Annotated in this window: 40 protein-coding genes, 8 pseudogenes and 1 riboswitch (1 of these 49 running past the window's edge); of the genes and pseudogenes, 35 read left to right on the top strand and 13 right to left on the bottom strand. The window is 58.5% G+C overall.

The features are described 5' to 3' along the window. The 21 genes from cobM to hemN form a co-directional block, all read left to right on the top strand. Nucleotides 1-132, top strand: the 3' portion of a protein-coding gene (gene cobM, locus AC0QUY_RS33385) for a precorrin-4 C(11)-methyltransferase (RefSeq protein WP_057856116.1). The gene continues 651 nt to the left of window position 1, outside the view; only the last 132 of its 783 coding nucleotides appear in the window; the start codon falls outside the window, past its left edge; its stop codon occupies nt 130-132. Beyond that, complete coding sequence (locus tag AC0QUY_RS33380; RefSeq protein WP_057856115.1) at nt 132-341, top strand: hypothetical protein; 210 nt, start codon at nt 132-134, stop codon at nt 339-341. Before cobM ends, AC0QUY_RS33380 begins: the two co-directional genes overlap by 1 nt. A 224-nt stretch (nt 342-565) precedes the next feature. Beyond that, nucleotides 566-783, top strand: a riboswitch (cobalamin riboswitch). A 37-nt stretch (nt 784-820) separates the two neighbouring features. After that, on the top strand, nt 821-1,498 hold the full coding sequence (locus AC0QUY_RS33375) for an energy-coupling factor ABC transporter permease (protein WP_161855685.1): 678 nt from the start codon (nt 821-823) through the stop codon (nt 1,496-1,498). Nucleotides 1,499-1,549: 51 nt separating this feature from the next. Then, nucleotides 1,550-2,299, top strand: a complete 750-nt coding sequence (gene cobF / locus AC0QUY_RS33370; RefSeq protein WP_161855684.1) for a precorrin-6A synthase (deacetylating) — start codon at nt 1,550-1,552, stop codon at nt 2,297-2,299. A gap of 1,752 nt (nt 2,300-4,051) precedes the next feature. After that, nucleotides 4,052-5,218 carry a hypothetical protein gene (locus AC0QUY_RS33365; protein WP_246738328.1) on the top strand — a complete coding sequence of 389 codons (1,167 nt, stop codon included), beginning with the start codon at nt 4,052-4,054 and terminating at the stop codon, nt 5,216-5,218. Nucleotides 5,219-5,740: 522 nt separating this feature from the next. Beyond that, a complete protein-coding gene (locus AC0QUY_RS33360) occupies nt 5,741-6,832 on the top strand; it encodes a hydrogenase small subunit (protein WP_161855683.1) in 1,092 nt (363 codons plus the stop codon). 22 nt (nt 6,833-6,854) lie between these two features. After that, nucleotides 6,855-8,645 (top strand): nickel-dependent hydrogenase large subunit, encoded by a 1,791-nt coding sequence (locus tag AC0QUY_RS33355; RefSeq protein ID WP_161855682.1) that lies wholly within the window; start codon nt 6,855-6,857, stop codon nt 8,643-8,645. An 11-nt stretch (nt 8,646-8,656) separates the two neighbouring features. Continuing rightward, entirely contained in the window at nt 8,657-9,385 is a 729-nt protein-coding gene (gene cybH, locus AC0QUY_RS33350) for a Ni/Fe-hydrogenase, b-type cytochrome subunit (protein ID WP_371419334.1), read from the top strand. A gap of 6 nt (nt 9,386-9,391) precedes the next feature. Next, the gene (locus AC0QUY_RS33345) at nt 9,392-9,982 is read left to right on the top strand and encodes a HyaD/HybD family hydrogenase maturation endopeptidase (protein ID WP_161855680.1); all 591 of its coding nucleotides are present in this window, start codon (nt 9,392-9,394) and stop codon (nt 9,980-9,982) included. A 16-nt stretch (nt 9,983-9,998) separates the two neighbouring features. Then, nucleotides 9,999-10,289: a HypC/HybG/HupF family hydrogenase formation chaperone gene (locus AC0QUY_RS33340; RefSeq protein ID WP_161855679.1), complete on the top strand. Its 291-nt coding sequence runs from the start codon at nt 9,999-10,001 to the stop codon at nt 10,287-10,289. Nucleotides 10,290-10,753: 464 nt separating this feature from the next. Next, entirely contained in the window at nt 10,754-11,572 is an 819-nt protein-coding gene (locus AC0QUY_RS33335) for a hydrogenase expression/formation protein (RefSeq protein WP_371419492.1), read from the top strand. Beyond that, the gene (locus AC0QUY_RS33330) at nt 11,569-11,784 is read left to right on the top strand and encodes a rubredoxin (protein WP_161855678.1); all 216 of its coding nucleotides are present in this window, start codon (nt 11,569-11,571) and stop codon (nt 11,782-11,784) included. Before AC0QUY_RS33335 ends, AC0QUY_RS33330 begins: the two co-directional genes overlap by 4 nt. After that, nucleotides 11,774-12,304: a [NiFe]-hydrogenase assembly chaperone HybE gene (gene hybE / locus AC0QUY_RS33325; protein WP_161855677.1), complete on the top strand. Its 531-nt coding sequence runs from the start codon at nt 11,774-11,776 to the stop codon at nt 12,302-12,304. The genes AC0QUY_RS33330 and hybE overlap by 11 nt, the downstream gene beginning before the upstream one ends. Next, a complete protein-coding gene (locus tag AC0QUY_RS33320) occupies nt 12,301-13,395 on the top strand; it encodes a nickel-dependent hydrogenase large subunit (RefSeq protein ID WP_161855676.1) in 1,095 nt (364 codons plus the stop codon). The genes hybE and AC0QUY_RS33320 overlap by 4 nt, the downstream gene beginning before the upstream one ends. Then, nucleotides 13,388-13,729, top strand: coding sequence for a hydrogenase maturation nickel metallochaperone HypA (gene hypA / locus AC0QUY_RS33315; RefSeq protein ID WP_161855675.1), 342 nt, complete (start codon nt 13,388-13,390; stop codon nt 13,727-13,729). The genes AC0QUY_RS33320 and hypA overlap by 8 nt, the downstream gene beginning before the upstream one ends. Beyond that, the gene (gene hypB, locus AC0QUY_RS33310; RefSeq protein WP_161856813.1) at nt 13,729-14,688 is read left to right on the top strand and encodes a hydrogenase nickel incorporation protein HypB; all 960 of its coding nucleotides are present in this window, start codon (nt 13,729-13,731) and stop codon (nt 14,686-14,688) included. Before hypA ends, hypB begins: the two co-directional genes overlap by 1 nt. Next, nucleotides 14,685-16,952: a carbamoyltransferase HypF gene (hypF, locus tag AC0QUY_RS33305; RefSeq protein WP_161855674.1), complete on the top strand. Its 2,268-nt coding sequence runs from the start codon at nt 14,685-14,687 to the stop codon at nt 16,950-16,952. The genes hypB and hypF overlap by 4 nt, the downstream gene beginning before the upstream one ends. Nucleotide 16,953: 1 nt before the next feature. Then, entirely contained in the window at nt 16,954-17,190 is a 237-nt protein-coding gene (locus AC0QUY_RS33300) for a HypC/HybG/HupF family hydrogenase formation chaperone (protein ID WP_161855673.1), read from the top strand. Continuing rightward, a complete protein-coding gene (gene hypD, locus AC0QUY_RS33295) occupies nt 17,187-18,326 on the top strand; it encodes a hydrogenase formation protein HypD (protein WP_161855672.1) in 1,140 nt (379 codons plus the stop codon). Before AC0QUY_RS33300 ends, hypD begins: the two co-directional genes overlap by 4 nt. Further along, entirely contained in the window at nt 18,326-19,372 is a 1,047-nt protein-coding gene (gene hypE / locus AC0QUY_RS33290; protein WP_057856099.1) for a hydrogenase expression/formation protein HypE, read from the top strand. The genes hypD and hypE overlap by 1 nt, the downstream gene beginning before the upstream one ends. Nucleotides 19,373-19,757: 385 nt before the next feature. Continuing rightward, nucleotides 19,758-21,092: an oxygen-independent coproporphyrinogen III oxidase gene (hemN, locus tag AC0QUY_RS33285; RefSeq protein WP_161855671.1), complete on the top strand. Its 1,335-nt coding sequence runs from the start codon at nt 19,758-19,760 to the stop codon at nt 21,090-21,092. Nucleotides 21,093-21,358: 266 nt separating this feature from the next. Here hemN and AC0QUY_RS33280 read toward each other — a convergent pair whose 3' ends face one another. Then, complete coding sequence (locus AC0QUY_RS33280) at nt 21,359-21,874, bottom strand: hypothetical protein (protein ID WP_161855670.1); 516 nt, start codon at nt 21,872-21,874, stop codon at nt 21,359-21,361. Nucleotides 21,875-23,571: 1,697 nt separating this feature from the next. On the opposite strand from AC0QUY_RS33280, the gene AC0QUY_RS33275 reads away from it, so the two are divergent. Further along, nucleotides 23,572-25,164, top strand: a complete 1,593-nt coding sequence (locus tag AC0QUY_RS33275) for a carbohydrate porin (RefSeq protein WP_161855669.1) — start codon at nt 23,572-23,574, stop codon at nt 25,162-25,164. A gap of 523 nt (nt 25,165-25,687) precedes the next feature. Here the strand turns inward: AC0QUY_RS33275 and AC0QUY_RS33270 are convergent. Then, nucleotides 25,688-26,119, bottom strand: a complete 432-nt coding sequence (locus AC0QUY_RS33270) for a hypothetical protein (RefSeq protein ID WP_161856812.1) — start codon at nt 26,117-26,119, stop codon at nt 25,688-25,690. A gap of 469 nt (nt 26,120-26,588) precedes the next feature. Continuing rightward, nucleotides 26,589-27,494, bottom strand: a pseudogene (locus tag AC0QUY_RS33265) (TauD/TfdA dioxygenase family protein); the annotation flags it as partial. Nucleotides 27,495-28,602: 1,108 nt separating this feature from the next. On the opposite strand from AC0QUY_RS33265, the gene AC0QUY_RS33260 reads away from it, so the two are divergent. Together AC0QUY_RS33260 and AC0QUY_RS33255 are read left to right on the top strand one after the other, a co-directional pair. Further along, nucleotides 28,603-29,121: a hypothetical protein gene (locus AC0QUY_RS33260; protein ID WP_161855667.1), complete on the top strand. Its 519-nt coding sequence runs from the start codon at nt 28,603-28,605 to the stop codon at nt 29,119-29,121. After that, entirely contained in the window at nt 29,114-29,305 is a 192-nt protein-coding gene (locus AC0QUY_RS33255) for a hypothetical protein (RefSeq protein ID WP_161855666.1), read from the top strand. Before AC0QUY_RS33260 ends, AC0QUY_RS33255 begins: the two co-directional genes overlap by 8 nt. A 749-nt stretch (nt 29,306-30,054) precedes the next feature. On the opposite strand, the gene AC0QUY_RS33250 is transcribed toward AC0QUY_RS33255, so the two are convergent. The 4 genes from AC0QUY_RS33250 to AC0QUY_RS33235 form a co-directional block, all read right to left on the bottom strand. Next, nucleotides 30,055-30,444: a response regulator transcription factor gene (locus tag AC0QUY_RS33250; RefSeq protein WP_161855665.1), complete on the bottom strand. Its 390-nt coding sequence runs from the start codon at nt 30,442-30,444 to the stop codon at nt 30,055-30,057. Nucleotides 30,445-30,541: 97 nt separating this feature from the next. Next, nucleotides 30,542-31,216: a response regulator transcription factor gene (locus tag AC0QUY_RS33245; protein WP_161855664.1), complete on the bottom strand. Its 675-nt coding sequence runs from the start codon at nt 31,214-31,216 to the stop codon at nt 30,542-30,544. After that, a complete protein-coding gene (locus AC0QUY_RS33240) occupies nt 31,213-33,729 on the bottom strand; it encodes a PAS domain S-box protein (protein ID WP_475390282.1) in 2,517 nt (838 codons plus the stop codon). Before AC0QUY_RS33240 ends, AC0QUY_RS33245 begins: the two co-directional genes overlap by 4 nt. 958 nt (nt 33,730-34,687) lie before the next feature. Beyond that, entirely contained in the window at nt 34,688-35,089 is a 402-nt protein-coding gene (locus AC0QUY_RS33235; protein ID WP_246738326.1) for a transposase, read from the bottom strand. 856 nt (nt 35,090-35,945) lie between these two features. Between AC0QUY_RS33235 and AC0QUY_RS33230 the strand changes: the two genes are divergently transcribed. The 3 genes and pseudogenes from AC0QUY_RS33230 to AC0QUY_RS33220 all read left to right on the top strand — a co-directional run. Next, nucleotides 35,946-40,463, top strand: coding sequence for a Ulp1 family isopeptidase (locus AC0QUY_RS33230; RefSeq protein ID WP_246738325.1), 4,518 nt, complete (start codon nt 35,946-35,948; stop codon nt 40,461-40,463). A 65-nt stretch (nt 40,464-40,528) separates the two neighbouring features. Continuing rightward, nucleotides 40,529-40,888, top strand: coding sequence for an IS66 family transposase (locus AC0QUY_RS33225; RefSeq protein WP_161855662.1), 360 nt, complete (start codon nt 40,529-40,531; stop codon nt 40,886-40,888). Between the two features lie 65 nt (nt 40,889-40,953). Then, nucleotides 40,954-41,222, top strand: a pseudogene (locus AC0QUY_RS33220) (IS5/IS1182 family transposase); the annotation flags it as partial. A gap of 2 nt (nt 41,223-41,224) precedes the next feature. Here AC0QUY_RS33220 and AC0QUY_RS33215 read toward each other — a convergent pair. Beyond that, nucleotides 41,225-41,411 (bottom strand): annotated as a pseudogene (locus AC0QUY_RS33215) (IS5/IS1182 family transposase); the annotation flags it as partial. 489 nt (nt 41,412-41,900) lie between these two features. On the opposite strand from AC0QUY_RS33215, the gene AC0QUY_RS33210 reads away from it, so the two are divergent. Both AC0QUY_RS33210 and AC0QUY_RS33205 read left to right on the top strand, forming a co-directional pair. Next, nucleotides 41,901-42,359 (top strand): group II intron maturase-specific domain-containing protein, encoded by a 459-nt coding sequence (locus tag AC0QUY_RS33210; RefSeq protein WP_202639135.1) that lies wholly within the window; start codon nt 41,901-41,903, stop codon nt 42,357-42,359. A 575-nt stretch (nt 42,360-42,934) separates the two neighbouring features. Further along, nucleotides 42,935-43,963: pseudogene (locus AC0QUY_RS33205) on the top strand (group II intron reverse transcriptase/maturase). Between the two features lie 211 nt (nt 43,964-44,174). Here the strand turns inward: AC0QUY_RS33205 and AC0QUY_RS33200 are convergent. The 3 genes and pseudogenes from AC0QUY_RS33200 to cysD all read right to left on the bottom strand — a co-directional run. Next, nucleotides 44,175-44,381, bottom strand: a pseudogene (locus tag AC0QUY_RS33200) (transposase); the annotation flags it as partial. 64 nt (nt 44,382-44,445) lie between these two features. Next, nucleotides 44,446-46,331 (bottom strand): annotated as a pseudogene (gene cysN, locus AC0QUY_RS33195) (sulfate adenylyltransferase subunit CysN). After that, nucleotides 46,331-47,326 carry a sulfate adenylyltransferase subunit CysD gene (gene cysD / locus AC0QUY_RS33190; RefSeq protein WP_474416970.1) on the bottom strand — a complete coding sequence of 332 codons (996 nt, stop codon included), beginning with the start codon at nt 47,324-47,326 and terminating at the stop codon, nt 46,331-46,333. Before cysD ends, cysN begins: the two are co-directional and overlap by 1 nt. A 1,275-nt stretch (nt 47,327-48,601) precedes the next feature. Here cysD and AC0QUY_RS33185 point away from each other — a divergent pair. The 6 genes and pseudogenes from AC0QUY_RS33185 to AC0QUY_RS33160 all read left to right on the top strand — a co-directional run bounded on the left by AC0QUY_RS33185 (nt 48,602) and on the right by AC0QUY_RS33160 (nt 55,296). After that, on the top strand, nt 48,602-49,843 hold the full coding sequence (locus tag AC0QUY_RS33185) for a cytochrome P450 (protein ID WP_161855660.1): 1,242 nt from the start codon (nt 48,602-48,604) through the stop codon (nt 49,841-49,843). 1,218 nt (nt 49,844-51,061) lie between these two features. Then, nucleotides 51,062-53,158 carry a prolyl oligopeptidase family serine peptidase gene (locus AC0QUY_RS33180; protein WP_161855659.1) on the top strand — a complete coding sequence of 699 codons (2,097 nt, stop codon included), beginning with the start codon at nt 51,062-51,064 and terminating at the stop codon, nt 53,156-53,158. Between the two features lie 324 nt (nt 53,159-53,482). Next, nucleotides 53,483-53,650, top strand: a complete 168-nt coding sequence (locus AC0QUY_RS33175) for a hypothetical protein (RefSeq protein WP_202639134.1) — start codon at nt 53,483-53,485, stop codon at nt 53,648-53,650. A 243-nt stretch (nt 53,651-53,893) separates the two neighbouring features. Further along, nucleotides 53,894-54,073: pseudogene (locus AC0QUY_RS33170) on the top strand (beta-L-arabinofuranosidase domain-containing protein); the annotation flags it as partial. A 198-nt stretch (nt 54,074-54,271) separates the two neighbouring features. Beyond that, complete coding sequence (locus tag AC0QUY_RS33165) at nt 54,272-54,562, top strand: beta-L-arabinofuranosidase domain-containing protein (RefSeq protein ID WP_474416967.1); 291 nt, start codon at nt 54,272-54,274, stop codon at nt 54,560-54,562. A 103-nt stretch (nt 54,563-54,665) separates the two neighbouring features. Beyond that, nucleotides 54,666-55,296: pseudogene (locus AC0QUY_RS33160) on the top strand (hypothetical protein). Between the two features lie 32 nt (nt 55,297-55,328). Here AC0QUY_RS33160 and AC0QUY_RS33155 read toward each other — a convergent pair. After that, entirely contained in the window at nt 55,329-56,402 is a 1,074-nt protein-coding gene (locus AC0QUY_RS33155) for a hypothetical protein (RefSeq protein ID WP_202639131.1), read from the bottom strand. Between the two features lie 638 nt (nt 56,403-57,040). Continuing rightward, nucleotides 57,041-57,235 (bottom strand): hypothetical protein, encoded by a 195-nt coding sequence (locus AC0QUY_RS33150; protein WP_475390281.1) that lies wholly within the window; start codon nt 57,233-57,235, stop codon nt 57,041-57,043. Between the last annotated feature and the right edge of the window lie 436 nt (nt 57,236-57,671).

Genomic DNA, 57,671 nt, shown 5'->3' with positions numbered 1-57,671 from the left:
CGCACAGCCGTTATTCTGGTTGGCCGCACACTGGGTTCGGAAGATTTCGGAGAGAGCCGCCTGTATGCCGTCGACTATGACCGCCGCTATCGGCCGCTCGGGCCGACGCCTCGCTTTCCGGAAGGCTCGTGATGACGGCGAGCCTCGTCATCTCCGCGCCTGCATCCGGGGTCGGCAAGACGACGCTGACGCTGGCGCGCGCCTATCGCGATCGCGGGCTGAAGGTCCAGTGCTTCAAGAGCGAGCCCGATTATATCGATGCGCGGCAATTGCCGATCCGGAATCAACGACCCTATTTATATGGGGAAGCGACACATTCCCGGCGCTCGCGGCAAAACTGATCGAGCACGGTGGCTGCCGACACGCCGGCGCTATTTGCGAGTCTCTTGGCCACGCCGAGGAGCGGATTGTCCGCACCACGATTGCGAAGCTCGCAGAGCAGCTAGCGCAAACCGGCGCCGCAACGACGGCGCCGATCATTCTTTTCGGCACGCTGGCGGGAGAGACCCGATGATGACGCTGTCGCCCGATCTCGCGAGCCCCTTGACGTCTCCTCGTCGGAAGGAGCACACAGAGCAGGCATGGTGCTCGAAGCGGCGCAAAGCGCCAGAGCATAATTGGGAACGGGGAAGGGCGGACCTGAATGCGGCGCCCAAAGCCCGGCCGCCCCCGCGACTGTAAGCGGTGAGGGGCTCCGATCCGCCACTGGCCGTCAGGCCTGGGAAGGCCGGGGACCGGTTTCGAACCGCGAGCCAGGAGACCGGCCCTGCAGTTTTTAACGCTAACGCCGTCGGGTGTGACGGCAGAAGGGACTTAAGTCATGCATATCGAACCAGGTATCGTTACGGGCGCCAAGCTCGTGCTGAGTTGCGCAACCGGTGCCGTTGCCGCCGGCTGCGCCTTCAAGCCCGTGGTCGAAACCGTGCGCGCGCAGGGAATTGTTTCGCTGGCGGTGCGCACCGTCGCAACAACGGTCCTGGTCTTCTCGTTCTTCGAACTCCTGCCGCATTTCAGGGTCGGGGTCTCGGAGGTGCATTTCATTCTCGGCTCGACGCTGTTTCTCCTGTTCGGCGCAGCGCCAGCCGCGTTCGGGTTGGCGCTTGGTCTTCTGCTGCAGGGGCTGTTCTTCGTGCCGACCGACCTGCCGCAATATGGTATGAACGTGACGACGCTGCTGGTGCCCTTATTTGCGATCCAGGCGCTGGCCGGGCGGATCATTCCTCGCAACACCGCCTATGTTGACCTGCAATATCGGCAGGCACTTGCGCTTTCAACCGCCTATCAATCCGGCATCGTAGGGTGGGTCGCCTTCTGGGCGCTGTATGGTGCGGGCTTTGCGGCCGAGAACCTCGCCTCCATCGCGTCTTTCGCCGCTTCTTACGCGCTCGTCGTGGTCATTGAACCGCTGGCCGATCTGACCGTGTTGGCACTGGCGAAATCGCTGCGAGGTGTGACTGCCGATGGTCTTGTTACCTATCGGCTTCACAACGGCGCCTGAAGATGACGTGCGGGCGGTCGCAAGCCGCGGCCGCCCCCGTTTCATAACGTAATGCTGACACTCTCCCTGATAGGCATTGGCTGCGGCGATCCCGAGCAGCTCACGCTTGGGGCGATCCGCGCGATCAATGCAGCTGACTTGGTGCTGATTCCGCGCAAGGGCCCGGTGAAGTCCGATCTCGCCGACCTGCGCCGGCTGATTTGCGCGCAAGCCCTGACGAACAGCCGCACGCGCGTTGCTGAGTTCGACGTGCCCGTTCGCGATACTGCGCAGGAGAGCTACCGCAAGGGAGTGGAGGAATGGCACGACGCCGTCGCCGTGACCTGGTCCCGGGCAATTGCGGCGCATCTCGGTGATGACGGGCGCGTTGCCCTGCTGATCTGGGGCGATCCTTCGCTATACGACTCGAGCCTGCGGATCGCACAAAGGCTTGATCCGTTGCCGATAATCGAGGTCGTCCCGGGCATCACGTCGATCCAGGCGCTTTGCGCCGCACATTCACTGCCGCTGAACGACATTGGGGAGCCTTTTCTCGTCACCACCGGACGGCGGCTGCGCGAATGCGGTTGGCCATCCGGCGCCGACACGGTGGTCGTCATGCTCGATGGCGGCGCCGCGTTCCAGTGGCTCGATCCGAACGGACTACATATCTGGTGGGGCGCCTATCTCGGGATGCCCCCGCAAATCACCATGTCAGGTGCGCTCGCAGAAGTGGGGCCAATCATCGTCGCCGCCCGACAGGAAGCACGCGCCAAGCATGGCTGGATCATGGATAGCTACATCATCAAGCGCGTGTCGTAGCACTCGTGCGAAGGCTGCTGGCATTGCGGCGTCCCGCGGCAAGCGCCTTCGCACGGCTTCCAAATGCGCCCGATCGCTGAGATCGGCCGGAGCGCCCGAAGGGGAGATCGTTCCTTCGATAGTATTGACGACTACCGCATGCCGGACCAACCAAAGAAAGGCTTCCCATTTCCATCCCTATATCTCCGACGCTTATCAATGCGAGAAACATCTTTAACATTCGCCCGCGGAGGCTTTACCGCGAAGACTGATATCACGGCCGGAGAAGAATGCGTACTCAACACCTCACGGGCCGCCGACCTGCAACGAAGGCGCGTTGCCTCGCGTAAGGCGAGTTTCTCATGACCGTGCTCGTCCCTTCTCGTTAAAGCGACGGGGATGGCGCTTGCGCCGAAGGTAGCAACTCGTTGCGAGCGTGGCGGTCGTCTAACCAACCTGCGCAAGCCAATTTCCGAAAGAATTGCCGGGGCGTCGCCATAGCGGCGACCGAGAAAAAGAGGCCGCTTGTAATGAACAAGCGGCCCAAGTCTAGGGAGGAAACGCCCAAGGAGGGCTGCGATAGCGCATCGCGCTACCGTGGTGCGTATATGCGTTGGCGGAGCACAAAACGCAAGAGTTGACTTCCGGATCGGCATCAAAGCGCACCGCTCACGCCTCGGGGTGAAGCCGTTTGCAGTCACCTGCTATTAACTCAAAGCATCCGGCACTCGCGGAACAGCTCCGAAGCCTGCGTTATGGCGCGTGGCGAAACTGAGTCGCGCCGGCGGCTCAGAGTTCAACTACCAAAGGAGACGACAATTCCTGGACAAAAAGCGAGCGAAGAGCAGATCGTAAGCCGAAGGTTCGTACAAATTCGTGCGAGGCCCCTCAGGTGAGACTTGAATCGCACGTAGCGTCAGGTTGTACGCTTTCGAAGCAGTGTTTCCGACTCAGCGAATGCGGCCGCCGAGAGGGATCGGGCTTCTTTACTGTGGCGAGCGCGCGCTTAGAGATCTTACACTTGATCTCGGACCCCTGAAGTCAGAGGGTGATGCTATTCCCAAGACCATTCGCCAACTGCCACGGAGCTCCGGAAAGCTGGAAAATACCGCCAGAGCCCGGCAACGCCCATAACCCTGGCACCGCCGTACTGCGGGGCTTCTTTATCGCTGTTATGCGCACTTCAAGCAGTTCTGGCCCTAACTGGTTCAGGGCGAGTTCGACGTGCGCATCGAAACGGTTGCGAGATCGAGGGATGTTACGACCGTGGTGTCGTATTCGGCGTGTCCGGTTGCAGACGCGTATGCTCGAAAAGCGACGCGGAGGTGCAAATATTCGCTCGCCGCGAAGCGAAGCACATAGTTTTCACTCTTCAAGCAAGGCCCGCACGACGTGCTTGGTGGCATGTGCATTGCTGGGAAGGACCCACACGATCATGCCACTCTCCCAGTCGTAGGCGCAGGAGTTATATGAAACCTACTCAATTGATCCAAATCAGCACCGGAGACGCCGTACTGAGCCGTCGGGCTTCGCAACGCACGAAGGCGCATTGGCCGCGATATCCGCCTGTCCTCGACAAACTGTACTCATCCCGCGCGCCTCGCCGGCGCATCGCTAGGTGCGATCTGACCTGCGTCGAGTGACGGAGACGAATGCAGTTCGCTGATCGAAATGCGCTTCTCAGCAAGGAGCCAAAGAAGAAATTGATGTGACGACGGCCGCAGATGTCATCGCGGCTTCTCTACACACGAAAATTAGTGGGAGTCCGCAAGCATGAACGCGCCGAGCTATCGGACGCAGATATTTTCTCATCTGACCGATAGTATTGATCGCGGGCAGAGAACGCGCCCGCTTGGGCTTCTCAGCAATTTGGTCACCGATCAGCTCCCGCACTGCATTGCCGAGATCAAACGCAGTAAACGGCCAGATGAAGGGGTCAGGGATCTTGGACGCAGCATTAACGGGATGATTGCATCGGCCGACTATGAGGTGCAGCTGCTGAATCTGCCGCAGCCCGAGCTCGCGATCGCCAAGACAGACATCCACTATCTCGTCAACTGTGCTTATCAGATGTCAGCGTTTGCTGGTCTTCATCCCGTAGAAGCGGAGTTGACCATAGGAGAGGAGTTGAGCCGTCTTGCCCGATTAAGTTGTGATCGGAAGCCTAGCATTGAGGTCCTCTCGTATGAAGATATGATCCTTGCAAACCCGGTGCAGAGCGATCCACGCGTATATTGCCTCGGCGCGGCCGGGGTCGAAGAGCGAGATTTTTGCTTGGGTCACCAACTCATCGAGAGCGATCTACAGCTAGCAATCGATGCTCTACTTGAATTACGTGACACGGCTGACGCTGACGCTCGCCAATGTCTTGCGGTATGCTTAGAGCGTCTTGAGTCGGCAAATTATGTTCTGACGCGCTTTTTGGAGCACATGTCACCCGACCTATTTGGCCAGTTTCGTGTGTTTTATGGAAAAAACCCTTACAAGAATAGGCTTGGCCCGAGCGGCCGGTTCTCTGCGCGGATAGTGGCGGTCTCGGTGCTACTGTTCGGTGAAGATCTCTTCCAACAGAAGCCGCAATTCTATAGGGACGTATATCGGCTGTCCGAATACTATCCGCAGGGATGCATTAGCGAGGTATTCCGCTGGTTGTCACCGGGCAATGCAAGCGCGGAACCCACGCCAACTTGGCTAGAAGGGGAAGCGGACTTTCCCCGGTCTGCGACCATTTCGCCCGTCATCGAACGCCTTGGTGATGAAATCGCAAAGCTACGCGCGTCTTGTGTTTATGCGCTGGATCAGTTTACCCGGATGCACCGTATTACTGCCTTAAAACATACGGTCGTACCGGGGCGTCCAATTGTCGGAGTTGAAGGGTCCGAAAGTGTTGAGGCTGTTCTTTCACAGCGGCTGTTAACCCGCGGTGCGTCCCTAATCTGACGGTATGTGTCAGACGTGTGGTGTCCGACACTGGTCGAAGGATTCTTAATGAATTGGAATTGCGAGCCGGTGCTCTAGCATTCACTTGGACAATTCTTGATACGACAAAGATCCAAGTAGGGGCTCAAAGACGTCACGACACGGCTGGCTACGCTCGCCGCAACTAAGGGATGTTGCACGGATATGCTGATCTTCTAGGATAAGCGGCTGACTGGCCGCGATAAGCCACCTGACGAGATTGCGAACCTTAAAAATCCAATCTAGTCCTGAGAGGCCAGCTTCGTGAAAACCTGAACAAGGTGGAGCCGCTGGATTGCGGCATGCGACGACTTGGTTATGTAGACGCTGCGAACGCACATCGTGCGTTCGTTTCCGCTTCCTCAGCTCTCATGGCCCCACGTGACTAATTTGAGCGCTTTTTCTGGAAGCCGGTTGGCATCTCTCAAGTGTTTCAGGTGGTGTTGGCCTGCTTCTTGCTATCAGAGCGTCAGTAAGCCGTCGATAACAGCTTGGAAGGGGTTTATGGGTGAGGCAACGGAAACGTTTTACGGCGTCATCAGACGTCAGGGTATCACGCGTCGCAGTTTCCACAAATTCTGCAGTTTGACGGCAACGAGCCTCGGGCTCGGTCCGCTCGCGGCAAGCCAGATTGCCAACGCGCTGGAGACAAAGCCGCGTGTGCCCGTGATCTGGATGCACGGGCTCGAATGCACCTGCTGTTCGGAAAGCTTTATCCGCTCGGCCCATCCGCTGTTCAAAGACGTGGTGCTGTCGATGATCTCGCTGGATTATGACGCCCCAATCATGGCGGCGGCAGGACATCAGGCCGAAGCTATCCTCGAGGAGACCCGCGCCAAGTACAAGGGCCAGTATGTGCTTGCCGTTGAAGGCAATCCGCCGCTGAACGAAGGCGGCATGTTTTGCATTGATGGCGGCAAGCCGTTCGTCGAAAAGCTCAGGGCGATGGCGGAAGATTCCATCGCGATCATTGCTTGGGGTACTTGTGCGTCTTGGGGGTGCGTGCAGGCAGCCAAGCCCAACCCGACTCAGGCGACGCCGATCGATAAAGTGATCACGAACAAACCGATCATCAAGGTGCCTGGCTGCCCGCCCATCGCAGAGGTCATGACCGCCTTGGTGACCTTCATCACCACGTTCGGAAAGCTTCCCGAGCTCGACCGCCAAGGGCGTCCAAAGATGTTCTATTCCCAGCGGATCCACGACAAGTGCTATCGGCGTCCCCATTTCGACGCCGGCCAGTTTGTCGAGGAGTGGGACGACGAGTCCGCGCGCCAGGGTTATTGCCTCTACAAGATGGGCTGCAAGGGGCCGACCACCTATAACGCCTGCTCGGCCGTTCGGTGGAACGACGGCGTTTCCTTCCCGATCCAATCCGGCCACGGCTGCTTAGGCTGCTCCGAAGATGGCTTTTGGGACAAGGGCTCATTTTACGATCGGCTGACGACCATCAAGCAATTCGGCATCGAGGCCAACGCCGACCAAATTGGCATGGCCGCTGCTGGCGCGGTCGGCCTAGCCGTTGCCGCGCACGCGGCGATCACAGCCGCGAAGCGGCTGACCCGTAAACGGGGCCGCGTAGCTCAGGAAAAATAATCGGATTCAGGGAAGGACAACGATGGGCGCCCAGACACCGAATGGGTTCAAGCTCGACAATTCGAGCAAACGCATTGTCGTCGATCCGCTGACCCGGGTCGAAGGCCACCTCCGCGTCGAGGTCAATCTCGATTCCGACAATGTGATCTGCAACGCGGTCTCATCCGGAACTATGTGGCGCGGCATCGAGACGATCTTGCGTGGACGCGATCCTCGCGACGCCTGGGCGTTCACCGAGCGGATTTGCGGCGTCTGCACCGGCACGCATGCGCTCACCTCGGTGCGCGCGGTGGAGAACGCGCTGGGTATCATCATTCCCGAGAATGCTAACTCGATCCGCAATATCATGCAGCTCTGCTTGCAGGTGCACGATCATCTTGTGCACTTCTATCACCTGCACTCGCTGGATTGGGTCGATGTGATTTCCGCCCTCAAGGCCGATCCCAAGGCGACCTCTGCGTTGGCGCAGTCGGTCTCCCCCTGGCCGCTATCATCGCCAGGCTATTTCAAGCATCTGCAGATCAGGCTGACCAAGTTCGTTGAATCAGGGCAGCTCGGCCCGTTTAAGAACGCCTATTGGGGGCATCCGGCCTACAAGCTTCCGCCGGAAGCGAACCTGATGGCCTTGGCGCATTATCTGGAAGCGCTCGACTTCCAGAAGGACGTCGTCAAGATCCACGCCATCTATGGCGGCAAGAACCCGCATCCGAATTGGCTGGTCGGTGGCGTGGCCTGCGCCATCAATGTCGATGGTACCGGTGCAGTGGGTGCCATAAATATGGAGCGGCTAAACCTGGTATCCTCGATCATTGGCCGTTCGATCGAATTCGTCGAGCAGGTTTATCTGCCCGACATTGCCGTGATTGGCTCCTTCTACAAGGACTGGCTGTATGGCCGCGGTCTCTCGGGTAAGAGCCTAATGTCCTATGGCGACATTCCCGAGAACGCGAATGATTATTCCGCGAAAAACCTCAAGCAGCCGCGCGGCGTGATCCTCAATGGCAATTTCAGCGAAGTTCTGCCGATCGATCACGGCGATCCCGAGCAGATCCAGGAGTTCGTCGCTCATTCCTGGTACAAGTACCCCGATGAAACCAGGGGGCTGCATCCCTGGGATGGTATAACCGAGCCGAATTTCCGGCTCGGGCCCAACGTTAAGGGCACCAGGACCGACATCAAGGAGCTCGACGAGGGCGGCAAATATTCCTGGATCAAGGCGCCTCGCTGGCGCGGCAACGCCGTCGAGGTGGGACCGCTGGCGCGATACCTCATAGGTCACGCACAAGGCAAAGAGGAGTTCAAGGAGCCAACCGAGAAGCTGCTGAAGACACTCGATCTTCCCTTCGCTGCACTCTTCTCGACGCTCGGCCGCACTGCGGCACGTGCGCTCGAATGCCAATGGGCCGCGCACCAGATGCACTATTTCCAGGATAAGCTTATGGCGAATATCAAAGCTGGTGACACCGCTACCGCCAACATCGATAAATGGAAGCCGGAGAGCTGGCCGAAGGAAGCCAAGGGCTACGGTTTCACCGAGGCGCCACGTGGTGCGCTCGGGCACTGGATCAAGATCAAGGAGAGCAAGATCGACAACTACCAATGCGTCGTGCCGACGACATGGAACGGCTCGCCGCGTGATCCAGATGGCAATATCGGTGCATTTGAGGCCTCGCTGATGGATACGCCGATCGCTGATCCGGAGAAGCCGCTGGAAATCCTGCGCACGATCCATTCGTTTGATCCATGCCTGGCCTGCTCGACACATGTGATGGGGCCGGATGGCCAGGAAATGGCAACTGTCAAGGTCCGCTAGGGGAGGCGGCATTGTTGGACAAATCTCCGCAAGCGCTAACTGCCACTGTCGCGGTTGACCCGGTACGCTCCGGCCGCAGCGAGCGTGGAGTCGTCTACGTCTACGAGGCGCCGGTGCGGCTGTGGCATTGGATCAACGCCGCGGCAATTCTGGTGTTGGGCCTCAGCGGTTATTTCATCGGCAATGGGATACCGACCATTCCCGGAGAGACAGGCGACAATTTTCTGTTCGGCTATATCCGTTTTGTGCATTTCATCGCAGGCTATGTGCTCACGCTCGGCTTCCTCTTGCGCATTTACTGGGCGTTCGTGGGCAACCCCCATGCTAAGCAGATTTTCTACGTGCCGCTTTGGCGCAAGAGCTATTGGCGCGAGGTGTGGCACGAGATTCGCTGGTACGCTTTCGTTGCGGCCGAGCCAAAGAAATACGTCGCGCACAATCCGCTGGCCCAGCTTGCGATGTTCTTCATGTTTACGCTGGCGACCGCGTTCATGATCGTCACCGGCTTTGCACTGTACGCGCAGGGCACCGGCAACGACAGCTGGCAGTACAGGCTGTTCGGCTGGGTGTTTTCGATTAGGCCGAACAGCCAGGACGTCCACACCTGGCATCATCTCGGCCTGTGGATGATCGTGACGTTTGCGCTCATTCACATCTATACCGCGGTTCGCGAAGATATCGTGTCGCGCCAGAGCATCGTCTCGTCGATCATTTTCGGCGAGCGCAAATTCCGCGATTGATTGACGATGCAGCTGCCAACTCCGGAGAACACGAAACAGATCCTGGTGCTCGGCATCGGCAATATCCTGTGGGCCGATGATGGGTTCGGCGTGCGCGTGGTGGAGCAGTTCCACCGCCGCTACGCCGTCCCTAGCAATGTCACCATGCTCGATGGCGGCACGCAGGGGCTCTACCTCGTCAACTTTCTCGAAAAGGCCGATTGCCTGATCGCGTTCGATGCCATCGACTATGGACTCGCGCCCGGGCACTTGAAGCTCGTGCGAGACGAGGAGGTGCCGAAATTCACCGGCGCCAAGAAGGTGAGCCTGCATCAGACCGGCTTCCAGGAGGTCTTAAGTGCGGCCGACCTGCTTGGCCACTGCCCGCGACAGCTCGCTCTAATCGGCTGTCAGCCACTTGATCTGGACGATTGGGGCGGGCCGCTGACGGCTCCGGTGCGCACTCAGATTGCGCCTGCGATCGAACTGGCTTGCGAACTGCTGGCGCAGTGGGGTTCTCCGGCAAAACTGCGGACGGCGCCGCTACCGCACTCGGAGCATCTGCTCGCGAACGATATCGACCATACAAATTATGAGAGGAGGGCGCGGCCGATCTAGCGGCTCGCGGATTACCATGTGCCTTGGCTTGCCAATGACGATTATTGAGACCGACGGCATGTCGGCGCTCTGCGAATATGGCGATGAACAGCGGCGCGTCTCAGTCATGCTGCTCTCCGAGCCACCTCTCGGTGCCAAGGTGCTTGTCCATATCGATACCGCGGTGCGGCTCTTGGATGACGACGAAGCGCGGCTGATCGCGGACGCTCTTGAGGGCCGTGATGCGGCCCTCAATGGCCACGATTGTGATCGTTTCTTTGCGGACTTGATCGGTCAAGAGCCGCAATTGCCCGAGTACCTGCGCTAGCCCGGCGCCGCCTGCCGGTCACTGCCTGCCAATCTTTGCCCATATCAGCGGAAACCAAATTTGAAGCCGAAACAAGCTTCACGAGGAATATCTCGACGGGTGCTGATACGAGCGGGAATGCAATCGCGAAAGAGCAACGATTGGCACGTCCCTTGCTACACCTGACCCAGCAAAACCATGAACTATCAAAGAGGCGGCTAATGGACTTTCAATCCGGGAAACATGATCTGACGCGGCTCCGTCTGTTCGAGGTGGGGACCGCAAGCGTCCCACAAGCGCGAGACACTCGGCATGATCGCCAAGATCCGGGAGATCTCTATCGACCGCATTTCGAAGCTCATTGATCGCCCGCGCCAATGACGCATCGTGAACATAAGCACCAGCCCCGCACACAAACGGGACCTCGTATCATGAAACAGGTTTCCGGATCGCGTCCGATAGCGCCGAGAAAATGCGAGCAGCCGATGAGCGTGTTTCCCATCGCCGCGGAAAGTCTCGACGCAGCCCATAGCGGGCTAGGGGGTGCGAGGGCGCTCGCGAACCCCGCTGCGCTCAATGGCATCGAGCTGGCAAGGAACTGTCCGAATGCCATCGCGCTGTTGTATTCGGTCGCGGCCGCCGTTGCTGGCCAGAAGAGCGATGTGCCGACGCAGCTGTTCAGGATCGGAAATCTCAACGATCTGGAGCGCAGGCTGATTGCCGAAGTGCTCGGGGAGGGCGAGCTCTCCGGCGTTGTTGCTTTGCCGAGTGGCCGCGTGGCGCAAATCCAGGAATCGGTACTTGCGGGAATCTGGCGCGTGCGCATCGAGACCGACGCGGCACACGAATATGTCGAGGTCGGTGCGATCCCGGAAATCGTGCGGCGCGCCGCAACCGACCTGACGTCGAGCGATCTTCTGATCGGCGCGGCACCGGACGGCGCGATGAACGTGCTGCCGGTACTCGCAGAAATCCGTGAGCGGGCAATGGCCTGGCAGCCGGGCATGCGCTCGCAGATCATCAACTTCACCCTGCTGCCGATGAACCCGGTCGACCTGGCGTTTTTGCAGCAAAGCGTCGGCAACGGTCCGATCCAGCTCATCTCGCGCGGCTATGGGACTTGCCGAGTGCTTGCGACGGGCATCCGGAACGTCTGGTCGGTGCAGTTCTTCAATGCCATGGACAGCATCATTCTGGATACGCTGGAAGTCGGCGGCGTGCCAATGGCTGCGTTGGCCGCCGAGGAAGATTTCTGGGTTTCCGCCGAACGCCTGCAAGAAATCATCAAAGCTTACTTCGAATGACGAGCTTCGAGAATTTTGGCGTCCGGAAGGATATCGCAAACGGCGCGCGCATGGAGTGCGGCATCTGTTGGATCGTCTACGACCCGGCTGAGGGGGATGAGGCGACGCAAATTGCAGCGGGAACGCCTTTCGCCGGGTTGCCCAAAAATCGGCGTTGTCCAAACTGCGATGCGCCCAAAACGAAGTTCATGGTGATTGAAGATGACGCCTGACTGCGAACAGCGTTCCTGCAGGAGCTTGCACGCTGATGCGTCGGCGTGGGGCGAGAGGCTCGCGGCAGCCTATCGGGATATCGCCGATCGTACCATGCGCCACCTGCCGATCTTCAACGAGGTCTTGAGCATCGAAGCGATCGGCTTTCGCGCGCGCGAGGGCAGGGTCGTCGGCATGATGGTCACGCCCTGGTTCATGAACGTGGTCACACCCATTCGCGACGGCGCTTCCCAATCCTCTCCGAGCCCGGGATCGAACCTGCGCTTGCGATTTCCGGCCGGCCAGATCGAATTCACCGTCGGTGAGCTGGCGCCCGTGGGCTTGATCGCGAGCTACTCACTGTTCTCGCCGATGCTTGAGTTCGAGCACATGACGTCCGCGCGCGCCACCGCCGAAGCAGCACTCGCGGCGCTGATGTCGCCGGCCAACCGCGCGGCGTTACATGGTCCCGATGCGCGACCTGGTTCGATCGACCGCCGGCATTTCTTACGCAGTGTACTGACGGAGCGGCGCGCATGAGCCTCGCCGTCCGCAACCAGATCGATGTTACCGTATCGCTTGCTGGCGACGCAATTGCCGCGGTCGAGATTCTGCCGCGCGTCCGGCCGCCACTGGGGCGGCTGTTCGCCGGCAAGCCGGCCACTTTGATGCTCAAGGTGCTGCCGCGAATCTTCTCGTTGTGTGCCGCCGGGCACCAGGTGGCATTCCTGTCCGCGATCGAGGCGGCGCGCGGCGAAACCATCAGGCTTGCGACGCACCAGCATCGTATCGCCATGGTCGTTGCCGAGCGGCTGGCGGAATTGCTGCGGGGCCTGTTTGTCGGGCATTGCGCGCTGGATACCACGAGCGCCGCAGCGATCCGGGCCCTGATGGAGGAGGTGTCGGCACTTCTCAGCAGCGCAGAGCCCAGCCGCGGCCAGGTTCGACGCGAAACAATGGCGCGGGTTGCGATTGCGCTGGCAGCGCTTGGCATAACGAACGAAGACGGAGCGCCGAGGCTCGGTACCCCACTAGCGCTTCGCGTTGCGGCTCTCGAGGAAGACGCGTTGAACGCAACGCCGATGCAGCACTCGTTTTTGTCGGTTGCCGACGACCGCGACGTCATTGAACGGCTCGTGGATGATGCAGGATTTTGCCGTTGTCCCGACCTTGAGGGCCGCATTCCCGAAACAGGTGCGTGGGCACGCCAAATGATGCGTGATCAGCTCACGCTAGGCCGGTCGGGGCCGGCCGATCGGCTGAAGGCGAGGATTGCGGAAATCTTGCGGCTGCTCGCTTGGCTCCGCTTGGGTGCTCATGTTGAAACAGCGGAGGATGGGATCATCGAAAGCTACAGGCTGGGGCAGGGCCGTGGTGCGGCCGCGGTCGAATGCGCCAGGGGACGTCTCTATCACGCGGTTGAGCTTGATCGTCAGGGGCAGCTGTCGAGCTTCGAATTTCTTGCCCCGACCGAGTGGAATTTCCACGCGCGCGGACCGCTGGTCCGCAGCCTGCTAGGCGCGGTGCTGGCCGCGAAACCACAGGCACAGGGTGCCGTTCGCGCGATGGTCGGATCCTTTGACCCTTGCGTTGGGTTCACTCTGAATTTTCGCGATATTGGCGATGCATGAAATGGCGCTTTGTGAGGGTATCGTCGAGATCGTCGAGGAGGAGGCGCGCCGACGATCGTTTTCCAGCGTGAAGACCGTGTGTCTGGAGATCGGGGCGCTGAGCCATGTCGCTCCCGAAGCGATGAAGTTCTGCTTTGCGGCCGTTGCCGCGCGGACCATCGCCAATGGCGCGGTTATTGAGGTCGTCGAATTGCCTGGTGTCGCCTGGTGCATGGCCTGTTCGAGGAGCGTTGAAATTGCGCAACGCTATGAGCCGTGTCCCTGCTGCGGCAGCTATCAGCTGCAGGTGACCGCGGGCGAAGAGATGCGGGTCAAAGAGCTGGAGGTCGACTAATGTGTACTGTATGTGGCTGTAGCGAAGGAACGCCCTCCATCGAACGCGCCAACGCCCAAAGTGCGCAAACCCAGGGCGATCACCATGATCATACGCATGATCACTACGGTCACCACCATGATCATATGCATTGCGGTCAAAAGGTGCATGATTCTCACAACCATTACCACGGCCATGGTCCCCATCATGATCATAGCGGTCAGCATGCTCAGCGCGGAGGGGCGCTTGTGGATTGCGGCGCCGACCCGGCCGGCTTGAAGATCGCGGGTATGAGCAGCAAGCGAGCCATTCAGATCGAGCGCGATATCCTCGGCAAGAACAACAGGATCGCCGCCGACAACCGCGCGCGCTTTTTGGCCGATGACCTGCTCGTGTTCAACCTTGTTTCCAGTCCGGGCGCGGGCAAAACCTCGCTGCTCGTCCGCGCCGTCTCCGAGCTCAAGGGTAGCCGCCCGGTTGGTGTCATCGAGGGCGACCAGCAGACCTCGAACGATGCCGATCGCATTCGCGCAACCGGCGTGCCCGCAATCCAGATCAATACCGGCAAGGGCTGCCATCTCGATGCTGCGATGGTCGGCGAGGGTTATCGCCGCTTGCCGCCGCTCAAGGGCGGTATTCTCTTCATCGAGAATGTCGGGAATCTAGTGTGTCCCGCGGCGTTCGATCTCGGCGAGGCCTGTAAGATCGTGGTGTTCTCGACCGCCGATGGTGAAGACAAGCCGCTCAAATATCCGGATATGTTCGCCGCATCGTCGCTGATGCTGATCAACAAGATTGATCTGGCGCCGGTGATCGACTTCGATTTAGCCCAAACCATCGAATATGCGAGACGCGTCAATCCGAACATTGAGGTGCTGACGGTTTCGGCGCGTACGGGCGAGGGCTTTGTCGGGCTCTACGCTTGGATCCGGAAACAGGCTGCGCATCAGAGGAGTCCCGTCGAGGACGCATCGCGATGAGCGCGAGCAGCGACGCCATCATCCGCGGCGGAACGCGGCTGCGGGTGCGCATCAGTGGCGCCGTGCAGGGTGTCGGCTTTCGTCCTTATGTATATGGTCTCGCTACCCGCTATGGGTTGACCGGGTTCGTCGCCAACGATCCCGATGGCGTGATCATCGAGGTTGAGGGCGACCGTACGTGCGAGTTTGTCGCCGCTTTGCCACGCGAAAGGCCTCCATTGGCGCGGATCAACCACATCTCCGTTCAGGAGATTGGCGCGCTTGCGGCGAAAGACTTTTCGATCCGCGCCAGCGAACACGGGAGGGTGTCGACCCGAATCCTCGCCGATACCGCGACATGCCAGCAATGTCTTGATGAGTTGTTCGACCCGAACAGCCGATATTACCTCTATCCCTTCATCAACTGCTCTCATTGCGGCCCTCGCTATACCATCGCCAAACGGCTTCCCTACGATCGCCGGAACACTGCGATGAGGGAGTTTGCGATGTGTGCCGCCTGCGCGGGCGAATATGCCGATCCGGCGAGCCGCAGGTTTCATGCGGAAGCGATTGCCTGTCCGACATGCGGTCCTCGGCTCAGTCATGGGATCAACGATATTGCCGCGGCGATCGACTGCGGCCAAATCGTCGCGATAAAGGGAGTGGGCGGGTACCAGTTGCTTTGCGACGCTCGCAACCATGACGCCGTGCAGCGTTTGCGCAAGAAGAAGCAGCGCGACCAGAAGCCGTTCGCGGTCATGGTTGGTTCCGTAGAGCAGGTCAGCGAGATTGCGGAGGCGAATGCCGCCGAGCTCCCACTGCTCGAATCCATCGCCCGCCCGATCGTTCTCCTGCCGTCGCGCAACAATCTGGCGCCGGCGATAGCCCCCGGCCTGTCGCGCGTAGGCATCATGCTGCCGGTGGCCCCGTTGCATCACCTCATCTTCCATGCGCTTCGTTCGACAGGTGCATGGGATGGGGTTGAAGGTCCGGTCATTGTCAGCACCAGTGCTAATCCCGGCGGCGAACCGCTCCCGATCGACAACGCGGAGGCGCTGCGGCGGCTCGCGGGCATCGCCGATCTTATTGTGACCCATGATCGCGATATTCTGACGCGCGCCGATGATTCCGTGGTGGCGGTGGTGGCGGGGCGGCGTCAATTCATTCGTCGCGCCCGCGGCTATGTTCCCGAACCGATCCGGCTTGCGAGGTCTGTGCTGCCCGTGCTCGCCGTAGGCGGCGCGTTGAAATCGACCATCACGGTTACACGGGGCAGTGAGGCCTTCGTCTCCCAGCACATCGGCGATCTCGATACGGCTGAAGGCATCCGATTCTTTGAGGAGACGATCCGGCACCTCACATCGACCCTCGACATCGATCCTGTCGTCATTGCCCATGATCTGCATCCCAACATGGCGACCACCCGATTTGCGGAAGCAAGCGGCCGCGCACTGGTCGCTGTCCAGCATCACCACGCGCACGCTGCCGCCGTCATCGCGGAGCATGGCCTTGGGCGGCCTACGCTCGCCCTTCTCCTCGACGGCTATGGTTATGGCTCCGACGGCGGCAACTGGGGTGGCGAGCTATTGTTGTGCGAAGGTGCCGGGTTTCGAAGGATCGGGCATCTCGCGCCCTTGCAAATGCCTGGCGGAGATCGCGCAGCCCGCGAGCCTTGGCGCATGGCGAGCGCAATATTTCACTTGCTGGGGCGGAAAAACGAAATCGGGCTGCGCTTTGCAGCACAGCCGCAGGCCGAACGTCTGCCGTCATTGCTCGATCAACCCAGCGTGACGACTACGACCAGCGCGGGCCGGCTGTTCGACGCAGCAGCGGCGCTGCTGGGGATCGCGACTTTGCAGAGCTATGAGGGCGAAGCCGCGATGAAGCTAGAGGCGCGTGTGCGGCGGACTGCGGTGCTTGAAGCGGGCTGGATGATCGATGGCCACGTGCTGTCCTTTCGCCCGCTGTTTGCGCGCTTGATTGCAGACAACGTCGGCGCCACGGAGGGAGCCGGGCTGTTTCATGGCACGTTTGCCGCGGCCTGCGTTGACTGGGTCGCGCGCGCGGCCCGGACAACTGGCGTTGCCACCGTCGTTCTGAGCGGCGGCTGCTTCCTGAACGCGGTACTAGTGGAAGAAATCCAGCGGGGTTGCATTGCGGCCGGCCTCACTCCGCTGCTCCCACAGCAGGTTCCGCCCAATGACGGTGGCTTGAGCCTCGGACAAGCCTGGATCGCCGCTCTGCAGATTGCAGAACGACCGTCAGTCCTGGAAGGAATAGCCTGATATGTGTCTCTCGGTACCAGCTGAGGTCACGAAGATTCTCCCCGACGACCTTGCCATCGTATCCATCGACGGCATCAGGAAGGAGATATCGATTGCGCTCATCGACGATCTCGCGGTCGGGGACTACGTCCTTGTCCATGTCGGCTACGCCCTGGCTAGAATCGACCCGGCGGAGGCCGAGCACACGCTGCAGCTCCTACAGGAGCTAGGCAGCGTGGGGCGGGAGCTCCAGTCATGAAGTATGTCGACGAATTTCGCGACAAGACCATCGCGCAGGGGCTCGCGCGTGCGATTGCCGCCGAAGCCGAGTCGCAAAGGGAATATCGGTTCATGGAGTTCTGCGGCGGACACACGCATGCGATTTCCCGCTATGGTCTGGAGGATATACTGCCTGCGAATGTTCGCATGATCCATGGGCCCGGTTGTCCCGTCTGTGTTCTCCCCGCCAGCCGGATCGACATGGCGATCAGGCTCACCGAGCTGCCGCAGGTCACTCTCTGTATTTATGGCGACTTGATGCGCGTGCCCGGCTCGCAGGGAAAATCCCTGCTGAGCGCCAAGGCGTACGGCGCCGACATACGGATGGTCTACTCGACGCTCGATGCGATACGGATCGCCGAACATGCGCCGAGCCGGGAGGTGGTCTTTTTCGCTATTGGATTTGAGACCACGACACCGGCGACAGCGGCGATGATCCGGCTTGCCGAGAAGAAATGGCTGAAGAATGTTAGTGTGTTCTGCAATCACGTGCTAACTCCCGCCGCGATGCATAGCATTCTCGAGGGTCAGGATATCCATAATGGCGGGCGGATTGAAATTGATGGCTTCCTTGGACCTGCGCATGTTAGCACCATCATCGGCACGAAGCCTTACGAGGTCCTCGCAGAAAAATTCGGCAAGCCGATCGTGATCGGGGGATTCGAACCGCTCGATATGATGCAGGCGATTCTGATGCTGGTGCGGCAGGTGAACGAAAGCCGATATGAGGTGGAGAACCAATACAGCCGTGGGGTGACGCGCGAAGGCAATCGGCGCGCCCAGGAAGAGGTGTCGGATATCTTCGAACTGCGTGACCAGTTCGAATGGCGCGGGCTCGGGCTCGTCCCCCATAGCGGACTGAAGCTAAAGCAGGCTTACGCTCAATTCGATGCAGAGATGCGTTTCGCGATGCACGAAGTGCGTGTCGCCGACAATCCGGCGTGCGAGTGCGGGGCCATCCTGCGCGGCGTGAAGAGGCCGATCGACTGCAAGCTGTTCGGAACCGTCTGCACGCCGGAAATCCCGATAGGATCCTGCATGGTCTCATCGGAAGGCGCCTGTGCCGCGCATTGGACGTATGGACGGTTTCGCGATGATCAGTTGAGGCGGGCGTGATGAGGGCAACGGCCTACCAACGCAAGATCGATATCAAGAACGGGCGGGTCGACCTGTCCCACGGCGCGGGGGGGCGCGCGATGGCTCAGCTGATCTCCGGCCTGTTTCACGAAGCCTTCGGCAATGAATGGCTCGCCCGCGTCAACGATCAGGCGGCCTTCCATGTTGGCGCTGGCAGAATGGTGATGACGACCGATGGCTATGTCGTTTCGCCGCTGTTCTTTCCCGGCGGCAATATCGGATCGCTCGCGGTCCACGGCACGATCAATGATGTCGCGATGGGCGGCGCGCGTCCGCTCTATCTTTCGGCAACTTTCATCATCGAGGAGGGCTTCCGCTTCTCGGATCTGAAGACGATTGCGGATTCGATGGGCGAGGCCGCGCGTACCGCCGGCGTTTATATCATCACGGGTGACACCAAGGTCGTCGAGCGCGGGAAGGCGGACGGCCTGTTCATCTCGATGACGGGGGTCGGGGTTTTGGCCGATGGGCTCGATCTCTCCGCGGAGAAGGCAAGGGTCGGCGACCGCGTGCTGGTCTCCGGCAGTCTAGGCGACCATGGTGCAGCGATCATGTCGAGGCGCCAGAATCTCGCTTACGAGACCGAGATCGTCTCGGATTCCGCAGCGCTGCATGATCTCGTAGCTCTAATGGTTGCGGTCGGCGGCAGCAGCATCCGGGTGATGCGTGACCCCACGCGCGGCGGTCTTGCGGCGATGCTCAACGAGATTGCGCATCAGTCGGGCCTCGGGTTCCGTCTGCAGGAAGAGGCCATTCCGGTGAAGCCGGCGGTTGCCGCCGCTTGCGAACTCTTTGGGCTTGATCCGCTACACGTCGCCAACGAGGGCAAGCTCGTTGCCATCGTGGCGCCTGACATGGCCAATGCCGTGCTTGCAGCTATGAGAGCGCATCCGCTGGGGCGCGATGCGGCTGATATCGGCGAGGCCGTTACCGACAATCATCAGTTTGTGCAGCTGTCAACCAGCTTTGGTGGCGTGCGAATTGTCGATTGGCTATGGGGAGAACAATTGCCGCGGATCTGTTGAGCACAATTGAAACTTCTACCATTTCGTTGTTGCCTTGACGAGATCGCCCGGGCAATTCCCCGTAAAGCACTCGTTCCGCCTCGAGCGCATCTATCAAACCGAAGATGCGGGATGGGCCTCGAAAGCCAAATGGTCGTCGCACGTCAATTCTTCACATCAAGCACTGCTTCAACATCAGTCGTGCAATAAAGTCCTTCTCTTCACAAACATCAAACGAGTGTCAGCGAGTGGCTACGCTCCTGCTGTCATCCTAACCGATTTACCTTAGCATGGACTTTGGCGGAATGCAGATTTCTGGACTAACGCCGATCGTTTGATATGGCGCAAAGACGCAGGGGAGCGCTGCGGTTAGGATGATTCTATATACCACCTGGGAAAGTAACCTTTGCAGGCCTCAATCCAGAAAAAGTATTGCGATGCCCGCCTGCCTTGGTACACCATCTATCCAACCGTGCCAGAGTTCTCCAAGGAGGTCGGTGCACAGGACTGTGAGAAATGGCTGAGGCGGCTGCCGCCTGACGAGCCCGTGTCGCTCTATCTCCACATTCCGTTCTGCCGATCGATCTGCTGGTATTGCGGCTTTCCTACGGCCAGCACTCGCCGGGATGCGCCGGTCCTCAATTATTTGTCGGTGCTGCGTGAGGAGATCCGTTTGGTCGCGGAGCAAGCGCCGCAAGCGCTGCCAGTGAGCGACGTGCACTTCGGCGGCGGAACGCCGACCCTCGTCGCGCCAGCGGATTTCCTGGCTCTGATGGAGCTCCTGCGCCGCCGTTTCGCTTTCAGGAAAACGGCTACGATCGCCGTCGAGATCGACCCGCGCACGTTCACGGTCCAGATGGCCGAAGCCTTAGGAGCAGCCGGCGTGAACCGCGCGAGCCTCGGCGTGCAGAGCTTCGATCCCATCGTTCAAAAAGCGATCAACCGGGTCCAGAGTAAGGCGCAGACCGCCGCTGCCGTCGAAATTCTTCGCCAGCACGGAATAAGCCGCATCAACTTGGACCTTATTTTCGGTCTCCCACATCAGACGGTGCAGTCCTGCGTCGAGAGCGCGACGATGGCGGTCGCCATGCGCCCGAACCGGGTTGCGGTTTTCGGCTACGCGCACGTTCCTTCGTATATGAAACGTCAGCGCCTGATCGATGAGGCGGCGCTGCCGGACAGTGCTGCCCGCGCCGACCAGGCTGCGGCCGTGGCCGATACGCTGGTCGCTGCCGGCTACCTCCAAATCGGGCTTGACCATTTTGCCTTGCCGGACGATGAGCTCGCTCTGGCGCAGAAGGCCAGTCGGCTGCGGCGTAATTCCTTGGGTTACTCGGCCGACACCTGCAAAACCCTGATCGGCTTCGGCACGTCGGCCATCGGCCGTCTCGGCGACGGTTACGTCCAGAACGATGTTGCAACAGGCTCGTACAGCGGGCACATCAGAGCAGGCCGTCTGGCGACGTCAAAAGGCTACCGGCTCACCGATGAAGACCGCGTCCGAGCCGCGATCATCGAGCGGCTAATGTGCGATCTGGAGGCCGATGTGCCGGCAATCTGTACCAACCACGGATTTCATGCGGTCCCTTTTCTGGATTCAGCTGAACGCTTGGCGATGCTTGCCGAGGACGGGATAATCGACATCGAAAAGGGTTTCATCCGCGTGAGGCAGGAGCACCGCTTTGTGATTCGTGCTGTTGCTGCCGCATTCGACGCTTATCTCAACCGTTCACCTTATTAACAAGCAGCATAAACGGATCCAAAAGCATCACCGTTTCTCGCTAACAGGACGGCGCCTCGACCATATAGAAAATGTTTCTATGCAATCTGAGCCAGACTGCCGTCGTTGCGGCAACGATCTCGACGGCCTCGGCGAGCCTCACGTTAGAGGTCCTGGCACTGCCGTAAGCTTTGGCGCCGCCGTAATCGCCCGGCAGGCCGCTTGGCGAGAAACGATCAACCGCGTCGAGCGGGGGTTGGCAAGCTGGAGGTCTGTGGCACCTGTCGTCAAGGCTCGTCCGCCTTCGGTCCTGAGATCAGTGGCGCGCCCCCGACGGAAACCGGCCCTTGTGGTTTAGTCGATCGCACGGGTTTCTTGGCCGACTCCGAAACGGCATGGCCAGGACGAGGAACATGAGGAGAAGAAGCCGTGGGTGTCGGGTTCTGCAACGAGTCGAGTCGCGAAGTGAGAGCTGCGATTTGATCCGACATTCGTGTTAAATCGGCCAGCTGGGCATTGATGCTGCGGTTGAGTTCCGCGAGCTCATCGCTAGTCTTCTGTTGTCCCGATTGAATCTCCGACAGGGTCGCTCTGTCCTCAGGTGACAAGCCTGGCATTGGGCCCACGTCACGGGCCGCCGACGTCTCGACAAAGTGTCCGACATTAGTCCAGAAATAGGCTCCTGCAGCGCAGAGGCCAACGAGGACAATTACGAGCAGTAAAACCCACGGAACGCGTTTCGACGAGGTGTGCAATGACGACGGCAAGTCCGAACCGGTCGCTTCTTCCATCATCTCCATCATCCCTCGCTCGATATCAGTATTGGCTTTGCTCGCTGATGCGCTATCACACGATGGTCAAGAGCTGCAACGAGCCGCAACCATCGACAAACCTTTCTCCGCAAGTTGCCCTCTTCGTTTTGCATCCCCGCCTAATGATCGGCGCGATCTGATACTCGTGGCGCATGGTCGGCTCCTACATCATAGCGCCACTGCAAAGCAATAGTTCTCGTCTTCGTCCGTCATCGCGCAGCATTTCCTCGCCATTCAGAAAAAGCCTGCAAACAATCTTCCATTTGCCGGCGCGCGTATGCGAACCAATCGTTGTTTCCTGAATTATCATTCCGACTCGTATCGAGCCAGGCATCCCCACTGGCCCTGGCCCGCAAGTCCATCCCTTGGCGAGACGCGCCACTTAGAGTTCTACGAGCTGGCAGCCGAGTCCAATCTTCATGCGCCGGAATAGTCGGCTCGTGCCCAAATACTCTTGAAGCTATCTGGCCGGGCGCAGTCGAATACGGAGCACAACGCCGTAGCTCAATTCCACAGCAAAAAATTGGAAACAAACCCGCTCGGCGGGTCCGGTGGTCGGCGTAAATCTGCAGGATCAATGACGTCGGTCCTCTCGCCTACGCGACCGGCTTCCTGTGGACGATCGTCAATCGTCACCCCAACGACGAACTCGGCCAAGTTCTTGCCTGGGCCTATCCGGGCAACCCTGAAAGCCATCGGCTGAGCACGACGTTAATGATGCAGATCAAAAAGTCGCGGTTCAGCTGCGTTTCCGCCGAGAGATGCGCGCGCAAAGAGCTGAACGGCTGCGGCGCTCGCGAGTGACCGACGCCCGATTTCCGGAATGATAGCAGCATCGGCAGAGTTCTTCTAGATGCCGAGGAGGCCTCATCCGAGCAGGCCACGATCCTGCATCGATAAGCAACGCCTTGCGACCTGGTCAACTACTAACGTTAGCAGTTGGTGGAGATGACGGACACATGGCAATCGGCGGTTAATGAAGGTCCGCGGCGGGGCACACTTTAAGGACTGAGATGCAACATAGAACTGGCCGCTCCAACGGCCCTGATGGATGTGCCAGCGCGTTTGTAGTCGTCAAATCGGCTCCAGTCGCGATCGCTCCCTTTTTGTGGAAGCCCATGATGCACTTTCTGGCGCGATCGCCGAGCGCACAGGTTGCAAAGGGGCTTTCGGCCTGTCAGTTGCCTCGTCTCTCGGTTAACGCGATGCCAGCGAAGTATCATGGAGCGAACGCGTGGTCGCTGGCGCGCGAGCCCTGTCTTCTGATTACTGCCATCTCTCGAAGGAGACGTCCTCTTCGCCGTCGAATGCCGAAATCCTCATGCTTGTAGTGGAAGAGGTGGGTCGCTCGCAGCGTATTGGTGGCGAGGACAGCAAGGCGCCGCCACCCGTCCTCACTATCTCGCGGAGCAAAGAGGCCGAATAATCCCGGCCGCTTTCGACACGGCGGCAGCGCAGCAGAACTGCCTTGGACCAGTCGACTAGCTCGGCCGCGTTATGGCGCACTCGACACGTGCGTCGCCGATCAGGCCAATAGCTCGCCGGCAGGTGAGGCTCGGGAGGCTCAGCGGGTAGACGGGCCGATTGCTGCCAAGCATCAGCCCCGCCTCCAGACACTAGAAGGTTAGGGGGCGCTCCGGGCAAGTTACGCCGGAGCGCAATCTAGCAATTCGGATGTGGAGTTCACTATGCATGGTTACTTTGTCGTGGCGACCGCTGTGACAGACGTTTTCAGCTTTCGATCAACTACGAAGCAAAGAGGGCTTGCTCTCGCACTCTCCCTAGCTGCGAGCCTCGTCGGCAGTCCGGCGCCGGCACAGAAGGCCAATGGGCTTAAGCCAGAACGCAACATTCCAGATGAGGTTGCTAAAAGAGGAATTGAGAGGGACTCTGATTCCGCCACAGAATTCCAAACCCGCCAGCTCAAACGAGCAACGCGTCTCGTCTCTAGCTCAGCGCTAGCACAAAATTCCAGTGTGCCTGCCGCAAAGCGCGGCAGTGCGGATGAAATTGCTAAGAACAGAACTCAAAAGGAGATCGACCCATTCGCAAAGTTCGAGAACCTCCGCGAAAAAGGTATGTGGCTCAATATCCCTGGTCCTGCCGATACGATAGATCAGGATAAAGCTGGCGTTAGATCCGCGCTGGCAGACGTCGGGATCGGCTACGTTGGGGGGACAGTAGTCAGCGTCATAGACAATCAACTGCCAAATGCAGCCAGAGCCACCACCGCCAATCAGCTATATATGGGCCAGAATCCGACATTTAGTACCGTAAGTTTCATGATAGTGACCTACGATCTCAGCCGCTTTGGAATTCCCGATGGTCAGATCATCGTGGGAGCCGAGCAGCAATACTGGACATGGAAACCCGGCGGGCCAGATAGAGCAGGTCTCAATACGTTGGCCTACTACCAGACGTTCTTCGACAGAAAACTCGAACTCAAAATCGGCTATCTCAGAAATGTAAATGAGTTCGCAGGCACATTGGTTGGAGGGAATGCAGGAGCAAGCGTTTTGGCGCCCTCGTCGAATATCCTGTATCAAGCTGGCATGAGCAACAATGCCGCGCCTACGCCAGCTCTCAACGTGAAGTACAATTTTAATGATCACCTATATGACAAGGTCTCAATCCAGCGTTCAATCAGTCCAGACGGTCAGTATGCGCAGATCATCGAAAATCCCACCGGCTTAAGCTGGAGCACCGCCAACACGGGCATTCTTTTGCTTGATGAAGTTGGCTACAAGAACAAGGCTGCTCCGGGCGTACCTGAGACCTGGTTGCGGGCGGGCGCCGGTTTCAATAACAGCAGCTACAAGAACTTGCAGTATCCGCAGCAATCGAGAGCCGAGGCGAACAGCGTCTACTACGTCGCAGCGGACAGGCAGCTCTGGCAGGCTGATGTACAGGGCTCGGCATCTCGTGGTATCTATGGTGGGTTCTCGGTAATGTGCGCTCCACCTGACTTAAACAAAGTCAGTCAATATTACGAGCTTCGTCTCTATGCGAAGGGACTGTTTGACAGCCGGCCCAGTGATCAGATTGCTATTGTTGCCACTAACACCGTCTGGAGCAACTTTGCAGTGGACGCTGCCTTGGCTAAAGGGAATCTCGTGCATCGCGACAGCACAGCGATCTTGGGTACCTATACCGCGCATCTGACACCCGGGATATATGCAAGTGTAGGACTGGCATACATCAACAACCCGACGAGCATTACACACACACGCCAAACGGGACATGCTCTGAATTTGTTGGTGTCTACCTCGATATTCTTCTAAGTCCTCAAGGCTAGTCGCGTGACCCAAAACCGAACTGTTCATGAAAGGCGACGATTATTGGTTCCGGCGCGATCTCGAATCTCATTCGGGAAGCGTTCTATGCGGCTGCTTGAGGTTCGACACCCAGCGCTCTTCTGATCACAATCGTCGGATCCGCCCCGCGAGGCCGACACGTTCGAGTAAGGCCCATGAGCATCGGTCAAAGGCCAGCGCCAACACTGTCCGATTCACCCCAGAGAGTGTTGCAAAAGTCGAAAGTCGCAGGGTTCAGAAATTGTCGCGAAAAGCACTAAGCAGCGAGCGATCGCTGATCGTATGATCTCAACCGCATTATTGAAGTCGCCTGTGAAATCTTGCGTGATGCAGTGAGGTCCCTCACATTTGTATACGGAAGTCGCGCCCACGGCCTGCAGAATTGCGGTCATCTGCGAAGATCGACCTTTGCTACACAATCCCCCGCAGCGGACGCGCGTCCTTAGTGATGGTCTTCGGCTTGGGGCCAATAGCCGGCGTTCAGTTCACCCTAATCACGGGGGCCCTGCCGCGGCTGAGGATTGTTGGCGGGGTTGGTATCGTACTTCGATATTCGCGTGACGAGCCCGCTAGTGGTGAGCGGTTGCAAGTCCGCCTCCAGCGCGTCGGCAATCTCCTTGGCATAGATCTCCCGATCGTCTACGTAGAGTGCAAAGGATTTCAAATACTTTTCTTTATTCGCTGGATTCTTGATCGTCGCCTTTGTCCACTGGTAGAGCGGATAGTTTTCGACGCCGTGCTCTTCTGCCGCGGCGACATACTCCACAAAGGCATCGAACTGGCATTTGGGCGCGGCGCGATGCTTGGCAAGGATATTGAACAGCGGTGCCAGTGCCGGAGCAGGGAGCTTTCGGCCTAGCGATTCCGCGGTGGCGGAATCATTCACATCGAACCTGACCTGATACTGCCAGTGAGAAGCCAGGCTATGCTCGCCTTCTGGTCGCACCCGATTTTCTCCTTTTGCCATCGCAAGGCGCTACCGCCTCCTCGCGAGCAGGTCCGGCGGCATGCATTGTGTCACAAGCTGCCGCAACGTCAGGCCAACCGTTGCGTTTGGAGCTCCTCATATTCACGGCTCTCGTTGGATGAACGAAAGTCAACCTCCTCCGGTTGATACGTGCCGCTGCCGATCTCCTCTGCCATCACTTGCCGGCACCTTGAGGCAACTCGCTTTCCCTCGAGTTGATTACCTCGGCCGTCGCGCATACGCGGTGGCCTAGCGCTGTACGTCCATTGCAGCGCCGACCGCGCTCTCGATGAGGCTCGCGAAACCAGATCTTCATCAGACCCGCACAGGCCGTTTGACCTCAACTAGTACAAGTAGAGAGCGCGGGAGCATAGTCTATAACGGCCGGATCTCCGTGAATGTGTGAACGCCTTATGGGCGGCTGCTTGGTGACCTTTACGCGCGTTACACTGCACCGGCCATCAATGCTGACGGGCACGTCACCCTCGATGGTGGCGCGACGAACGATGCGATGCTGGTCGCCGTAATCATTGACTGCATAATGGTGCGTGGCGCGGTTATCCCAGATCGCAACATCGCCCTCCCTCCAGTTCCAGCGCACGGTGTTTTCGGGCGCGGTGATATGAGACTGAAGTATATCAAACAGCTTTTGACCGTCATATTTGGGGATGCCAAGAAAACGCTGTACCAACGCGCCGAGCACTAGCGTCCGCTCTCCGGTCTCGGGGTGGACACGCACGACGGGATGCTCGGTCTCGAAGATGGTTCTGGTGAAGACCTCGTCAAAATGCTTCTTATCGACCTCGCGGACTCGAGCCATTCCGGCATAATCGAAGACGTTGCTGTGAACGGCCCAGAGCTCGTCCGCAAGCCGTTGCAGCGGTGGCGGCAGATCGAGATAAGCGGCGGCGGTGTTCGACCACACCGTATCACCGCCGAATAGTGGGATCACAACGGCCCGCAGAACCAAAATCTTGGGATAGGCATCGGCGAAGGTCCCGTCGGCGTGCCACACATCGGCCCGGCCACCACCGCGAGCGGAGTCAAGCTCGAGGAGCGATGCCGTTCCCTTGGCAACGCCGAGCATCGGATGCGGCACCAGCTTCCCTAAACGCGCGGCAAATCGCTCCTGCTCGGCGTCATCGAGATGACCTTGGTGGCGGAAGAAGATCACCTTGTGGTCGAGCAGCAAGCTGTTGATTGCAGCGATCGTCTGATCCGGCAAATCGCTCGAGAGCTTGATGTTTCTGATTTCCGCGCCAATGCGCGCTGCGCGTTTGACGACATCGGTCCGCGGAATGACATTCTCGATTGAGATCGTTTCGTTCATGGATGTTCCAGCCTTTGCGGTTTCTTCACCAAAGGAACTATTCAGCTGCGGGCCCGAATGGGGAAGGGCTATATTGCTTAATCATCAGAACCCGCGGCAATCGGCCGCTTGGTGCGCTGTTCGTGCGACGCAAAATCGGCCGCGCACCTATCGTCCGTACCGTTGTCGATGGGATGCGCCCGAAACTCGCCGGTCCCCCTTGCTTCGGTGCAGAACTAGCTTGATTGAGGATCGACGTGCCGGCAGGTTCAAATTCGAAAGTTTCATCGAGACTGCCTTCGATCATTGGTTTGGTGAAACTTCTCTAGGATCGCGATAAGATCTCGTCCTTCCAAAAAGATACGAATCGCCTGGTGGCGGTGCGGACCGCTGGTGACGTCACCGCAGATCTCGCATTTAGCGAGTGATCTCCAGCAAGCACCGTGCCAGCCGCCAAAACGGGCCGCGAACGAGGCAAGAGCGCCAAAGAATCGGGAAAAACCCGGCGCGACGATCACCGGATTAGGCGATAATTCGACCAGATAGCCTGCTAGTCTCGATGGCAGCGCGCGCGAAGAAGCAGAGCCTAACGATACGTGAGGTCGAGCGCCTAGGTGGGCGCCAACGGCACAGCGGCGTACGATCGTCAGCAATCCGTTCGGGCCAGCACGAGAGGCGATCGTCATCAGACGACCTTCCATCTTTCAACATCAGGCACGTCGGGTTCAAGACGGAGATGTCGGAGATCTGACAACCTGCAGCGTTGATCCAAAGGGATCTGGCGGCTGCGCGTGTTTTCTCTCGTGAAGCAAGGCGCACACCAAATTCCGGCACCATCGCGGCACCCTTGACCTCGATGTGGTGGCACCTGTCATTCTTGAGCTGCTCCGGCGATAGCCGACCGCCCGATGTGCGTAGACCATCGAGTTACGGGGTGCTGGTCGACAGTGCCGCCGGCACATCGTTTGCCCTCTCCGCGAGTGATCGAATATCCGGTCACGAGAACATCGCGATTCACGTTTGCCCAGGTTATTCTCGGGTGACCCCGCCTCGTTGCTAGTGTTCTGTCCCGCAACTTCGTAGCATGACTATTGCATGAATTCCGGGTATCCCGATGAAGGAGGTACCGATGCGCACCGAACGGGCGGAAGGCGATGCTGACTATTTCCAGCGACGAAGACACGCAGCTCACGGCCATAACACGGTCGCGCTCGCTGTCTCGGCGCTGACGCAGCGAACAGGGATCGTGCTGGCCTGCCAACGTGAGCTGAGCAACATCGTCTTGGCGACCCGGCTTGGTGGTCGGCCCCATAGGATCGGCAACTGGCCCAATGGCTTCATCGGAAATCACATCGCGATCATCTACGATGAGACGCCTACCAGTGGACCCCGCACGGTTGAGGATGAGGCTGTGGCCGAGCTGATCAGCAAGACACTTGCGCGCAGGCCTAAAGCAGCAATCCGTCGGAGCGTGCGCCCATCCAAAGGGACGGAAATTGCCAAAAGTACCGTTCATTGCCTGTTCCAACTCTTCGGTCTGCGGCCTCGCTGTAGCCGCAGCTTTAAACCCTTGACGGATGCGTTTTTGTCGAGAAGTCACGCTTCCGGAAGATTGGAAGGCGATGGAGGAGATTGCTCGCATGAGTGACGGGCTTCAAAAGGGCAGTGATGCGGCCGCGATCGAGGAGCTGCTCCAACTGCTGATCGGCATCTTATCGTCAGCAACGCGACTTCCGCGCGGCCCAGAAAGCGATGCAGCATTACTGCAGATAGGGGAACTTCAAAGAAGTGTAGGCGTGCTCCTGCTTAAGCGGTTTTACGATGAAGCATAGCGAGATCTCATTGGTGTGGGGCAGGGGCTCCCTGCGGACAATCTGCTTCAACTTACGACGGAGCCGCCTAAGGCCCGCAACGAGATGTCGGATCTCGCTGGTCGCTGATGGCTCCAGGCGAATCTACACCCAATCCATCGGCCGCCCAGAGGGGTGATAACCGAAAGATGGCGGGCTGTCCTATTCCAAAGAACACTTCGATTTCTTGCATCATATGTCACGCACCGGGTGCCAAAATCCGAACAGTGCGCACTGTCGTGCTCCACGGGTCCTAGCATGACATGGAGTCGGCCCTTGAAGGAGCTCTTGCAGAAGCCCGAACAGCACTCTCGCAGCGGCAGTCTCCGGTAGCCCTGACCAAGAGAGTGGAGGAGGCGGGCGGGCGGCTTAATCGAGCCGGCTGTGGTTCTCGGCAAGCCAAATATCAATTTCTTCTTCAATGTGCTGCTTTTCAGATTCATAAAGCCGAAGCGAGGCGTGCAACTTCGGTTAGCCCGTGCAACCGAGGACTGGCCGGATGGCTTCATTGGAGACCTCAACAACAGTAGCTGATGCAGGCCGGCCGCAAGCAATGTGACGAATAGTGAACGAAGAAATGTCAGCAAAAAAGCCCGATCGCCAAGGATTGCTGGCGAGTTGCGCGTGAGGCCGAGGTCCTCATCGACTTTGTGGTACGGCGAAGCGCGCGGTTCCGCGGCCCGCGCTCACAAATCAGACCCGAACTTTGAGCAGACTGCGTGCTCATCGTCTCATGCGCTGGCTCCGCCGCGATGCTTATCCAGTGCAGTATCGAGGCACCTGATCAAGTGCTGTCCGGCGAAGGGCTTGGCCAGGAAGCAAATCGCTCCGGCGCTCAGCGCACGCGCGCGAACGCGATCATCGGGAAAGGCAGTGATGAAAATGAAGGGTGCACCGTAGCCATGGTCCCGCATATGTGCCAGCAGGTCCAAGCCGCTCATAATCGACATCTGCACATCCGCAATCACACACGATGTTCCGTTCAGGTGGGGCGAGCGCAAGAACTCCTCGGCCGACACAAATGTATGAACGATATAGCCGTGGGACTTCAAAAGGTTATTTATCGCAGCACGAACTGAACCGTCGTCGTCGACGATGGCAATGAGCGGAGGCGTGGACAAGACGATCCCCTCTATCGCGGGAAAGGCGCTTGCCGAAGCACAGCCGCCTGGACAAAGGGTGAGCTTGCGGGATGAGATTGTAAACTCATACTTAGGCTTATTCGGGGTGGTTGGAACAAATTCCGAGGGCCTCAGCCATTCTGATTAAATCGGCCAGCGTCCGCGCGCCCATTTTCTTCATCACCCGCCCGCGATAGATCTTGACGGTGATTTCGGCGAGCTCGAGCTCTGCGGCTACTTGTTTGTTCATAAGCCCGGCGGCGACCAGTTTCATAACTGCCTGTTCGCGTGAGCTTAAGGTGTCGTACAAGGACTGCAGGTTCGCAACTGTCTTCTCAACCTCCCGCCTCTTGCGATCCCGTTCGGTCGCGGCGACGACGGCATCAAGCAGCTCCTGATCGCGAAACGGCTTGGTAAGGAAGTCGACCGCTCCGCCCTTCATCGCCTTGACGCTCATTGGAATGTCGCCATGGCCAGTGATGAAAATAATCGGAATGTGAAGGTTCAACTTGGCTAGCTCGGTCTGCAGCTCGAGGCCACTCAATCCTGGCAGTCTGACGTCAAGGACGAGGCAGCTGGCGACCTCCGGAAGCTTTCCCTGCAACATTTCCTGAGCCGATCCGAACGCAGCAACGTCCAAGTTCACCGATTGAAAAAGATTCGAGAGCGAACGACGCATTGAGACGTCGTCATCGATCACGAACACGATCGCCCTTCCGCTGGGCTCCTCGACCTTTACGGTTTGGTGCGGCAAGTCGGAGCGCCCGGTCACGACACGACCTCCTTATGGAACGGTAGGACGAATTGAAACGTCGCGCCCGGCTCTTGCTTGCGAGCGATCGATAGGCTCCCTCCGTGAGCCTCCACAATCGAACGGCAGATCGAAAGCCCCATTCCAAGGCCGCTTGATTTAGTGGTAAAAAAGGGATTGAACACGCGATCCGCGTCGTCCTCGGTGATCCCTATACCGCAGTCAGTCACGGCGAGGTGCACGTGTCCTATATCGTCTCGAGATGACTGAATCATCAGTTCGCGCGGCCGGTCCCTGACCATTTGCATGGCCTCAATCCCGTTCATCACTAGATTTGTGATCACCTGTTGCAGTTGAACCCGGTCACCCAGGATCAGGGGGAGGGCCGGCGCCAACTCGGTTCGCAACGTCACCTGATGGCCGACAAGCTCCCGTGTCACCAGCGCGATTACCTCCTGGACGATGTCGTTGATATCGAGCGGCACCATCTCGATCTCGCCTTTCTTCGCAAGCGCGCGGATGCGGCGGATCACCTCGCTCGCCCGGATCCCGTCCTCGATGATCCACTCCACTGAGCGGCGTGCCGCGGAAAGATCAGGAGTTTCGCGACCAAGCCAACCCAGACAAGCCTCGCCATTGGTGACAATGGCGGCAAGCGGCTGATTTATTTCATGGGCGATGGAGGTTGTCAGCTCGCCGAGCATCGTCACCCGCGTCACGTGCGCGAGCTCTGCCTGTGCCTTCCGCAGTTCTCGTTCGGCCTGATCTGCGCGGATGGTTGCGGTGATGTCGGTGCTGACGCCGCGATAGCCGAGGAAATTGCTGTCAGCATCAAAGAATGGCCTGCCGCTGGTTCGGACGTAAATTGGAGATCCCATCTGAGTGAGGGTGCGATAGATGAAATCGCGAAACGGAAGACGTGCATCGAGTGTCGCCCGATGCTGGCGCCACTTCTCGGGTTCTGCTTCGAAATCGCGCGCTATTTCCCAGCGAAGCAGTCCGACGACCTCTGAAGCCGGAAGGCCTGCTGCGCTGGTGTGCTCCGATAAAAGCGTGACCCGGTGGTCCGGCCCGGTCTCCCAGAGCCAGTCGGAGGCCGTTTCGGCGTAGTCGCGAAACCGCTGCTCGCTTTCGCGCAACGCAGCAAGAGCCCTTTCCAATCGTTCCCTGGCCGCATGTTGCTCGGTAACATCCATATGCGTTCCGATGAGCTCGCTGACGTTGCCGTCGCTGCCGACCACGGCGTGCGCAACGGAATGTATGCGCCTCATCGCGCCATCTGGAAGAAGGATTCGGAAATCATATTCGAAGTGTCCTCCATTGCCTATGATAGCCTGGCGCGGCACGTCCTGAAGTCGCGGCAAGTCGTCTGGATGGATACGCGACCGGATGGTCTCGATCGATACAGCCTGTCCCGGGTCGAAGCCAAACAGACGATCGATTTCGGCGGAGCGATACACAAATTCGAGACGGTGGACGTCCCAGGACCAACTGCCCGTGTGGCTAAGATGCTGGGCTTCGGCCAGATAGGCCTCGCTACGACGCAACTGCTGTTCCGCCTGCTTTGCAGCCGTAATATCCGTCACTGCGCCGATAAACTCGATATCACCAAAGGCGGTTCTAGTGGCTCGTACCACCGCGCGGAGGTGCTTCACCGAGCTGTCCGGCATCAGCAGTCGGTATTCGTGCTCGAAATCCTCTTCGTTTTGGACCGCTCGTTCGATGGTCTCTCGCACGTCAGCCCGATCTTCTGGATGGGTTCGATCAACGACGAGTTGCGGCGTCGGTTTGGTCGACGGATCGTATTGGAAGATACGAAAGGTCTCCTTTGACCAGTGGACCTCGCCGGTGGCGACGTTCCAGCCGAAGCTGCCGGTGCGGCTCAATTCCTGCGCCTGGGCGAGATGGGCTTCGCTCCGCCGCAGGGCAGTTTCCGTCCGCTTTCGCTCGGTAATATCTTCGCAGGCAATGAGGACGACGAGCTTGTCGTCTGCCCCCTGCATGGCTTTGGCGCTCTCGCGCACCCACAGCACCGAGCCATCCTTCCTGATCTTCTGGATCTCCCAAGTGTGCGATTGGCCAACTGTTTCAATGCACAGACTGACGCGTTCGCGAACAAACGGACGATCGTCTTCCAGAAATACGTTCAACACGGAATGCCCGACAAGCTCCGAGGGCGCGTAACCGAGCTGTGTGGCGCCGAACGTGTTCACGTTCAGGACCATTCCGGTGGTATTGACGATGAAGTGCATGACGGGGCTATGCCCGAAGATTTCGCGCCACTGTTTCTCCCGGTCGCGCAACCCAGCCTCGCCGCGCCGGAGCCTCGCTGCGGCCTCAAGCGCAACGTTCCTTTCTCGGCGGACCTTTTCGATTAGGTGCGTTCCGACAATTGAGACAACAACAAAGGCCACAATCACAGGAAGAGTCTGCGGATCGTCCAACCGTAGATTGAAAGGAGGCGGCGCAAAGAAGTAGGCTAAAACAGCGAAGGGGAAGACGAAAAGCATGGCAGATGCGATGAGGCTGCCCATCAGTGGAAACACCAATATCATTTCCAAATAGCCGAACGCCGTCGCGGCGAAAGTGAAGGTATGACGAAGTTAGCGTCATCAACGCCCGCGCAAAAAAAACTGCGTGAGCTTGCGAACTTGATCTAGTAAGCTGATCACCCATCAACCTAAACTATCGAAAGCAGCTGGAGAACTATACGAATGTTTTAGGCTCTCTTGTGCTCGCACTGATTCAGCAGCTAGCGCCAGCATTATCAGGTTGCCGCGGTACAATTAATCCATTGATATCAATGGCTTGAGTGGAAGAGCGATGTCGGGCTTTGATGACGCCGAAAGAAAACTTTCGTTTAAAGAATTGGCTGATTGAGGCGGCCATGAGGGCCCTTAGAACCCACACGGCAGTGCGCTTAGAACCAGTGGAGCGCAGCAGCCGGGCCGGCACTTCCACCGAAAATAAACCGAGTAACAATCAGGGAAAGCCTTTGGGGGAGATGTCTATCGTTGGCCCGTCTCCTTAGTTAGGATTTGAAAAGGTGTGTGGATGGCTTTCGGGGGCCATGACACGATCGTCTCGTTTGGCGGCGGCCTTCGCCAAATGCATATGGTGGACAAGACCATAAGAGAGCTGCTTCAAAACAACAAATTGAAGACCGCTTCATCAGAAGACCCTCTGCTTTCATGCTCGGTTACGTAAGCCTCTTGTTGTTGATCGGCCTGGCCGGGGCTAGACGGGAGCAGAGAGACCCGCACGAGGGCTTGCCCGAGAAACGGTGGTTGAGCATAGTCGCCGGTTTGGTTACGCGCTTCTGCGAAATGAAAGGAGATCGACGCGCGTGACGGCCGAGGGAAGGCGTATCGCGCACGCGAACAATGGAGCCTCCGGGGTCGCTGTGCACGAGGCTAGCCTTGTGCGGATGCTGACGCTGAAGCCCTCAGTGCTTTTGCGATCTCGGTCGCTTGCACGTGCGGACAACCGAGTTTAGCGCTGCAACACAAACCGATTTATATCCTCCTTAGCCCTGATCGAGCTGGGTCGCTCGGCTTCTACGATATGCCGTGTCGTGGCCAAAAACCTTTGTGAGTTCGCCATCAACTCGGGCGAGGGTTGCTGAGAGGCCCGAGTCTTGATCGAGACCGTTTCGGTTTTCGGAGCTCGGCGGTGACAAACTGATGCACCCACCGCGGCTTCGCGACTCGAAAACCGCGACGAGGCCCGAGCATCGCGACGCCAGGTGAAGAGCTGCGACGGGTGAATGCTCCCCGATACACTTCCGCCGGGCTCCAGCGCCTCTGCCACGACTTGTGCCTTGAACTCATCCGACCAGCGTCGGCCAAGTTGTCGCGGGGCTCCCTCAAGACGCTCTGCGACCGCTTCGATCATATGGAAGGTCTAGTTTCAGAACTAGGCGCAGACATAGAAGCTCACATCGGCTCACACACTCCGCAGCCGATAGCCGATCGCTCATCCACTCCGCCAGATGGGGTCTCTTTGCCACTTACCGTTGTCATAGGACTACTCCTAGTGCTTGCAATAGGAGTTGCAGCCTGCAGACCCTCTGAGCAAGGCGGCCCTCGCCGGACCTCGCCGGATGATTACAGCGCAAGTAGCTAGATCTCGTCGGGTGGAGAGTTCCGGCAAAGGCATAAAATTTGGCAGTACTATAGCTAGATCGCAAGAGGGCCATTTCGATATCCCCGAAGGATGTTTGGTGACCGCTGACCTGCCACTAAACTCTTTCATCCAGCGGCAGTTAGAGTCTCGGTAGTTCTGCAGCGAGACCGAACTTTGGACCACTCGAAACTAGAGTTTTACGACTCTAAACACGTTGGCGGGCTGGTGGCGCCATCGCGGTTTTGCAGCAAAATCGGGTCGATTGCCGATCGCCCCATGGGGCCGTTCTTCATTATACAACAAGGCTCAGGAAAGCCCACAGAACCGTTCTTCGCGAGGTTCTTTATCGATTTCCGGCCATGGGGGCAGCCTGCGTGTCCGCTGCAGCAAGTCGGCGGCTCCGCGTCAGGTTCTCGACAGCTATCGCACATAGAAGAGTAGGGTCTCCAGAGGCGATCATAGCTGGCGATCGCTGCAAGAATACTGGAGCGCGCGGTCGGGGGTGCTTGGACGGGGCATTTTGGGGCGTTCACGGTAGTTTTCTGCTGGGTTCGATGCTGCCGAGTCGAGTCCGTGGCAAATCACTCAGGCTTCAAATTGGCCTATATTCCGAAAGTGAGAACGAATGAAGTTCCAATCCACCAACTGGGTGCGTCAACAATCGGGCACCGCGGGCCCGCAAGAGAGCTCACCAGCTCCGTCCACAGATGCGGCGGCCTTTGAGCAGCAGCTGAGCGAGATCGCTGTCCCGTCTGCTCCCGTGCTCATGCAGGTCCGCGCCCATCAAGCGGAGGCATCGCGATCTGAGGCGCATGCCGGAAACGATGAGGCGGTGCTGGGCGCCGCAGCGCTGCAGACCGCTCAGTCAAATTGGGTCTTGGTCGGTCGCAGCAAGGAGCCGCTCTATGCTAAGGATGCGCGCCTTATTTCCGGCCTTAAGCAGGCGCTCCTCAGGGGTGGAGCCGCCGAGAGCACCGCCACGAGCAACGTCGGTTATCTGCTCAGCTTGAGCCGCTGGCTCTTTGCAAACGACAAGCCGTGCATTGCTGATCGGCTTCATGACGAGTCGATGGACAAGGATGTCGAGGAGTTCATAACCAAAGGTGGGATGGCGAACGTCCCTTGGGCACTAGCTCATCTGCGGACCTCTCAATTGACGGGAGGAGTCGTACCGATCGCAGGCCGCCCTGACCTGACTCCTTATCCCAAGGACGGAACTCTCATCAAAGAATACAGAAAGCAAGCAGTGGCGGCCGGAACTTCAAGTACCGCCAAAACCTATGCATCTATTCTCACGGATTTCAGCCACTACCTTCGGGCAAACAACAAGCCTGGCATTGCTGTTCGGCTTCAGGACGAGACATGGAACGAGGACGAACCGCTCAATGAAGAGATCCAGCGCTACAAGGACGCCGGGGGTAACAAAAGTATCGGCGCGGCACTTGATCATCTCCGTAATGGAGCGAGAAAACTCAACGGTCCGCCTTTTCATCCCGAAGACGCGCCCTTGATTTCCGGACTTCAAGAAGCACTCGTTAAGGCTGGGTACGAGGAGATCACCGCTAAGACGAATTATGTTGGTCCTCTTCGCAGATTCAGCCGGTGGCTCTTTGCAAAAAACAAGCCGGGAGTGGCTGCTCGGCTTAACGACGAATCGCTCAGCAGCGACGCTGCGATCTTCGATCAAAGTCGCAGGCACCTCGTTCTTACCGCACTAGATCGTCTCCGCGCCTCTCAGTCGCCGGGCGGAGTCGCGTCAATCACTGCCCGGGCAGGGGGCATTGAGGCCGCGGCTAAGCAGGGCGGCTCGCAGCCCGCCTTCAGTTGGCCAGCGGCACTCGCTGAGGGGGATGATCAAGATTTATTCTTTGGGACGGTCGACGAAGCCGGTGCATCGTCGTGTCTTCAGCCACCGCGGCATGGCCTGGCATTGAATCCTACAGAGTCTCCTAATCCCGTGAACTGGCGCCACCAGGACGACGAGCTGACGGATGAACGTTACCGCAACATCCTCGTGCCAGGCGAGCAGATTCCCATCATGCGGGCGAGCGGACACCCATCTACGCCGCCTCCGCACGGTCAAGGCGGTGGAACGATGCTGAATGCCTCGGCGCTACCGCCCGGCCATGCAAAATTGGTTTTCGCAGGTAGCAGCCTGGATCCTGTTTATTGCGAAGATGCCTCTCTTATTGAGGGGCTGAGGCCGGCACTCATCAAGGCTGGGGCCTCCGAGAGCACGGTCGGCCGCAATCTACGTGGTCTTCTCAGCTTGGGGCATTGGCTCGTGAAGAACGACAAGCCGGGCATTGCTTCCCGGCTTTACGACAAGTCGCTGGACAAGGATGCCCAGGAGTTCGCCGAGAAGGAGGAGCAGGCCATCGCTACCCCACTGGATCATCTTCGAGCCTCCCAATCGCCGGGCGGCATCACGCCGTTTGCAAGCCGGGTTGAGCGGAATCCCTATCCGCAGGATGCGGATCTCATCAAAAGGTACAAGGAAGAAGCAGCCCCAAGCACTGCCAACACCGCCAGGAGCTATGCAACTCTTCTTATCGATTTCAGTGATTACCTCCGTGAAAACGATAAGCCCGGCATTGCTGCTCGGCTTGGCCACGACTCGCTGGATGAAGATGTCAGTCGGTATAAGGAGGCGGACCCCCATGGCCGCAGAAAAGCCGGAGCCGCACTGGCTCATCTCCTGAGGTCGCCGGCGGGGGCTAGAGCGATCGAACTCCTGCGTCATATTCGCCCCCTTCCTGATCTCGAAGACGCGGTTCGCGCCGAGACGAAGCCGACCCTCACCGCGACTGCGCAGCACAGCGGGTCGAACGGAGCTGTCAGCTGGCCGGAGACTCTGCCTGCGAACCAGCAGGATCTGCTTTTGGAGACGATGGACGGACCCAGCTCCTCGCCGCCTCCGCAGGGCGACGCGGTTGAGCGGCAGCTGATGCAGACCCCATCCCATCAACTGGCGGCGTCACCATCGCAGAGGCAAGCTCCGGTGTCGTCGCCGGACGAGCTGATCGGCGAGCAGCTTCCGGCCGAAGACGCGGAGCTCTTGGCGATGTTTCGTGTAGACGCCGAGCGGCGCAAGCTCACCCCAGGGGCCATCAACAACAGTGTTTCCGGGCTTAGGACTTTTGTCCGCTGGGTCAACGCAAGTCATAGGGGCCCTGTAGCTTCTCGGCTGCGAGACGGTTCATCGCTCGATGAGGAAATGGCGAAGTACAGGAGCTTGGGCCGTGACACTCAGAACCGCATTAGATCGGCTGTGGACGTTCTCAGGCGGCTGCTACGTGGGGGGGAAGAAGTCGAAGCACCCGAACCCCGCGTTCTCGGTGCCCCCCGTCACCACGTTCCTCATCCAGAAGATGCGCCCCTCATCGAGGGCGCGCTGAGCCAAGCCCTGAAAGATCTTAAAACCCCGACTGCGAAGCTGAGGCAGTCTGCGCAACAGCGGGCGACACGTCTTCGCGCGCTGAGTGCGTGGCTTAGAGGGAATGGCAAAGGGAGCATTATTGGGCGACTAAACGGCTCCAGCAGGCAGCAGTTATCCCTCGACGATGACGTGGTAGCATTCCAACGGACTGGAGGCAGAGTACACGGTCCCGATTTGTCGCATCTTCGCAGCTACTTGAAACTCATCGAGGCGAACCGAGAGCTGGGGCTGCGAGGCCCTGAGCAGCCGAGCTCGCCGGACGCGCAGGGCGATCGGTTTTCCGGCTCTTCGCAGGATCTTCCCTCAACGCCGGCCAGCCGAAGCGCTGGAGCTTGGGTTTGGTTGAGTGAACAGCGGCAAGAACCAGGATCACCATCCAGGCCCGCGTCAAATGCTAAGGGCAGGCGTGAGCCATTTGTTGATCTGAATGCGCCACCGCCGTCCGAGTTGCGCGACGATGCTCACTTTGCGTCAGCCGCTCGTGCCAGGGTTCGCTCAGACACCTACGATGGTCTTGAGCCATTTGTTGATCTGAATGCGCCACCGCCGTCCGAGTTGCGCGACGATGCTCACTTTGCGCCAGCCGCTCGTGCCAGGGTTCGCTCAGACACCTACGCTGGTCTTGAGCCATTTGTTGATCTGAATGCGCCACCGCCGTCCGAGTTGCGCGACGATGCTCACTTTGCGTCAGCCGCTCGTGCCAGGGTTCGCTCAGACACCTACGCTGGTCTTGAGCCATTTGTTGATCTGAATGCGCCAACGCCGTCCGAGTTGCGCGACGATGCTCACTTTGCGCCAGCCGCTCCTGCCAGGGTTCGCTCAGACACCTACGCTGGTCTTGAGCCATTCGTTGATCTGAATGCGCCAACGCCGTCCGAGTTGCGCGACGATGCTCACTTTGCGCCAGCCCATCCTGCCAGGGGTCGCTCGGACACCTACGCTGGTCCTGTATCATTTGTTGGTCGGGATGCGCCCAGACCGCAGGTGATTGATCTAGATCCGCCCACGCTGCAGGAGCTGCGTGATGATGCTCGTTATGCGCCTTTCCCGCGCACATCCGCCGATGCTCAGATCGGGGCTTTGGATCCGACCGCCTCCTCCCACGGCCGCAGTGGACTAGAGCTCGGCGCCAAGGAATGGCTGGGCGACAAGCATATCCACAGGGATTACGAGCTCCTGGCGGAGGAGTTGCGGCGGGGCCGTCCGGAACTCGCCGCCCTGACGCAGTTCGTGGACCCCCTGATAGCTCACTATCAACTGCGCTTCGGCGCCGAACCCGACATGCTCCGCGCGTTCCAGCGCATCGTCTACGATCCAAATGGTAATGATACGGCCGACTTCCTGTTCCTGCCAGTGAACGACGCTATGGATCCTAATCGCCTCGGCACGCATTGGTCGCTGCTGCTCCTTGATCGCCACACGCGAGGAGAGTCGGTTGCCTATCACTACGACTCTGTCCGGGGACACAACCACGAGGCGGCAGCGCAGCTCGCACGACGGCTGCGCGCCCGCCTGGAGTCACCCAGCATGGCCCAGCAACGGAACAGCTATGATTGCGGCGTCTTTGTGGTGGACGGCACGCGGGCGCTGGTTCGACGATTGGCCCAAGGAGAGCGGCCAGCGCACGAGCCGCTGCACCTTGACAACCTCGTCGCCAATCGGCGGTCCCTCCAGAGTCGACTGGCTCATCCCGGCTTGGGCTAATGGAGCTGGCTGGAGCGGCTCTCCCGGACACTACACCGGGGGGCTCGCCCGAGCGAGCGGCCTGTTTGGCCGCGGAAGCCGAAGCCCAGGGGGCCTTGCTGATCGAGAAGCTCAAACTCACGATCAAAAAGCTCCGGCACGAGCAGTTCGGACAGTCCTCCGAGCAAGGCGCATTGCTGGAGCAGCTCGAGCTAAAGCTCGCCAACGTGGAGGAGACCGCGGCGCAAGCTAAGACCGCAGCGCAGATGGCAGCCGAGAAGATTGCAGCGCCATCGTCGAGCGCCGCAGCAGTGATTGAAACGATTGTAAACCGTCGTGTAAGGGCACAGTCGGGCGGGTCGCGCCAGCGCGCGCCGCATTATTATATGAATGAGTCTTCGTTCTTTAATCGCGGGCACGGTGTCAACCCCGATAGACAAACCTGATCCACTGCCGGGTTCATGGTTCTTTCCGCGGTCGTCTCTACAAGAGCCGCCGCATGATGGCGTTCAAAGGCGGTCAATTCGTGACCCACGTGAAGGCGCTGCCCGGCACCCCCTATGACGGGCATACGCTCGCAACCGTCATTCCGGATATGGAGGCCCTCATCGGCATCACCCTCGAGCGCCTCCTCGCCGACACTATCGCGGCCACAATGCCCCACCCGATTACAAGTTCAGGGTGTTCACCTCAGGGCAGAAGGGGCGGGTGACGCCACAGATCAAGCGCGAGCTGCGAAGGCGTTCCGCCGTCGAGCCGGTCATCGGCCATCTCAAGTCCGCTTGTCCCGGAACGAGGTGAAATGCGCAAGGCCTGCAATCAGGATCGCTCAGCGCGTGGATTTTCGTGGTCCGTCCGCCACGCGAGCGGCCGACCGCCTGTTTGTGCTCCCCCCTTTTCGTCGCTCGCCGAGCGATGCCCTTTGATCGAGGTGGAGTCGCCATCGCGGGCAAGCGCTTCGAAGATGCCTGCCAATGTCCGCGCTTGGCGTGCGCCGTGATAAGGCGGCGCTTTCCAGTGGGTGCAAGTCCCACCCGGCAAACGCTCCAGCCGGAAGCAACCGGAGCAGCTATGGAGGTGACGAAGTGGCTGAAGCCTTCGGATAGCGTGTCACGATATACGGTGACCGCGCGAGTGTGCAGGCCGTAACGCAAGTGAACGCCGAGCAAGCCTCGAAAAGGACGATGCACAGGCCGACCCGACGGCCATATATGAGGAAGGCTGACACGACTGGGACGGCGTGAGCGAAGCAATACCTCCAGTCGCTGTGCCGGGGTAGTGGCGACGGCATGTACACAAGGAAAGCGTACGCAACACGGGAGGCCCCACGACGTGGTCAGGGATGATTAACCGGACGCCCGCGAGGGACAGGCCGGGACCTACGCCGACGATCTCGTAATCTTGTGCAGGCGGGGCAAAGCTGAAGAGGCCTTGCGACAACTGCGCAGGATCATGGGAATGCTGAAGCTGATGGTCAACGAGGAGAAGACACGAATCTGCAAGGTACCGGAAGGAGAGTTCGACTTCCTGGGTTACACGTTCGGGCGGATGTACTCAGCGAAAACCGGCCAGGCGCGCCTGGGGTACCGGCCATCGCGCAAGAGCATCAAACGCGTGATCGAAAGCGTTCGCGCGCTCACCGCCCCATCAGGAACTTGGCAAGAGACCACGGAGCTCGTAGGCCAGTTGAACCGCACGCTGCGCGGATGGGCGAACTACTTCAATGTAGGCACCGTCACCAAAGCGTATCGGGCGCTCGACAACTACGCGGCTGTGCGGTTGCGCCTGTGGTTGCGCTTCAAGCACAAGGTCAGGCGACGCAGGGGCGGGACCTATCCACTCTCGCACCTCTACGGGTACTTCGGGCTCGTACGCTTAACCGCGCTTGGGCGCGACATGCCGTGGGCGAAGGCTTGAAGTCTTGTCCGAGAGCCGGATGCGGGGTGTGCTGCAGATGCACACGGAAGGGAGTTTGCAATGAACAACTGACCGTGGGGATAAGCTGCGCGAAAGATGAGGGTGGGCCCCTCGGGATCGGCTTTCAGGAGCAGGTCCCAAACCAGTCCAAGCTGCTGCGTTCAAAAGGCGTGGTGGTGAGCGTTGGATCAAAAGTCCGAATGGAATTCGGGCAGGTGAGCATTCGAGAGACGAGCGTGAGCAAACCCTCGGTGACGCGCCGAAAGGCTTTAGACACTGCCAAAACCGGAGGCGCTCGCATCCTCTGGGATAAATCTGTCGGTTACCTGGGTACTGGACAGATAGCAGTCGGCGTATAGGGGGCGTGAAGCGGATGCAGGCTTTCGTGTGGAACTGCAGGAACCAGTCCCTGGATGCCAAGGGAGAAGCTGAAGCGGCCAAAACTGCGAGGCGAGAGTACCGAAGCCAGGGCCTGGGGCGGACCGACCCGTACGAGCGGTGAAGGCCCCGTAATCGGGCCGGAGCAAAGGGGTCGGGTCAGGACAAATCGTATTGACGTACCAACTGGAAACAGGATGACGACGACGATCACGACAAACAAGCCGTTTCATATCGATAAGAAACGTGTGTACGAGGCTTACAAAGCGGTCAAATCCAATGCGGGTTCGGCCGGTGTGGATGGACAGACGATCGAGCAGTTCGACTCCGACTTGCAGAACAATCTCTACAAGCTGTGGAATCGGATGAGCTCGGGAAGCTACTTTCCGCCACCGGTGCGCGCCGTCTCCATTCCCAAAAAGGCTGGAGGCCAGCGGATTTTAGGTGTGCCAACCTTAGCGGATCGAGTGGCCCAGATGGTTGTCAAACAACTCATTGAGCCGGACTTGGACCCAATATTTTTGGCAGACTCCTATGGCTATCGGCCGGGAAAATCGGCACTCGATGCTATCGGCGTCACGCGCAAGCGGTGCTGGAAATACGACTGGGTTCTCGAGTTCGACATCAAAGGTCTGTTCGACAACATCGACCACGAACTTTTGCTACGGGCTGTCCGGAAGCACGTGACGTGCAAGTGGGCGCTGCTCTACATCGAACCTCGCCTGGCGGAATGCCGGCTTGAGATGCACCCCACCAAAACCAGGATTGTCTACTGTAAGGACAGCCGGCGGAAGGGGAGCTATTCGAACGTCTAGTTTGACTTCCTTGGCTACTGCTTCCGGCCGCGACGGGCAAAGAACTCGCAAGACGCCTCGGTGTTCTGCAGTTTTCTACCTGGGGTCAGCGCTTCGGCGCTGAAGTCTATGCGGGCGGCAATCCGGGATTTGAACCTCCGAAGACGGACCCATGTGTCAATGGCTGACATCGCTCGGCAGCTCAATCCACTCCTGCGGGGGTGGATTGAGTATTACGGTCGATTCACGCGGGCGGCTCTGGGGCCAATCCTTCGATACGTCAATCAGACAATCGAGGCTTGGATGATGCGGAAGTTCAAACGCTTTATGGGTCGTAAGGCCAAGGCCGGCCGCGTTCTCGAACGACTATCTCGAGAACGTTCCGGGTTGTTCGCACACTGGAAGATCGGCATACGCGGCTCGTTCGCCTGATGGGAGCCCAGTGAGGCGAGAGTCTCACGCTGGGATCTATGAGAGGCCGGCGGTGAGATTCCACCGGCCTACTCGCCAAATCTGCCTGTCCGGTACGATGAGCGGGATGTGGAAACGGAGCCAAGGGTGAACCACTAAGGCACCGCCAGACGAAAGAGGCGGCAAACAGATATGTTCAGCCTACCGCCACCGCGCCACATCTCGACTCTACCCAACGATTGAACCGATTGTAGATCGTTGTGTAGGGACCATAGTCGGGCGGACAATCGCGCCAACGTGCGCCGCATTGAAGCATGTGAACGATACCGCTGATGATACGGCGATCGTCATCGCGGTCCGATCCGGTCTGGTTCGTCGGCAAATGCGGCTCAATCCGAGCCCACTGCTTGTCGTTGAGCCAGAACAGTCCCTTACGCATCGCATCCCCCGCGCCGAATCAAGTCAGCGCAAAGGAATCAGAGTTCATTAATTAGGTACAGACCCTAGTGACCGTGGACGATTGCGCGCACCTTCAGGACATCTATGACGGCCTCCGCAAGTTGCTCAGGCGTCTGATCCATGGTCCTGAGATGAAAATCGGGTCTCATCGGTATTTCGTAGGGTGCATCGATACCCGTGAAGTTCTTGATCTTGCCAGACTTCGCCTTCGAATAGAGACCCTTAGGATCGCGCCGCACGCATTCTTCAAGGGGCGTGTCGACAAAGATTTCGATGAACTCCTCCTTAGCAACCAGGTTCCGCACCATGTCTCGCTCCGCTCTGTAGGGCGAGATGAACGAGCAAATCACGATCAGGCCACCGTCGGCCATCAACTTGGCGACTTCGCCGACACGTCGAATATTCTCGACACGATCGGCCTCGGAGAAACCGAGGTCTCGGTTCAACCCATGCCGCACGTTGTCGCCGTCCAGCAGCATGGTGTGACACGACATTGCGAACAGCTTTTGATCGACGATGTTGGCGATTGTCGACTTGCCGGCACCGGACAGGCCGGTGAACCAGATGATGCAAGGCTTTTGATTCTTCAGGGCGGCCGCTCGCTCTTTCCCACTGAAAGCGGTTGCCGAGCAATATTGGTAGCCCGCCGCAGCGGGAACGCAATCATGCCGGCGCCAACGGTGCGATTGGTAAAGCGGTCAATGACAATGAACGATCCGGTCTTGCGATTGACCTGGTACGGATCGAAGGCCACGGGCAGTGCCGTCGCGACATTGCAGAAGCCGATCTCGTTGAGGCTAAGCTTCCTGGCTGCCAGGTGCTCACGTGTGTCGACGTCGATCCGATGCTTGATCGCGGTAATGCTACCGGCGACTCCGGTCCGAGTTCCAATGCGAAGGATGTAATTGCGTCCAGCAACGAGCGGTTCGTTGTCCATCCAGATCAGATGAGCCGCGAACTGGTCGGTGACCTCAGGTCGCTCGTTCGGCCGCGCCAGAAGATCGCCACGGCTGATATCGATCTCGTCTTCGAGGGTAATGGTGACGGCATCGCCAGCGTCGGCGCGGGGAAGATCGCCGTCCTGGGTCACGATTCGCTTGACGCGCGTGGTCCGTCCAGACGCTGCGACAACAATCTCATCTCCCGCCGAGATGCTTCCGGAGGCCACTGAGCCGGCATAACCGCGGAAGTCCAGATTGGGCCGATTCACCCACTGAACCGGAAAGCGGAAAACCTGGCTCGCGACGTCGGATTGAATATCGATTCTCTCCAAATAGTCGAGCAGGCACGGGCCGTGGTACCACTTGGTCTTATCGGACTGGTTGATGACGTTGTCGCCGTACCGGGCGGAGATCGGGATCGGAACGACCGAGGTGAAGCCAAGACCGGCAGCAAAGGCCATATAATCGCCGACGATCCGATCAAATCTCTCCTTGTTGTACGTGACTAGGTCGATTTTGTTCACTGCCAGCACCACATGGCGGATGCCTAGCAGCGAGCAGATGAAGGAGTGACGCTTGGTCTGGACCAACACGCCTTTGCGGGCATCGATCAGAATGATGGCGAGCTGGGCGTTCGAGGCGCCAGTTGCCATGTTGCGGGTGTACTGCTCGTGGCCGGGCGTGTCTGCCACCATGAACGATCGGCGCAGGGTGGTAAAAAAGCGATATGCCACATCGATCGTGATGCCTTGTTCCCGTTCAGCTTCAAGCCCGTCAACTAGCAGAGCAAAATCAACATCATTGCCGGTGGTGCCGTGCTTGGCGCTGTCGCGTGCCAGCGCAGCGAGCTGATCCTCGTAAATCACCTTGCTATCATGCAATAGCCGTCCGATCAGCGTCGACTTTCCGTCGTCTACCGAACCACAGGTGATGAACCGCAGCTGGTCCTTGCCGGCCTGGACACGGTCGATTGTTGCCTTGGAAGGCATCAAAAGTAACCTTCCCACTTCTTCTTCTCCATCGAAGCGGCTTCATCGGTATCGATCAAGCGTCCCTGGCGCTCAGATACGGTCGCAGTGTGCATTTCCGCGACAATGTCCTCAATTGTGGTCGCGTCGGAGTCGATGGCCCCGCTCAGCGGATAGCATCCCAGCGTGCGAAAACGGATCATGCGCATCTCCGGCGTCTCGTTGGATTGAAGACGCAATCGTTTGTCGTCGACCATGATCGTTGCGCCGCTTCGCCGCACCACGGGTCTTGGCTTTGCGAAGTAGAGCGGGACGACCGGGATCTTCTCGAGCATGATGTATTCCCAGATGTCGAGCTCGGTCCAGTTCGACATTGCGAATACACGCATGGTTTCGCCCTGGAGGAGTTGGGTGTTGAAGAGGTTCCAGAGCTCCGGCCGCTGGTTGCGGGGATCCCACACGTGCCCGGCTGAACGGAAGGAGAAGATCCGTTCTTTCGCGCGGCTCTTTTCCTCGTCACGTCGCGCTCCACCAAACGCAGCATCGAACTGATAGAGATCGAGCGCCTGCTTCAGGGCATCGGTTTTCATCACCCGAGTATGAAGAGCTGAGCCGGAATCGATTGGGTTAATCCCGCGCTCAAGGCCCTCCTTGTTCACATGGACGATGAGTTCGACGCCTAGCCGCTTGGCCGTCTCATTCCGGAAAGTGATCATCTCGCGGAATTTCCAGGTCGTATCGACGTGAAGGAGGGGAAACGGCAACTTCGCGGGATAGAACGCCTTGATTGCGACGTGCAGCATGACACTCGAGTCTTTACCGATCGAGTAGAGCATAACCGGATTCTTGAACCCGGCGACTACCTCACGCATGATCTCGATCGACTCAGCCTCGAGGCGACACAGATGTTTCGGCAGCATATGGTTCTTCTTTGATACAGAATCGTTGTTCGTTAGATGCCGTTTGGCGCAGCGCTTCCGCTTGGGGTCCGATAATCCTGCCGCAGCAGCAAGCAGGACCGCACGACCGGAAGCCGCTTTGCTGCATATCGGTGCTAGTCAGGGGTATCTTGCACCGCGTCTCCGTCCATCCCCGCTTTGGTGTTACGACTGGGAGCTGGCGCCATAGACCGATCCAGCCGAGGGCATTCCCTCCTCAACAAGACCAATAATGACGGTGTGCTCGAGTTCTTGAGCTGCCAGGATCAGCCGCTTTCGCTTGCTCGCAAAGCTAAGGCCAAGTCGAGGATTGGCTCAACTGTACGAAGATGAACGGGCCGGCATAAAAAGGTTGGGAAAATTATACGGAGGTTTATTGGTAGTAAATGCCTACGCGACGTGAGCGACACTTGTCGCCCCGCGCCCGCAATGCTGCTTGCGTAGAGCATCGAACAAGCTGGCCCCGTACGCCTCGGTTGGTGCTCGGCTTACAAATGAGAACATCTCTTAGAGCGACGACAAAGGTTGATAGCCATCCTGATATGCCCGAGTTCTCTAGAGCGTGTTCTCCTCTGCGGACTGAGATGTTCGAGCGTAAACGTGGCGGCGCTGCCTTGTTTCTTTCCTGCCGGATGAGATAGCTGCGCTCGGTTGCCTAGCGCTAGAAGGACCTGCGGAGATGGTTCCGGAATCTGGCGACGCGGAACAGCATTTGGCCCGCCAAACGCGACATTCTGTTCTCTCCCGATCGCGGCGGTGGAGTGTTCTTGTTTGGTCGCGCAGGCGATAGCCGTCGCGAACGGTCCGGACCATATGGAGGCGATGGAGTAGGTGATCGAGCGTTGCAGCCGTCGTGCCGATCGTCCGCGGAGGCGTCCTGCCGCGCCTAAATTCAACTGGCTAGTCAGGATGATGGATGGTCGCAGGCTTGTTGCTGTGTTGGAAGAACAAGTTGGTGTTTGTCGACGGAACGGCGCAACCGCACGCGTCGAAGACGACGAGGCTTTTGGTGGTTGTCACTGCACGATCGTGCGGCCTGCTGTGAGGAGCCAAAGACGCCACGTTTGGTCATTTCAAAGAAGTTGGAAGCTGCGGTTACATTAGGTCTCGTTGACAACGCAGCGGCGATACACCTGCCATTGCGCGATGCCTGGGTAGCAGTGCCAGCTCTCATCCATCCACTGGAGCAGATCGATTTGCAAAGTCAATGCGATCCTTACTATTGGATGTGGTAGGGGAGGCTGCCTGCACTTTGAGATACTCTGTTCGAGCAACGACCCGCGCAACCCACACGGCAGCTCGAACCATGAATCGCGACCAGATCCGTATATCTCAAGAGACAACAATCTGGTCATGAAAGCGCGATTGGCGGACTTGAGAACCGATGATGTGTGTGAGATCTCGCTGAGCAATCTGGATGTAAGCGAAGCCAAGCGCTTTCAGGATGATAGCATATGGGGCTACTTCGAGCGGTTGCGAATGGAAGATCCCGTTCACTACTGTCAAGCCAGCCCTTATGGTCCATATTGGTCCGTAACGAAATACCGAGATATCGTAGCGGTAGATACAAATCACAAAGCGTTCTCGTCGGAGCAGGGTGTCGCTATTGTCGACGTGCCTGACAAGCACTGGACTCAGAGTTTCATCAAGATGGGTCCTCCCAAACATGGCGAGCAGCGCCATACTGTAAGCCCGATCGTCGCACCGGAAAACCTGATTAAGCTCGAAAGCTTGATCCGCCGACGGGTCAAGACGATTCTGGGCAGCCTGCCGCGCAATCATGACTTCAATTGGGTCGACATGGTCTCCATCGAGTTGACAACGCAGATGCTGGCCACGCTCTTCGACTTTCCATTCGAGGATCGGCGGCTCTTGACCTATTGGTCAGACGTAGCTGTTGCAATCCCGAAAACGGGCCACGCGATCGACAGCTGGGATAAGCGAAGCACGATCTTGTCCGAGTGCCTGGAGTATTTCACGCGGCTTTGGAACGAGCGCATCAATGCCGAGCCACGCATGGACCTGATTTCCATGATGGCGCACTCGCCTGCAACTCGACACATGGAGCCGGGCGAGTTTCTCGGGAATCTGATTCTGCTGATCGTTGGGGGAAATGACACCACGCGTAATTCGATTACCGGGGGCCTCCTGTTCATGAACCAGCACCCCTCCGAACTGCGCAAACTACGCGATAATCCTGAGCTGGTATCGAGCGCGGTGTCCGAAATTATTCGGTATCAGACTCCCATCGCACATATGCGCCGCAACGCCGCGACCGATATAGTCGTAGGTGGGAAACAAATCAGGAAGGGCGACAAGGTCGTCATGTGGTACATCTCTGGTAACCGCGACGAAGAGGCCATCGAGAACGCCGACAGATTTCTGATCGACCGCAAGAACGTCCGGCAGCATCTCTCGTTCGGATTCGGCATCCATCGCTGCCTTGGTCGACATCTTGCCGAACTGCAGCTGAAAATCCTCTGGGAAGAAGTCTTGAACGCGCGGCTCGAAGTCGAGGTTGTCGGCGAACCCGATCGAATTGCGTCTAACTTTGTGCACGGTTATTCCGCTCTTCCTGTGCGGATTAAAGCTTAGGCTGTGATGCGCTTTGGCCGTCAGACCATGAAGATGAGGTTTTTCTGCGCCCGATCTGAATGAGCGGATAGCTTTCGTCGAAAATGAGGGTTTGGTCTTCGCGCCGCTATGCAGAACTCATTTTTCATTGAAAATGCTGCGCTCGTAGACCGATCGTTTGCATCTCCGCGACCGAGAGACGATAAAAGTTGGATCTACCGCCACTCCTGCACGCGTGGCAGCCCTCGCTTGCTCCAGAGAACCTATAGCGACGAGTGAAGCAGCCGACATAAAGTGTCCGATGGCGTAGCTGCGGTTTGCCTCAATGCACCGGTGAAACAAAAGGATTGCTTCATTATCCGCGCCAAGAAGCTGCTTTGCTAGTCCGATATTCGACATCCACCGATAGGTTCTGTTGTCGCGTGGGGAAAGCCGAATTGCTTCCTGGATCTGAGCTTCGGTTTCTAACCCGCGACCTACGAACAACTTTGACAAGCCACGCATTTTCCGATCGCCAATGCTGCACGGTTTTTGAACGATTGTACGATAGCCAAACACACGTGTGCCCATGCGTGCCGGGGCGACCTCGATAGGAGTTCGATAGAACGCATCTCGGCCGGGGCAAGATGCGCGCCGACGTCCAAAGTCCCGAGCTATCGTCCCCACAGCAATCGGATTGGCAATCTTTGGCAGCATTATCGCCGTGACGGAGTGTGGGGCCCATCCTCGTCGGGTGTCCGATAAAGGGCAATATCAGCAAGAGCACGGGCGAGCGCATCTATCACTCATCGGGGCAGGAGTATGATACTCAAACTCGGATTATCTGGCTCTCAGGCGAACGATGGTTTTGCTCGGAGGCAGATGCGCGGGCAGCCCGAAGCTGACAGCATTTGGCGTCTGAATCGGTCCGCAGCGGCGCTTTGCAGCAGCGTTATCGTCTACGGTGTCGCTTAGGCCGCTCGGCAATGCCGTCTTGCTCGGCAAGGAACGCCAAGCTCGCATGGAAGATGAAAGTTGCCACCAGCGGCTTCAGTTGGAAGTGTGGAGGATTGGCCAGATGCGTCAGAGCGCGCCCAATCAACTACCAAATTCAGCAATTGATGGAACTGGCGGACACATGGCAACAGCATCAAGGAACCCGCGCGGCGACCGAATCAAGGAGGTTGGATGCAACATACTAAAAGCTTTAATGCAACGCCTTTTCAGGATTGCGCGTCATTGCCAGGGATGGAGTGAAGTTTGGTCAAAGCAAGAGCGACGACAAAGTCGCGGGTTGGAAAGCCCACGCTTTCCGCTCCAGACGATGATCCCTATCTGTGGTTGGAACAGATCGAAGGCGCACGGGCGCTGAAATTTGTCGAGCGGCAGAATAGCAATACTCTGCAGGTGTTAGGCGGCGCCGCATTCGAGCGGGATCGCGATGCGCTGACCTCGATTTATGACCGACCGGACAATATCCCCTGTGTCAGCCGGTGCGGCGACTATCTCTACAATCTCTGGAAGGATGCCAATAATCCACGCGGCCTTTGGCGACGAACTACTCTGGAAGAATTTCGTACGCCGAAGCCGTCGTGGGAAGTTCTGCTCGACATCGATCAGCTCGCTAACAGCGAAGGCCAAGACTGGCTTCTGAACGGGACGGCCTCACTGGCCGGGGATCATAGACGGACGATTTTGAGTCTGTCGCGCGGCGGCAGCGATGCCGTCACCTTGCGTGAGTTCGATACAGACGCGAAGGCGTTTGTCAGTGATGGCTTCGTCTTGCCGGAAGCCAAGGGAGCGGTCGAATGGCTCGATCCCGATACGCTGGCGCTGTCGAGCTCGCATGGGCAGCGCATGGCGACGACCTCCGGCTATGCGCGCACGGTGAGACTGTGGCGGCGCGGTACGAAGGCGGATCAAGCGCCAGCGATCTTTAAAATCGCAGCCGATCATGTCGGAGTCGGTTGCAATGTTGACCACACCGTTGCGCCGCCGAGAATGTGGTTCGTCGATGGGGTGGACGCCTTCAATTTTGCCATCTGGCTCGGTGACGAATCCGGTCCCAAGACCAAAATCAATCTGCCAAGCAACATCTGGATGCTCCCCCATCGCGATTGGCTTGCCATCAAGCCGCGCGAGTCCTGGTCTGTGGCGGGGCGGACCTATGTCGCCGATACGGTGCTCGTCATCTCGTTGGCGGCATTCCTTGAAGGCAACCGTCAGTTCGAGGTTCTTTTCGAACCAGGCCCCCGCCGCGCTCTGCAGGGTTTCTTTTGGAGTGCCGGCAAGCTTGTGCTTTCCATTCTCAACGAACTGCGGCCGTTCTTCGAGATCTGCACGCCATCCGACAAGGGTTGGAGCCGCGCGCAGCTGCGCGGGCTTCCCGACAGCGGGGTCGTCGACCTCCGGCCCCTTGATTGCGATCCATCAGAAGACAATGGCGACCTGCTCGCCGGGAGCCAGGATCCGCTCACGCCAGCTTCGCTTATGCTGATCGAGAATAACGTCGCCAGTCCGACCGTGCTCAAGCAGGCGCCCAAGACCTTTAGCGCGGATGGGCTGGTGGTCACCCAACACGAGGCCATTTCGATTGATGGAGAGCGCATCCCCTATGTACAGACCGGTCCGGCCGACGAGACGGGCGATGCGCCCGTCTATATGAGCGGCTACGGCGGCTTTGGGATCTCCGTGAGGCCGTACTACAATTCAGCGCTTGGCAAGCTTTGGCTCGAGCGCGGCGGCACCACGGTGCAGGCGAATTTACGCGGCGGCGGCGAGTTCGGTACGCGCTGGCACGATGCCGGCCGGCTCGGTGGTAAGAAATTGTCGCACGACGACTTCGCTGCCGTTGCCGCCGATCTCGTGCGTCGTGGGGTGACGGTGCCGAAGCGGATCGCAGCCCAGGGAGGATCGAACGGCGGCATCCTCATCACCAATATGCTGACGCGCTATCCGGAACGCTTCGGCGCGCTGTTCTGCACGATCCCGCTGATCGACATGCGCCGCTACACCAAGCTTCTGGCAGGAGCAAGCTGGATTGCAGAATATGGGGACCCTGACAAGCTCGACGACTGGGAGTGGCTCAAGACCTATTCCGCGTATCATGCCGCCAAGCGCGGCCAAAAATACCCGCCGATCCTGATTGCCACTACGCGGCGGGACGATCGTGTTCATCCCGGACACGCGCGAAAAATGGCCGCGAAACTCCAGGCGATGGGCTACGAGGCCTATTTCTACGAGCCGGCGGCTGGCGGCCATGGTTACGGCCGGGACAACAGGGAGCGCGCCGGCTTCGAGGTGCTGGGCTTTCGATTCCTGAAGTGCAAGATCGGCTGGCTTGACGGCGAGGCTTAGGCCGGCGTTTGTTATCCGACAACCTCCGGCGCGATTGTTGCATAACATTTCAGCGGTAGGCGATTGGAAAGAAGCTCAGCTTGACCAGCCCTTTCTGAGGCCTACGCCGTCCAGCGGCAGGGGGCAGCCATTTGGTTGCGCAGCCGCCAATTTCGAGGCTGCAACCTCAACAACGATCATGGCGAGCCGGCTTGGCTGAGCTAGGCGCCCGTTCGCCCCACAAAGGAGAAACAAGATGAATCAGCGCGATGTCGCCGAAGTCAATCTTCACACCTACAAGTCTCGGATCCGCTGATTGGGAAATGCCAGCACTTAGTGAGGGAAGTGGCGATTCCCTATCAATGTGACGCGCTGAACGACCGCCATCCCGAAACGACACCGATCCACGCGGTAGAGAACTTCCGTATTGCCGCCGGACGTGCGAAGGGAGAGTTCTACGGCCCGGTTTTTCAGGACAGTGATGTGGCAAAATGGCTAGAAGCGGTTGCTTAGTCGCTGTGCCAGATACCCAATCCGGACCTGGAGAAAGCCGCCGATGAGCTGATTGAATTGATTGCGGCCGCCCAATGCGGCGATGGCTATCTCAACACCTATTTCATGCGAAGGCGCCTCAGGACCGCTGGAGCAACCTAGCCGAATGCCATGAGCTTTATTGTGCCGGGCACTTGATGAAGCGGGTATCGCTTTCTTTCTGGCTACTGGCAAACGACGCCTGCTGGATTCGTTTGCAAGGTTGCTGAACACCTCGACACAGTTTTCGGCCCAGACCGCGGTCAGTTACACGGCTATGATGGCCATCCAGAAATTGAACTTGCACTGACGCGCCTCTACGAAGTGACGCAGGAGCAGCGATATCTGACGCCAGCCAATTATTCGTGGAGCAACGCGGCACAGAGCCGCACTTCGATGACATAGAATACGAGAAACGCCGGCCATCTTGCCACGTCAGACCATCTGGCAGGCCCTGTTTGGTAGAAAATAAAGCCTATAGCCAGGCGCACCTGCCAGTTCGGAACAGCGGACCGCAACCGGTCATGCGGTACGGTTTGTATACCTCATGACTGCGGTCGCTCATTTGGCGCGTCTGCGCCAGAACCAGCAGCAACGCCAGGCTTGCCTGCGGTATGGCAAAACATGGTGCAGCGCCAGATCTATGTCACCGGCGGTATCGGCTCGCAAAGCTTCGGCGAAGCGTTCAGCAGTGATTACGATCTGCCGATCAATACAGCGTACGCGGAAAGTTGCGGGTCGATTGGCCTGATGATGTTCGCGAGCCGTATGCTGGCGATGGAAGTGGACAGTCGCTATGCCGACGTGATGGAGCGCGCCTTATACAATACGGTCCTGGGCAGCATCGCTTTCGATGAGCGCACTATTTCTATGTTAACCCGATTTCTATATTAACCCGCTCGATGTTCATCCCAAACCGCTGCGGTCAGATGGCATCTACAGTCATGTCACGGCGGTGCGGCAACGCTGGTTTGGCTGCGCCTGATGTCCGCCGAACATCGCACGCATTTTCACATCAATTGGTCATTACATCTATGCGCCATGCTCCGACGCGCTCTATATCAATCTCTATATTGGCAACAGAGTGGCGGTATCGGTCGGCGGGCATACGCTGCAGTTGCTCATGAGCGGCAACTATCCTTGGAGAGACGAGGTGGAAATCGGTGTGGAATCTACACAGCCAATCGTCCACACGCTCGCCCTGCGCCTGCCGGAATGGTGCAGCGCCGGAGACGACCCTGAACGGCGAACCTGTCAATTGCGAGTCGCGCAAGGGCTATTTGCATATTCACCGCACGTGGCGGCAGGGAGATCGGGTCAAACTATCGCTGCCGAGGGAAGTACGCCGCATATACGGCCATCCGCAACTTCGCAATTTAGCGTGCAAGGTGGCTATCCAGCGTGGCCCTTTGATTTGTTGTCTCGAAGAGGCCGACAACGGGACCGAGTTACACAACGTGTGGCTTCCTGGGGCCCGGTTGCAACACACGCATTCTGAAGAAAGCGCGCTTTATCATTAGGACAAATTGGCAGGACAGCTACAACCGCAGCGGCTGACATTCATTCCGTGGTTCAGCTGGGCTAACCGCGGCGAAGGCGAAATGCGGATTTGTATCAATGAGCTTTGACGCGAACGCCTGAGTGGCGCGTCAACCTGCGATCAAGTTTGGCCGTGATGATGCCGTATCGTCCCCGCATCGGAGCTCACCCTTGCTTTCTTGACGGGCGGACCATCTTGCAGTGCGCCAGCCGTGTTCGGATTATCTACGCTGGCTGTCCGATACTCAGCTAGATTGCCGCCCAGAAACAAGACCTCGGTCTCCTCGGTCGGTATTCCCCTCATCCAAACTCGCAATTCCTCATCTCCAGGAGCATGACCGCGCTCTAAAATGCCGTTGATTTTTTTGGTCGGCCAAGCGGTGACACTCGGTACCGTGTAGGTGTGTAACTTCTTAGCGTTCTCTGCAATTGCCTTTGCGCCGTGCTCGGTCTCGTCCCTTGAAAGGAGCAGTCGTGAGGGGTCCTCGCACAATGACACAAAAGCACTCTCTGTAACGCCTTGGGTGTGCAATGCAGCGAGGCGCGCCATATCAATTTCGTCCTCCCTTTCGTCGTCCGAGCAGATAGCGGCCTTAGCAACATGCGGGCTAGCGTGAGCACGCAAATCCGCTAAGGAACGCACATGCGCGATGGCACTCACCTCGTTATCTAGGAGCGGCTCGCAATCGATTTCCTCGTTCTGAAAACGATGTAGCGGCAGATACGATGATGCCAACACCTCCTCGAGAATGCGGTCGCCATCGATACTGCCCGCGGAATATCCGGTTGTTCTCGGCCACTGTGCTGTTCGCTGCTCAGCCAGCCTGATCTCGTTCCTGAGCGCCTCAACGTTCGCTCCGGCCAGTGATGCGGCAAGTTCGGCGCGCCCTCGGATGAACGATAGGGCTGGGCACCGTTCGCTTCCCTGGATAGCGCATCCCAGAGTGCCTTTCTTCATGATCGAGGGCGATCCAACTTCGGAATCTGTCAAAGCGGTGGCTGAATCAGACGTTTGGTGGATTGGCCGAACGTCACTTAGCTGCTGCTCAAATTTCGCTTGGCCCGCAGCCGGGTGTGCTGGTGACCTGGTTTGTCCGCTCAGGTCGCACGGCTGTTCCGGCGCCCGTTGATGCTGCCGCAGGAGACCGTAAGCTTGAGCGGAGTCTTCTGCCGTGTTCGGTGTATCGATATTCATTATGTTCCCCGCGAGCATAGGTCATCAGATCTTCTTTTTATAAGGGGGAGCGGCTTTCGAGAAGCTGACAAGTCAGAGAAGCAATGCCACTGACGCCCAAACTTTTCGACCGCTTCTCGCTCAGCTGCCATCACTGCGGAGGAGAGCGCCCCACGAACCTGCATCGGCGGCGCGGGTCCACCCTCAGCCCGCAACAGCACCACCACATGATGTCAGAGCCGTGCGGGCGAGAGGACTCTCTCGTCTCCAGTCGCGCTCGGCGTCGTGGCTCGCTGTGGCGCCTGTGCCCAGGCACCCGCAAGATCTATCGAGCTCAGCCGCAGCGCAAGCAGCGGACGGGCAATGCGGCATTGTAAAACGATGCGGAGAAGATCCGCGGATTGAAATCCAGCGGCCGGTGACCTTTTCTCCACTGGAAATTTGCTTCGCTCCAGGCCTGGAATGTTGACTTTTCTCTACGCGCGCTCAGTTGGGCGATGATAGTGCGCCGCAAACGATTTCGTCGCGGGGCTTTGCCGATTGCCCCTTGGTTGAGGTGCTCGCTTGAAGGGTTCTGAGGGAACTCCGCCGGTCGAGCACAATGAAGTGCATCGTGTCCAATGGATCCCCGCCATTATCGCTGCGTCATTATTCAATGGTCATTCCTCGATCTTGGGCTCAGTCTTCTCCAAAAATGCCAGTGCGGTCTTAATCTGCCGAAGTTGACGTCCGATCTTGGCTCGCTCGTCAGCGTCTTCGGTGACGCCCAGTTGCTCCATGAGCTTCTGTTTGCGCGCGAGCAAATTCTTGACGACTATGGTCACCGAAACAGCGCATTCGAAGGGCGGGGCCACCGGACGCTACCGAGCACGTGCAAAGTCCGCCCCATCACCGCCCCCCTCATGTGTCGTCTTGCATGAACGAAGCAAGCAGCGTGCCGATTTGAAAACTCGAGGTTCTACAGCTTCGTACTGGGTGTACGTAGCGTCAATTTTTAGACATTGGTCTCAAAGCTGATAAAGCGGCGCCGTTTGTGTCCGATTCTTCGCAAAGTTTGAAAAACGGTGGATGCACCGGGCGTCGGCAATGACCGGTGCCGTCTCGGCGCAGCAGCCTCCAGTTCACCGATGCGCCGCGGTACATATTGGCTCACGCTGATTGTTCTAGCAGGCTGCTGAAAAAGCTGATTGCAGGAGCGATTTTCTTGATCGGCGCGAGGATGCGGCGACTTCCGAGGTCTGAACGACGCCGTAGGCGGTGTCTCGGAGGCGATTTTGCTTCATTTTCGAT

The organism is Bradyrhizobium sp. WYCCWR15520 (genome assembly GCF_056174665.1).
The sequence above is the reverse complement of the archived record's forward strand: the minus strand, read 5'-3'. Positions and strand labels throughout refer to the sequence as shown.

Excerpts from the sequence above, each read along its gene's own strand:
- AC0QUY_RS33280 (WP_161855670.1), bottom strand. The coding sequence starts at position 21,874 with ATGATGGAGATGATGGAAGAAGCGACCGGTTCGGACTTGCCGTCGTCA.
- AC0QUY_RS33345 (WP_161855680.1), top strand. The coding sequence starts at position 9,392 with ATGCAGCTGCCAACTCCGGAGAACACGAAACAGATCCTGGTGCTCGGC.
- AC0QUY_RS33330 (WP_161855678.1), top strand. The coding sequence starts at position 11,569 with ATGACGAGCTTCGAGAATTTTGGCGTCCGGAAGGATATCGCAAACGGC.
- AC0QUY_RS33230 (WP_246738325.1), top strand. The coding sequence starts at position 35,946 with ATGAAGTTCCAATCCACCAACTGGGTGCGTCAACAATCGGGCACCGCG.
- AC0QUY_RS33365 (WP_246738328.1), top strand. The coding sequence starts at position 4,052 with ATGAACGCGCCGAGCTATCGGACGCAGATATTTTCTCATCTGACCGAT.
- AC0QUY_RS33340 (WP_161855679.1), top strand. The coding sequence starts at position 9,999 with ATGTGCCTTGGCTTGCCAATGACGATTATTGAGACCGACGGCATGTCG.
- AC0QUY_RS33255 (WP_161855666.1), top strand. The coding sequence starts at position 29,114 with ATGAGTGACGGGCTTCAAAAGGGCAGTGATGCGGCCGCGATCGAGGAG.
- hypA (WP_161855675.1), top strand. The coding sequence starts at position 13,388 with ATGCATGAAATGGCGCTTTGTGAGGGTATCGTCGAGATCGTCGAGGAG.
- hypE (WP_057856099.1), top strand. The coding sequence starts at position 18,326 with ATGAGGGCAACGGCCTACCAACGCAAGATCGATATCAAGAACGGGCGG.
- AC0QUY_RS33360 (WP_161855683.1), top strand. The coding sequence starts at position 5,741 with ATGGGTGAGGCAACGGAAACGTTTTACGGCGTCATCAGACGTCAGGGT.
- cobF (WP_161855684.1), top strand. The coding sequence starts at position 1,550 with ATGCTGACACTCTCCCTGATAGGCATTGGCTGCGGCGATCCCGAGCAG.
- AC0QUY_RS33320 (WP_161855676.1), top strand. The coding sequence starts at position 12,301 with ATGAGCCTCGCCGTCCGCAACCAGATCGATGTTACCGTATCGCTTGCT.
- hypB (WP_161856813.1), top strand. The coding sequence starts at position 13,729 with ATGTGTACTGTATGTGGCTGTAGCGAAGGAACGCCCTCCATCGAACGC.
- AC0QUY_RS33375 (WP_161855685.1), top strand. The coding sequence starts at position 821 with ATGCATATCGAACCAGGTATCGTTACGGGCGCCAAGCTCGTGCTGAGT.
- hypD (WP_161855672.1), top strand. The coding sequence starts at position 17,187 with ATGAAGTATGTCGACGAATTTCGCGACAAGACCATCGCGCAGGGGCTC.
- AC0QUY_RS33240 (WP_475390282.1), bottom strand. The coding sequence starts at position 33,729 with ATGGGCAGCCTCATCGCATCTGCCATGCTTTTCGTCTTCCCCTTCGCT.
- AC0QUY_RS33355 (WP_161855682.1), top strand. The coding sequence starts at position 6,855 with ATGGGCGCCCAGACACCGAATGGGTTCAAGCTCGACAATTCGAGCAAA.
- AC0QUY_RS33260 (WP_161855667.1), top strand. The coding sequence starts at position 28,603 with ATGCGCACCGAACGGGCGGAAGGCGATGCTGACTATTTCCAGCGACGA.
- AC0QUY_RS33235 (WP_246738326.1), bottom strand. The coding sequence starts at position 35,089 with ATGATCGAAGCGGTCGCAGAGCGTCTTGAGGGAGCCCCGCGACAACTT.
- hypF (WP_161855674.1), top strand. The coding sequence starts at position 14,685 with ATGAGCGCGAGCAGCGACGCCATCATCCGCGGCGGAACGCGGCTGCGG.
- hybE (WP_161855677.1), top strand. The coding sequence starts at position 11,774 with ATGACGCCTGACTGCGAACAGCGTTCCTGCAGGAGCTTGCACGCTGAT.
- AC0QUY_RS33335 (WP_371419492.1), top strand. The coding sequence starts at position 10,754 with ATGAGCGTGTTTCCCATCGCCGCGGAAAGTCTCGACGCAGCCCATAGC.
- AC0QUY_RS33210 (WP_202639135.1), top strand. The coding sequence starts at position 41,901 with ATGCTGAAGCTGATGGTCAACGAGGAGAAGACACGAATCTGCAAGGTA.
- AC0QUY_RS33275 (WP_161855669.1), top strand. The coding sequence starts at position 23,572 with ATGCATGGTTACTTTGTCGTGGCGACCGCTGTGACAGACGTTTTCAGC.
- AC0QUY_RS33155 (WP_202639131.1), bottom strand. The coding sequence starts at position 56,402 with ATGAATATCGATACACCGAACACGGCAGAAGACTCCGCTCAAGCTTAC.
- AC0QUY_RS33185 (WP_161855660.1), top strand. The coding sequence starts at position 48,602 with ATGAAAGCGCGATTGGCGGACTTGAGAACCGATGATGTGTGTGAGATC.
- AC0QUY_RS33300 (WP_161855673.1), top strand. The coding sequence starts at position 16,954 with ATGTGTCTCTCGGTACCAGCTGAGGTCACGAAGATTCTCCCCGACGAC.
- AC0QUY_RS33380 (WP_057856115.1), top strand. The coding sequence starts at position 132 with ATGACGGCGAGCCTCGTCATCTCCGCGCCTGCATCCGGGGTCGGCAAG.